Origin of the sequence: Sporosarcina sp. P26b (assembly GCF_002743245.1) — a bacterium.
GTDB lineage: Bacteria > Bacillota > Bacilli > Bacillales_A > Planococcaceae > Sporosarcina > Sporosarcina ureae_C.
Genome location: NZ_PDYW01000001.1, coordinates 115,344 through 173,014, shown reverse-complemented (window position 1 = coordinate 173,014; position 57,671 = coordinate 115,344). Strand labels below are relative to the sequence as shown.

59 protein-coding genes, 1 pseudogene and 1 riboswitch (2 of these 61 cut by a window edge) are annotated in these 57,671 nt (G+C 39.9%); of the genes and pseudogenes, 17 read left to right on the top strand and 43 right to left on the bottom strand.

Features of this window, described 5'->3' with window-relative positions:
• The 10 genes from brnQ to CSV69_RS00865 all read right to left on the bottom strand — a co-directional run.
• Positions 1 to 166, bottom strand: partial view of a branched-chain amino acid transport system II carrier protein gene (gene brnQ / locus CSV69_RS00910; RefSeq protein WP_099624710.1) — the 5' portion only. The gene continues 1,217 nt to the left of window position 1, outside the view; 166 of the gene's 1,383 nt are visible here — the first part of the coding sequence; its start codon is at positions 164 to 166; its stop codon lies beyond the left edge, outside the window.
• A gap of 349 nt (positions 167 to 515) precedes the next feature.
• Positions 516 to 3,590, bottom strand: a complete 3,075-nt coding sequence (locus CSV69_RS00905; protein ID WP_099692535.1) for an SbcC/MukB-like Walker B domain-containing protein — start codon at positions 3,588 to 3,590, stop codon at positions 516 to 518.
• Complete coding sequence (locus CSV69_RS00900; RefSeq protein WP_099624801.1) at positions 3,587 to 4,741, bottom strand: exonuclease SbcCD subunit D; 1,155 nt, start codon at positions 4,739 to 4,741, stop codon at positions 3,587 to 3,589. The genes CSV69_RS00905 and CSV69_RS00900 overlap by 4 nt, the downstream gene beginning before the upstream one ends.
• 105 nt (positions 4,742 to 4,846) lie before the next feature.
• On the bottom strand, positions 4,847 to 5,566 hold the full coding sequence (locus CSV69_RS00895; RefSeq protein ID WP_085426615.1) for an NAD-dependent deacylase: 720 nt from the start codon (positions 5,564 to 5,566) through the stop codon (positions 4,847 to 4,849).
• Positions 5,567 to 5,693: 127 nt separating this feature from the next.
• Positions 5,694 to 6,698, bottom strand: coding sequence for an aliphatic sulfonate ABC transporter substrate-binding protein (locus CSV69_RS00890; protein ID WP_085426616.1), 1,005 nt, complete (start codon positions 6,696 to 6,698; stop codon positions 5,694 to 5,696).
• Positions 6,699 to 6,725: 27 nt separating this feature from the next.
• The gene (locus CSV69_RS00885; RefSeq protein WP_085426617.1) at positions 6,726 to 7,481 is read right to left on the bottom strand and encodes an ABC transporter permease; all 756 of its coding nucleotides are present in this window, start codon (positions 7,479 to 7,481) and stop codon (positions 6,726 to 6,728) included.
• Positions 7,414 to 8,256: an ABC transporter ATP-binding protein gene (locus CSV69_RS00880; protein ID WP_085426618.1), complete on the bottom strand. Its 843-nt coding sequence runs from the start codon at positions 8,254 to 8,256 to the stop codon at positions 7,414 to 7,416. The genes CSV69_RS00885 and CSV69_RS00880 overlap by 68 nt, the downstream gene beginning before the upstream one ends.
• Before the next feature lie 246 nt (positions 8,257 to 8,502).
• Entirely contained in the window at positions 8,503 to 9,429 is a 927-nt protein-coding gene (cysK, locus tag CSV69_RS00875) for a cysteine synthase A (RefSeq protein ID WP_099692534.1), read from the bottom strand.
• Between the two features lie 42 nt (positions 9,430 to 9,471).
• On the bottom strand, positions 9,472 to 10,683 hold the full coding sequence (locus CSV69_RS00870) for an MFS transporter (protein WP_099692533.1): 1,212 nt from the start codon (positions 10,681 to 10,683) through the stop codon (positions 9,472 to 9,474).
• Positions 10,684 to 10,716: 33 nt separating this feature from the next.
• Positions 10,717 to 11,196 carry a PaaI family thioesterase gene (locus CSV69_RS00865; protein ID WP_099624715.1) on the bottom strand — a complete coding sequence of 160 codons (480 nt, stop codon included), beginning with the start codon at positions 11,194 to 11,196 and terminating at the stop codon, positions 10,717 to 10,719.
• A 166-nt stretch (positions 11,197 to 11,362) separates the two neighbouring features.
• On the opposite strand from CSV69_RS00865, the gene CSV69_RS00860 reads away from it, so the two are divergent.
• Positions 11,363 to 11,815 (top strand): hypothetical protein, encoded by a 453-nt coding sequence (locus CSV69_RS00860; RefSeq protein WP_085426622.1) that lies wholly within the window; start codon positions 11,363 to 11,365, stop codon positions 11,813 to 11,815.
• Between the two features lie 80 nt (positions 11,816 to 11,895).
• A complete protein-coding gene (gene pepF / locus CSV69_RS00855; protein ID WP_199170379.1) occupies positions 11,896 to 13,707 on the top strand; it encodes an oligoendopeptidase F in 1,812 nt (603 codons plus the stop codon).
• A 61-nt stretch (positions 13,708 to 13,768) separates the two neighbouring features.
• Here the strand turns inward: pepF and CSV69_RS00850 are convergent, their stop codons facing one another.
• Together CSV69_RS00850 and CSV69_RS00845 are read right to left on the bottom strand one after the other, a co-directional pair.
• On the bottom strand, positions 13,769 to 14,785 hold the full coding sequence (locus CSV69_RS00850; protein WP_099692532.1) for an LLM class flavin-dependent oxidoreductase: 1,017 nt from the start codon (positions 14,783 to 14,785) through the stop codon (positions 13,769 to 13,771).
• Entirely contained in the window at positions 14,782 to 15,150 is a 369-nt protein-coding gene (locus CSV69_RS00845) for a winged helix-turn-helix transcriptional regulator (protein WP_085426624.1), read from the bottom strand. Before CSV69_RS00845 ends, CSV69_RS00850 begins: the two co-directional genes overlap by 4 nt.
• Before the next feature lie 132 nt (positions 15,151 to 15,282).
• On the opposite strand from CSV69_RS00845, the gene CSV69_RS00840 reads away from it, so the two are divergent.
• Positions 15,283 to 15,909, top strand: a complete 627-nt coding sequence (locus CSV69_RS00840) for a nitroreductase family protein (RefSeq protein WP_099692531.1) — start codon at positions 15,283 to 15,285, stop codon at positions 15,907 to 15,909.
• 179 nt (positions 15,910 to 16,088) lie between these two features.
• Here CSV69_RS00840 and thiD read toward each other — a convergent pair whose 3' ends face one another.
• From thiD to CSV69_RS00825, 3 genes are all read right to left on the bottom strand, one after another.
• A complete protein-coding gene (gene thiD, locus CSV69_RS00835) occupies positions 16,089 to 16,916 on the bottom strand; it encodes a bifunctional hydroxymethylpyrimidine kinase/phosphomethylpyrimidine kinase (protein WP_099692530.1) in 828 nt (275 codons plus the stop codon).
• Between the two features lie 183 nt (positions 16,917 to 17,099).
• Entirely contained in the window at positions 17,100 to 18,446 is a 1,347-nt protein-coding gene (locus CSV69_RS00830) for a dihydrolipoyl dehydrogenase family protein (RefSeq protein WP_085426627.1), read from the bottom strand.
• Between the two features lie 184 nt (positions 18,447 to 18,630).
• Positions 18,631 to 19,008, bottom strand: coding sequence for a rhodanese-like domain-containing protein (locus tag CSV69_RS00825; RefSeq protein ID WP_099692529.1), 378 nt, complete (start codon positions 19,006 to 19,008; stop codon positions 18,631 to 18,633).
• 187 nt (positions 19,009 to 19,195) lie between these two features.
• On the opposite strand from CSV69_RS00825, the gene CSV69_RS00820 reads away from it, so the two are divergent.
• Positions 19,196 to 20,698, top strand: a complete 1,503-nt coding sequence (locus CSV69_RS00820) for an MDR family MFS transporter (protein WP_099624718.1) — start codon at positions 19,196 to 19,198, stop codon at positions 20,696 to 20,698.
• A gap of 198 nt (positions 20,699 to 20,896) precedes the next feature.
• Here the strand turns inward: CSV69_RS00820 and CSV69_RS00815 are convergent, their stop codons facing one another.
• The 11 genes from CSV69_RS00815 to CSV69_RS00765 form a co-directional block, all read right to left on the bottom strand.
• Positions 20,897 to 21,277: a DUF3887 domain-containing protein gene (locus tag CSV69_RS00815; protein ID WP_099692528.1), complete on the bottom strand. Its 381-nt coding sequence runs from the start codon at positions 21,275 to 21,277 to the stop codon at positions 20,897 to 20,899.
• On the bottom strand, positions 21,277 to 21,948 hold the full coding sequence (locus tag CSV69_RS00810) for a YhfC family glutamic-type intramembrane protease (protein ID WP_099692527.1): 672 nt from the start codon (positions 21,946 to 21,948) through the stop codon (positions 21,277 to 21,279). The genes CSV69_RS00815 and CSV69_RS00810 overlap by 1 nt, the downstream gene beginning before the upstream one ends.
• A 74-nt stretch (positions 21,949 to 22,022) precedes the next feature.
• Positions 22,023 to 22,838: a hypothetical protein gene (locus tag CSV69_RS00805; RefSeq protein ID WP_099692526.1), complete on the bottom strand. Its 816-nt coding sequence runs from the start codon at positions 22,836 to 22,838 to the stop codon at positions 22,023 to 22,025.
• 115 nt (positions 22,839 to 22,953) lie between these two features.
• Complete coding sequence (locus CSV69_RS00800; protein WP_099692525.1) at positions 22,954 to 24,219, bottom strand: D-alanyl-D-alanine carboxypeptidase family protein; 1,266 nt, start codon at positions 24,217 to 24,219, stop codon at positions 22,954 to 22,956.
• 180 nt (positions 24,220 to 24,399) lie between these two features.
• Positions 24,400 to 25,464: a diguanylate cyclase gene (locus CSV69_RS00795; RefSeq protein ID WP_099692524.1), complete on the bottom strand. Its 1,065-nt coding sequence runs from the start codon at positions 25,462 to 25,464 to the stop codon at positions 24,400 to 24,402.
• Between the two features lie 135 nt (positions 25,465 to 25,599).
• Positions 25,600 to 26,193, bottom strand: a complete 594-nt coding sequence (locus CSV69_RS00790) for a class I SAM-dependent methyltransferase (RefSeq protein WP_099692523.1) — start codon at positions 26,191 to 26,193, stop codon at positions 25,600 to 25,602.
• A gap of 89 nt (positions 26,194 to 26,282) precedes the next feature.
• Positions 26,283 to 26,609: a monothiol bacilliredoxin BrxC family protein gene (locus CSV69_RS00785; protein WP_099692522.1), complete on the bottom strand. Its 327-nt coding sequence runs from the start codon at positions 26,607 to 26,609 to the stop codon at positions 26,283 to 26,285.
• A 167-nt stretch (positions 26,610 to 26,776) separates the two neighbouring features.
• Complete coding sequence (locus tag CSV69_RS00780) at positions 26,777 to 26,998, bottom strand: small, acid-soluble spore protein tlp (RefSeq protein WP_099692521.1); 222 nt, start codon at positions 26,996 to 26,998, stop codon at positions 26,777 to 26,779.
• An 88-nt stretch (positions 26,999 to 27,086) separates the two neighbouring features.
• A complete protein-coding gene (locus CSV69_RS00775) occupies positions 27,087 to 29,096 on the bottom strand; it encodes an acyltransferase family protein (protein ID WP_099692520.1) in 2,010 nt (669 codons plus the stop codon).
• A gap of 169 nt (positions 29,097 to 29,265) precedes the next feature.
• On the bottom strand, positions 29,266 to 32,445 hold the full coding sequence (locus tag CSV69_RS00770) for a hypothetical protein (RefSeq protein WP_099692519.1): 3,180 nt from the start codon (positions 32,443 to 32,445) through the stop codon (positions 29,266 to 29,268).
• Positions 32,446 to 32,789: 344 nt separating this feature from the next.
• On the bottom strand, positions 32,790 to 33,317 hold the full coding sequence (locus CSV69_RS00765; protein ID WP_085426642.1) for a D-glycero-alpha-D-manno-heptose-1,7-bisphosphate 7-phosphatase: 528 nt from the start codon (positions 33,315 to 33,317) through the stop codon (positions 32,790 to 32,792).
• A 214-nt stretch (positions 33,318 to 33,531) separates the two neighbouring features.
• Between CSV69_RS00765 and CSV69_RS00760 the strand changes: the two genes are divergently transcribed.
• The gene (locus CSV69_RS00760) at positions 33,532 to 34,941 is read left to right on the top strand and encodes an MDR family MFS transporter (RefSeq protein WP_099692518.1); all 1,410 of its coding nucleotides are present in this window, start codon (positions 33,532 to 33,534) and stop codon (positions 34,939 to 34,941) included.
• A gap of 189 nt (positions 34,942 to 35,130) precedes the next feature.
• Here CSV69_RS00760 and CSV69_RS17080 read toward each other — a convergent pair whose 3' ends face one another.
• Positions 35,131 to 35,703, bottom strand: a complete 573-nt coding sequence (locus CSV69_RS17080) for a hypothetical protein (protein ID WP_232319576.1) — start codon at positions 35,701 to 35,703, stop codon at positions 35,131 to 35,133.
• A 227-nt stretch (positions 35,704 to 35,930) separates the two neighbouring features.
• Here CSV69_RS17080 and CSV69_RS00750 point away from each other — a divergent pair, with 227 nt between their 5' ends.
• Positions 35,931 to 36,143 (top strand): helix-turn-helix transcriptional regulator, encoded by a 213-nt coding sequence (locus tag CSV69_RS00750; RefSeq protein ID WP_085426644.1) that lies wholly within the window; start codon positions 35,931 to 35,933, stop codon positions 36,141 to 36,143.
• The gene (locus CSV69_RS00745) at positions 36,140 to 36,625 is read left to right on the top strand and encodes a hypothetical protein (RefSeq protein WP_085426645.1); all 486 of its coding nucleotides are present in this window, start codon (positions 36,140 to 36,142) and stop codon (positions 36,623 to 36,625) included. The genes CSV69_RS00750 and CSV69_RS00745 overlap by 4 nt, the downstream gene beginning before the upstream one ends.
• Positions 36,626 to 36,668: 43 nt before the next feature.
• Here CSV69_RS00745 and CSV69_RS00740 read toward each other — a convergent pair whose 3' ends face one another.
• The 3 genes from CSV69_RS00740 to CSV69_RS00730 all read right to left on the bottom strand — a co-directional run bounded on the left by CSV69_RS00740 (position 36,669) and on the right by CSV69_RS00730 (position 38,365).
• A complete protein-coding gene (locus tag CSV69_RS00740) occupies positions 36,669 to 37,178 on the bottom strand; it encodes a QueT transporter family protein (RefSeq protein ID WP_085426646.1) in 510 nt (169 codons plus the stop codon).
• Positions 37,179 to 37,332: 154 nt separating this feature from the next.
• On the bottom strand, positions 37,333 to 38,088 hold the full coding sequence (locus tag CSV69_RS00735) for a 3-oxoacyl-ACP reductase (RefSeq protein WP_099692517.1): 756 nt from the start codon (positions 38,086 to 38,088) through the stop codon (positions 37,333 to 37,335).
• Positions 38,089 to 38,143: 55 nt separating this feature from the next.
• Positions 38,144 to 38,365, bottom strand: a complete 222-nt coding sequence (locus tag CSV69_RS00730; protein WP_029052786.1) for a DUF2829 domain-containing protein — start codon at positions 38,363 to 38,365, stop codon at positions 38,144 to 38,146.
• Between the two features lie 293 nt (positions 38,366 to 38,658).
• Between CSV69_RS00730 and ahlS the strand changes: the two genes are divergently transcribed.
• The 6 genes from ahlS to CSV69_RS00700 all read left to right on the top strand — a co-directional run bounded on the left by ahlS (position 38,659) and on the right by CSV69_RS00700 (position 42,972).
• Complete coding sequence (ahlS, locus tag CSV69_RS00725; protein ID WP_099692516.1) at positions 38,659 to 39,504, top strand: AhlS family quorum-quenching N-acyl homoserine lactonase; 846 nt, start codon at positions 38,659 to 38,661, stop codon at positions 39,502 to 39,504.
• Between the two features lie 17 nt (positions 39,505 to 39,521).
• Positions 39,522 to 40,697 (top strand): iron-containing alcohol dehydrogenase, encoded by a 1,176-nt coding sequence (locus CSV69_RS00720; protein WP_099692515.1) that lies wholly within the window; start codon positions 39,522 to 39,524, stop codon positions 40,695 to 40,697.
• 57 nt (positions 40,698 to 40,754) lie between these two features.
• A riboswitch (purine riboswitch) is annotated at positions 40,755 to 40,854 on the top strand.
• 51 nt (positions 40,855 to 40,905) lie between these two features.
• Positions 40,906 to 42,087, top strand: a complete 1,182-nt coding sequence (locus tag CSV69_RS00715) for an MFS transporter (RefSeq protein WP_099692514.1) — start codon at positions 40,906 to 40,908, stop codon at positions 42,085 to 42,087.
• Between the two features lie 28 nt (positions 42,088 to 42,115).
• On the top strand, positions 42,116 to 42,451 hold the full coding sequence (locus tag CSV69_RS00710) for a DUF3784 domain-containing protein (RefSeq protein ID WP_099692513.1): 336 nt from the start codon (positions 42,116 to 42,118) through the stop codon (positions 42,449 to 42,451).
• Between the two features lie 15 nt (positions 42,452 to 42,466).
• On the top strand, positions 42,467 to 42,712 hold the full coding sequence (locus CSV69_RS00705) for a hypothetical protein (protein WP_085426653.1): 246 nt from the start codon (positions 42,467 to 42,469) through the stop codon (positions 42,710 to 42,712).
• Positions 42,712 to 42,972 (top strand): hypothetical protein, encoded by a 261-nt coding sequence (locus CSV69_RS00700; RefSeq protein WP_099692512.1) that lies wholly within the window; start codon positions 42,712 to 42,714, stop codon positions 42,970 to 42,972. Before CSV69_RS00705 ends, CSV69_RS00700 begins: the two co-directional genes overlap by 1 nt.
• Positions 42,973 to 43,013: 41 nt before the next feature.
• On the opposite strand, the gene CSV69_RS00695 is transcribed toward CSV69_RS00700, so the two are convergent.
• Positions 43,014 to 43,532, bottom strand: a complete 519-nt coding sequence (locus tag CSV69_RS00695; RefSeq protein WP_099692511.1) for a hypothetical protein — start codon at positions 43,530 to 43,532, stop codon at positions 43,014 to 43,016.
• An 83-nt stretch (positions 43,533 to 43,615) separates the two neighbouring features.
• On the opposite strand from CSV69_RS00695, the gene CSV69_RS17220 reads away from it, so the two are divergent.
• Positions 43,616 to 43,744: a hypothetical protein gene (locus CSV69_RS17220; protein ID WP_255396833.1), complete on the top strand. Its 129-nt coding sequence runs from the start codon at positions 43,616 to 43,618 to the stop codon at positions 43,742 to 43,744.
• Positions 43,745 to 43,800: 56 nt separating this feature from the next.
• Here the strand turns inward: CSV69_RS17220 and CSV69_RS00690 are convergent.
• The 4 genes and pseudogenes from CSV69_RS00690 to CSV69_RS00675 form a co-directional block, all read right to left on the bottom strand.
• Positions 43,801 to 44,178, bottom strand: a pseudogene (locus CSV69_RS00690) (PH domain-containing protein).
• 213 nt (positions 44,179 to 44,391) lie between these two features.
• Complete coding sequence (locus CSV69_RS00685) at positions 44,392 to 46,299, bottom strand: PTS fructose transporter subunit IIABC (RefSeq protein WP_085426657.1); 1,908 nt, start codon at positions 46,297 to 46,299, stop codon at positions 44,392 to 44,394.
• Between the two features lie 16 nt (positions 46,300 to 46,315).
• Positions 46,316 to 47,230 (bottom strand): 1-phosphofructokinase, encoded by a 915-nt coding sequence (gene pfkB, locus CSV69_RS00680; protein WP_099692510.1) that lies wholly within the window; start codon positions 47,228 to 47,230, stop codon positions 46,316 to 46,318.
• Complete coding sequence (locus CSV69_RS00675; RefSeq protein ID WP_099692509.1) at positions 47,227 to 47,979, bottom strand: DeoR/GlpR family DNA-binding transcription regulator; 753 nt, start codon at positions 47,977 to 47,979, stop codon at positions 47,227 to 47,229. The genes pfkB and CSV69_RS00675 overlap by 4 nt, the downstream gene beginning before the upstream one ends.
• A 117-nt stretch (positions 47,980 to 48,096) precedes the next feature.
• Here CSV69_RS00675 and CSV69_RS00670 point away from each other — a divergent pair, with 117 nt between their 5' ends.
• The 3 genes from CSV69_RS00670 (at position 48,097) to CSV69_RS00660 (ending at position 50,783) form a co-directional block, all read left to right on the top strand.
• Positions 48,097 to 48,363 (top strand): HPr family phosphocarrier protein, encoded by a 267-nt coding sequence (locus CSV69_RS00670; protein ID WP_099624731.1) that lies wholly within the window; start codon positions 48,097 to 48,099, stop codon positions 48,361 to 48,363.
• A complete protein-coding gene (ptsP, locus tag CSV69_RS00665) occupies positions 48,363 to 50,078 on the top strand; it encodes a phosphoenolpyruvate--protein phosphotransferase (RefSeq protein WP_099692508.1) in 1,716 nt (571 codons plus the stop codon). Before CSV69_RS00670 ends, ptsP begins: the two co-directional genes overlap by 1 nt.
• A gap of 279 nt (positions 50,079 to 50,357) precedes the next feature.
• Entirely contained in the window at positions 50,358 to 50,783 is a 426-nt protein-coding gene (locus tag CSV69_RS00660) for a hypothetical protein (RefSeq protein ID WP_233192306.1), read from the top strand.
• A 46-nt stretch (positions 50,784 to 50,829) separates the two neighbouring features.
• Here CSV69_RS00660 and CSV69_RS00655 read toward each other — a convergent pair whose 3' ends face one another.
• The 8 genes from CSV69_RS00655 to CSV69_RS00620 form a co-directional block, all read right to left on the bottom strand.
• Positions 50,830 to 51,534, bottom strand: a complete 705-nt coding sequence (locus CSV69_RS00655; RefSeq protein ID WP_099692506.1) for a hypothetical protein — start codon at positions 51,532 to 51,534, stop codon at positions 50,830 to 50,832.
• A gap of 24 nt (positions 51,535 to 51,558) precedes the next feature.
• Positions 51,559 to 55,200 (bottom strand): copper oxidase, encoded by a 3,642-nt coding sequence (locus CSV69_RS00650; RefSeq protein ID WP_099692505.1) that lies wholly within the window; start codon positions 55,198 to 55,200, stop codon positions 51,559 to 51,561.
• A gap of 17 nt (positions 55,201 to 55,217) precedes the next feature.
• Positions 55,218 to 55,505, bottom strand: coding sequence for a hypothetical protein (locus tag CSV69_RS00645; protein ID WP_099692504.1), 288 nt, complete (start codon positions 55,503 to 55,505; stop codon positions 55,218 to 55,220).
• 15 nt (positions 55,506 to 55,520) lie between these two features.
• Entirely contained in the window at positions 55,521 to 55,811 is a 291-nt protein-coding gene (locus CSV69_RS00640; RefSeq protein ID WP_099632697.1) for a hypothetical protein, read from the bottom strand.
• Positions 55,801 to 56,451 (bottom strand): hypothetical protein, encoded by a 651-nt coding sequence (locus CSV69_RS00635; RefSeq protein WP_199170378.1) that lies wholly within the window; start codon positions 56,449 to 56,451, stop codon positions 55,801 to 55,803. The genes CSV69_RS00640 and CSV69_RS00635 overlap by 11 nt, the downstream gene beginning before the upstream one ends.
• Before the next feature lie 114 nt (positions 56,452 to 56,565).
• A complete protein-coding gene (locus CSV69_RS00630; protein ID WP_233192305.1) occupies positions 56,566 to 57,144 on the bottom strand; it encodes an SCO family protein in 579 nt (192 codons plus the stop codon).
• Between the two features lie 30 nt (positions 57,145 to 57,174).
• Positions 57,175 to 57,612, bottom strand: a complete 438-nt coding sequence (locus CSV69_RS00625) for a hypothetical protein (RefSeq protein WP_233192304.1) — start codon at positions 57,610 to 57,612, stop codon at positions 57,175 to 57,177.
• A gap of 32 nt (positions 57,613 to 57,644) precedes the next feature.
• Positions 57,645 to 57,671, bottom strand: the end of a protein-coding gene (locus CSV69_RS00620) for a hypothetical protein (protein ID WP_099692502.1). Its footprint extends 393 nt past the window's final position; only the last 27 of its 420 coding nucleotides appear in the window; the start codon falls outside the window, past its right edge; it ends in the stop codon at positions 57,645 to 57,647.

The following is a 57,671-nucleotide window of genomic DNA, read 5'->3' as shown; positions in this document are numbered from 1 at the left end:
GTAAACCAACTCCAGTGAATAAAAAGCCAAGCATCGCTTTCCACGTTTGATCTCCAGCAAGCTGTCCAAGCTCTGCGGGGAAAATTAGATTACCTGCCCCAAAAAATAATGCGAATAGCATAACACCAATAACTAAGCTCGATGAAAACGATAATTTTTTCTCCATATGTTTAAAAATCCTCCCAAAAACAACAGCACTTATTTGTATGCAATATATCACGTTCCCTCATATTACTCTTCCCTATTTAGAAAATCAACAGCCAACTAAATCATTTAACTTTTGCGTTTATTGCTAACTTACTGACTATTTATCGATTTATAAAAATGTATTCTTAAAATAAAAAAACTGATCTTTTTAAGGATCAGTTTAAAGTTAAATATGAGATATTAATTTATAGGAGTTAGGGATTTCCGTTACAAAGGTGACCGTTCTCTAGGAAGGCGTGGGAGAGCGTCCGCCTGGAAAACGGTACCTTCTCTCCCTAACTCCCTATATATAAAATGAAACCACAACATCAATTCAACACAAACTTCGTCTGACTGTATCCCTCTTTCAACTTAGTTACTTGCAACGTAGCAGGAATAGCCTCTTTCATCTCCTCGATATGTGAAATGACACCAATCATTCTGCCGGACTGTTGAAGAGCAATCAGCGTATCGATAGCTTTCTGAATAGCTTCTTCATCCAACGCTCCGAAACCTTCATCGATAAACATCGTCTCCATGCGAACGGCACCTTGGAAGCTTTGAATGACATCCGCCATCCCTAGTGCCAAACATAGAGAAGCATTGAACTTCTCTCCACCTGATAACGTCTTGACGTCTCGGGTCTGTCCTGTATACGCATCATAAACATCTATGCCTAAACCACTTTGCTTTCCTCTAGTCTCTTGACGATCACTACGTACTAATTCATACTGTCCGTTCGATAAATCACGCAAGCGTATATTGGCCGCTTGAATGATGCGTTCCAAATACTCGATTTGAATATAACGTTCAAATGATATTTTTAATTGATTTTGACCACGAACTATATCGTATAGATTTGCAATCTTTCCGTAGGTCTTTTCAAGTTCCGCTTCTTTTGATTTGCTTGTTTCCAATTCTTTGTGCAGATCTAGTGCGGCCTGTTGCCAAGCTTTTGATTGATTATATAGGGCAAACGCTTCTTCATATTGTATTTTCAGCGCTTCTACTTGATTCTCCATACTCGCCATGTCCATCAGTTGTTTGCCCTCCACAGACTTCTTGAGTTCTGCTACGGTTGACTTCAACGTGTGAAGCGTTTGGGCGAATTCTTGAAGTTGTTGCTGGATAGCCTGGCGTTTTTGTGTCGGCAGTTTTACTTGTAAATAATTCTCTTCTGAAGTAAACCCTTCTTCTTTTAGACGTTTAGTAAACGAAACTACACTTTGATCCAACTTTTCTTTCATATCTGCAAGTGACTTCTTCTCCAGATCTTCTCGGGATTCCCATTTTGTTTTTTCCGTTGTAACGTCTTGTAATCTCTGTTGAATAGATTTCCAAGCATTTTCAAGTTGTAGATTTGTTGCTTCTTTAGATTGAATTTGTTTTTGCAACGCGGATAGCTCTTGTAGGTTTTCTGGAACAGTTGCAAGCACGTGTTCATACAGTGCTTGTTTCGTTTCGAGTTCTCCTTTTGATTCGTTATGTTGCTGCTCTAATCTTTTTATTTCTATAGCAAGCTTTTCCATCTCTAGTTCTGATTGACTTTGCTGTTCTTTTCTTTTTTTCAGTAATTCTCGTTTGCTTCTAAGTACGGACACCTTTTCCGTCAACTCTGTTTGTTCTTTTTGATAATCATGACTCAAATCCACTTGTTGTTCATGCAGTTCAGCCTCACTTGCCTCAATGCGCTGTTGCACTTGCTGTAATTCAGCTTGCTTAAGATGGAAAGTCTGTTCTTTATGTGTCAACTCTATTTTCGCTTTGTCTAATTGTTGCTTAGATACATGTTCTCCTTCCGATTCACCTGCCTTTTTAGGGTGCTCTATACTACCGCAAACAGGACAAGATTCTCCATCATGGAGTGCAGCAGCGAGGATTACCGCTTGATTGCCAATCCAACGATTCTCAAGCGCTTGATAGACTTCTGTGTACTGCTTTACTTGTTGCTCGGCTATTTTATACTGGGCTTCGAGCTCTTTTTGATTTGCCAGTTGTTGCCCGTGAGATAGTACTTGCTTCGCGATAGCTTTAGTATTTGCAAGTTCCTCTATCAACTGTTCATATTGTTCCAATGAAGTTTCTAATTCTTTTATTTCATTTTTTTGAACAGTTATCATTTCTTTTTGCTGATCATACGCTTGTTTATTTCCTAATAAGGACTCTTCTACTTCCTTGACTGTTTTCTTGAGTGACTCTAGCACTTTTCGTTGCGTAGCTAGGCCCGATACTGTCGGAAGAAGATGATTCAACGTCAGTAACTCTTCTTTTATTTCATTTCTTTCAGGTTCTTTAGCTAGTTCTCGTTCAAAAGAAGCCTGTGTTGAGACGAATTTCTCCTCTGCAGCGGCTAGGGCTGTCACAGCTTCAGAGTAGCCTTGATCTTTTTTCTGCCATTCAGCTTGATTAGTCTTCACGAGTTGTTCTACATCTTCTAATCTTGCTGCTCGTTCTGCTTGTTGCAATTGTTGTTCTAGTATTTTCATTTCTTGTTCTTTCGCTTGCAAACTACCTAGTTCATTTTGACGTTGCTGCAATTTCGTAAATTGTTCATTGATTAAACGAGCTTCATGTAGTTGCTGTTGCTTTTCATTATGGACGCTATAAAGTCTTGTATATTCTTTATGCGTTTCGCTAGATCGTGTTTCATGGTGTGTATGTTCTTGTTGAAGGCCAGACACAAGTTGATGGTAGTTTGGATACTCAGACTGTAATTCGGTAAACAATAACGAGTTACGTTCAGGTAACTTTGCCGGTATTTGATGAAGGATTGCATCACTCATTTGCTTTTCACGTAGAAATTCCGCATTTGCTTCTTCTTTTTTCACTTTTAACCGTTCAACAATTTTTTGATACGGTTCAGTTTTAAAGATTTTGCGCATGATCGCTTCCTTATTCCCTGTATCGGAAGTTAAGAATTTACGGAATTCACCCTGAGGCAGCATCATGATCTGGCTGAACTGCGCATGCGTAAAACCTAATAATTGTTCGATCTTGTCATTTACTTCGGTGACTATTTGACGATCAACTGCTGGAATGAATTGCTCCTCTTTTTCTTCGAATAACTCACAGCGACCAAGTGTATCATTTTTATTTCCTTTCTTTCGGTAAGGAATCTGGCGCACAACTCGAAACCGACGCTTGTGAATATCAAATGTTAATTCAACTGTCGTTTGGACGTCATCCTCAGCAAACTGACTGCGCAATGCTTTCGTGTCTGTACGATCTTCGCCACTTGCCTGTCCATATAACGCAAAACAAATACCGTCGAAGATAGTAGTTTTTCCTGCACCCGTCTTTCCCGAAATAACAAATAAACGATGCTCTTTTAAATCGCGAAAATCAACCGTTTCTTTATCTTTGTATGGTCCAAATGCCGTCATAGTTAGCGTAATTGGCTTCATGAGTGACCCTCCTCTTTCATAACATCCCACAAGACTTCAGCGAATAGCTCTTTCGTCTCTTCATCTGCTTCTTCGCCTTGAAGTTCTTTAAAGAAGGAAGCAAACATTGCCTGGTCATCTTCTTTTTTCTCGACATCTACTGATCCGCCAATTCCATCCGAAGAAGAAACGACTAGTTTACGCTCCACATGCATCGCATTTGGAAAGACGGATCGAATTTTCTCCATAGGTTGTATAACCGGTACCGTATCTAGCAGTTTGACGTACACATAATCTTCATTATGTTCCATCGCCACTATATCCTCCATGGTCCCTTCCACCGTACGCACATCATGCAGTGGAGTAAGTAATCTTTTCTCAGTTTCTACTTCGCCATTCTCTGCCAGTTCAACAATTAGATAACCTTTTTGATGATTCTGTTCAGAAATAGAGTATTTTAACGGTGATCCAGAATAACGAATTGTTTCATTACCTACAAAATGCGCCTGATGCAAATGACCAAGCGCTGTATAATGAAACGGCTCAAATAAATCAGAAGATACATATTCAGCACCGCCAATAGATAATGGACGTTCGGCGTCACTTGTGTTTTCCTCTTTCTCGCCATGTTTTGTGATGAACGCATGTCCGACTAAAACATGCCGAGCGTCTTTATCCATTGATTGCTCGATACGTTCAATAATCTTTTTCATCGCTTTCTGATGAGTAGATATCGTATCATCTTCAAACAAATAACTGACTACTGATGGATCTGCGTAAGGTATCAAATGAAAATAGACGTCGCCATATTGGTCATGCAGTTTTATCGGAGACAAATGAGTGGATAATTCTCCTGTTATGTACAATCCTTGATCTTTCATAAAAGTACTACCGAAATGAAGTCGGCTTGGACTATCGTGATTTCCTGCAATTGCGATGACAGGTGTTTTCAGATCGATAACAATCTCTTGTAGAACTTCATTCAACAAACCTACCGCCTCTGTTGGTGGAATCGCACGATCGTAAAGATCCCCAGCAATCACCACTACATCTGGTCGTTCTTTCTTAATCTCTTCTATAAAAGCTTGTAAAATAAAGCGCTGGTCCTCTGTCATGTAAACTCCTTGCACGAGTTTTCCAAGATGCCAATCTGCCGTATGGAAAATCTTCAAATCCATTCCCCTCTCTTCATATATATAAGTAGAGACAGGAAGAATAGTGTAACAGCGGATCTGTATAAAACATCCTAATCTGCTACACCTATTCTTCTGTCTTATTTAATTATTCTTTACTGCTTTATCAGCTTCATTTAGCACTTCACCAATTTTTCTTTCGTTGATGACCAAGTCTGCATAGCGATCCATTTCAGTAGGTTCCATATTAACAATGACCAACTTCGCGCCCTGTTCTTTTGCTATCAGTGGAAATTGATTTGCTGGAGTTACAGTCAACGATGAACCGAGTACGATGAACAAATCTGCCTTCTCACTTTCAAAAATCGATTGAATAAATGCTTCTTCTGGCAACATCTCTCCAAATAACACAACGGACGGTCGTAATTTCCCGCCACAGTCACAGTAAAATTCATCATGCGCGTACCGTTCATTATCGTACACTTTACCACATGTTTCACAATGTACATTACGAAGTGTTCCGTGAAGTTCCATGACATTTTTTGATCCAGCCATCGTGTGGAATCCGTCGACGTTTTGCGTAATAATGCCGTTGATTAGTCCTTGCTTTTCCCATTTAGCCAATATCTCATGACCAGCATGTGGCCCCGTTTCTTTCGCAGCAATGACACGTTGCTTGTAGAACTGTAGAAACTGTTCAAATTGCTCATTTAAAGCGGTTGTACTTGCCACTTTCGCAGGATCTTCAGTTTCCCACATGCCCGTTTTAGCGGAACGAAAATCAGGTAATCCACTTTCTGTTGACATACCTGCTCCTGTATAGACGATAGTACGTTTCGATTCTTTCAATAAATCTCCCAGCACTGTCCTCATCCTTTCAACTAGCGAAATTATGTTCTATCTATTATAGTAGCATATCCTGTTTGACTGATAATTACCAAATGATACGGAAATAGAAAAGCGGATATCCCAAATGGATACCCGCTAAGTATTATTGTGCTGTGATTTTTTTAATTGCTTCCAGATCAATTAATCCGTCAATTTCATTGCTCTTAATATAATCTGCTTCCTGACTGATATCAGCCATTTCTTGCAATACATCTTCATTTACATCAGTTGAGACGACAATACGGCTGAAAGCTGCTTCAAGTTCATCGCTATTTAATTCTTTGCCTGTCAGATCTTTGATATGCTTCACAACTAACGCTTGTGCTTTCTCTGGCTCGTCACGAACAAACTGAACTGCTTTTGCGTGAGCTGTTAAATAAGAATTTAATAGTTTTTCATTTCCTAAGAATGCATCACTAGTGGCAACTACTGTATTCGTAGACTCTTTACCCCAAGCAAAGTCCTCCCAGTCCAAAATCAATTTACCACCTGCTTGATTTTGTAAGATATACCCCCAAGGTTCTTGCGTTGCTGCACCATCAACTGAATCTTGGATGAATAAAGTCGCTGTATCCGCGGGTGCTGCCGCGAAGAATTCAACTGATCCACCATTAGCTTTTGCTTTTAAATCTACGTCTTTCAATGCTTTACGTAACATTACATCCTGTGTACTTCCGATTACTGGTATAGCGATACGCTTCCCATCAAGATCTGCCAATTCATTAATGTCACTCTTGTCGTCTGCTACTAATACTGCACCACCATTTACTGCGCCGGATACAATATGGTATTTTGGATCTTTAACGAAATAGTTAATAACAGGTCCTGGTCCAACAGTTCCGATATCGATCGAGTTAGAAGCCATTGCTTCCATGAATAGCCCACCGTTACTTACAGTTTTTGTTGTGATCTTAATATCTTCACCGAATTCTTCCGCGAAATAATTATTTTCCAGTCCAATGATCGTTGCGATATGCGTCAAGTTCGGAAAGTATCCAATCTTTACTTCACTTTTATCCGAGCTGCCTGCGTCTGTTTTTCCGCATCCTGACAAGATCCCTACAATAGCAAATACCGAAAGTAGTCCACCCAATAATTTCTTATTCATATTCTATTCCCCTTTTCTTAGAGCGTTTTACGCCCGAATTCCCCATTTTCTCTCTACACTGCGTTCCAAACGTAAGAATAATACATTATCCATAATCGTTCCGATCACACCGATGATGATCATGACCGAAATAACTAAATCCATTTGTCCAAGTGCGCGTCCTGCTTCCAGTAGTTGACCGAGACCGACGCTTGCACCTAGCAATTCCCCTGCCATGAGCGCTCTCCAAGAGAAAGCCCATGCGATACGTAAACCAGAAATCAATTGCGGTACAGATGCGGGCAAAATTACCGTCCGCAAAAAGTGAAGCCCGCTAGAACCTAATGATTTTGCTACGCGTTGATATAACACCGGTACGTTTTTAAACCCGCTCGTTGCATTGACAATCATTGTCCAAGTTGCGCCTAATGTAACGATAAATAAAATAGCAAAATCATTGAGACCAAACCAGATGATGGCAAGCGGGAACCAGACGATACTCGGAATGGACTGTAATGCCGTCACGAGAAATCCAAGTGTGTCTTCTACGATTTTGTAGCGCCAGATCAGATAACCAAGCACCAGCCCTAGTATAGAAGCAATCGTGAATCCGATTAGTAATCTACTGAGGCTCGCACCGATTGCAGTCAAGATTTGTCCGGAGATGAGTCCTGAAATCAATGTCGACATAACTTGCGTGAAGCTCGGAAACATAAAATCGGGTAAATCCGATAGTCTAGATGTGACTTCCCATATCGCCACTAGTATCCCGAGAAACACTATTCGTCTTAAAGCTGTAGTCATCGCCCATCTCCTCCTTCAACACCTTCTCTATTTCTTCTTGCAGTTCAGCTAAAATCTGTTTTTCTAGTTGCAACGTCACATCACTAGGCATGACACCGTCTTTGGAATCTTTGGAGATGAAAGTCGCTTTAATTTTTCCGGGACGTGTCGCAAACACGACTATCTTTTGAGAAAGTAATACGGCTTCCCGGATATTATGCGTAATGAAGAGAATCGTTACTTTCGTTTTTCTCCAAATATCCAATAACTCCTTATGAAGTACCATGCGTGTCTGTTCATCTAGTGCCGCGAATGGTTCATCCATCAAAAGAATGTCTGGTTCCATCACAAGTGCACGGGCAATAGATACGCGTTGCTTCATTCCTCCAGATAGTTGATGTGGATAGGAATCGATATAATTACCTAAATGGACCATCTTCAACATCTCAATAGCTTTTTGTTCTGCTTCTTTTTTCGGCATTTTCTTTAGAAGCAACCCATATGTAACGTTGTCTAGTACTGTCAACCAAGGAAACAATCCTGCTTCTTGAAAGACGACTACGCGGTCGGAGCCGGAACCTTTAATTTCTTTTCCATCAATACTGATTTTCCCTTGATCAGCTTTTTCCAGCCCTGCAATCAAATACAACATAGTGGATTTCCCGCAACCTGAAGGACCTACAATGGAAACAAACTGTCCTTTTTCTATCTCAAGATTGATGTTATCCAATACCTTGACCGTTCCCTTGTCTTTATGGGGAAAGCTCTTTTCAATGCCTTGAATTTCTAAATACATGTTGATTCCCCCTCATTAGCATTTTCCATTCGTTTACGTTTTAATCCCTACTAACTTTATATGTTTTGTATATATATAATCTACCATTCCTATTGGATTTGTCAATACTATTTAAAATTATTTTTTCAATCTATTTAAAAATATAGACGTAATTCAGTAGAGATAGCTTTTCATTACTCTACCTTGCTAATATATTACATAAAAAAACCTCCACCTGATGTAGGTAGAGGTTAATTTCGCTAGTAGTTATTGAAATAAATCACTCGATAAATATCTTTCGCCGGAATCCGGTGCAATACAAACAACTGTATCTTCTGGTGATAATCGCTTAGCCACTTGCAATGCTGCATACAGAGATGCACCACCTGACGGACCGAGTAATACACCTTCTTGTCTAGCAAATTGTCTGACTGTATTATATGCATCGTCATCTTCAATACGGAAAATTTCGTCGTATACAGTAGTATTTAATACGGAAGGGATAAATCCTGGGCTTGTACCTACCAGTTTATGCTTTCCAGGTTTACCACCCGATAATACTGGTGATCCTGCGGGCTCAACTACATGGACTGTAATCGAAGGGTCATGTTGCTTCAATGATTCACCTGTTCCCGTTACCGTACCACCCGTTCCTGAAGTACAGACAAAAGCCGTTAATTTGCGATCGATTGATTGAATCGCATCGATAATTTCCACAGCAGTTGTATGCCTATGACTATCTGGATTGGCTTTATTTTCAAACTGCATAGGAATGAAACTATTTTCGATAGACGCTGAAATTTCATTCGCTTTTGTGATCGCACCCGGCATACGTTCTGCGCTAGGTGTAAGCACAACCTTGGCTCCATATGCCTTCATTAAGTTAATACGCTCAATTGTAGAATTATCCGGCATAACGAAAATTGCAGGATATCCTTTTGCAGCAGCATTCATGGCCAGTCCGATTCCTGTATTTCCTGATGTCGGCTCGATAATCGTGGCACCGAGTTTCAGCACACCATTCTTTTCGGCTTCTACTAACATTTGATAAGCTGCACGATCTTTTACACTTCGGCTCGGATTAAAGTACTCCAGTTTTACATATACAGCAGCACCTGTAGTTTCGCCGAGCGTTCGTACTCTTACTAGCGGAGTATCGCCAATTAATTCCGCCATATTATTGACTACTTTCATTTCGTACACCTACTTTTCATGATGATAAAACTAGTAATCTGATTATGAAGCTGATGTAATCTTTTGATCACGTGGTAAAGCTAAACCAACTAAACCAATGAACGGTAAGAACGACGTAATAATCATCGTTTGATAGATTCCAATATAGTCGATAAGACTTCCTATGGCAACTGCACCAATAGCTCCCATTCCAAAAGCTAATCCTACGGTTAATCCGGCCATCGTACCAATCTTCGAAGGTACGAGCTCTTGAGCATAGATGACAGTAACCGAAAAGCTAAGCATGATAAAGAATCCAATGGTTAGTAGTAGTAATATGATTCCCCACACAGGAGCATATGGAAGTAATAAACTTAGCGGCAATGGTACGACAAGCGACAAGACAATCACTTTTTTTCGTCCCATACGATCTGCCATCGGTCCACCGAAAAACGTTCCGACAGCACCTAGAGCCAAGAATAGGAAAATATACAACTGACCATGTTGAATCGTCATGCCATAGTTTTCGATTAGATAGAAAATATAGAAGCTCGTAATATTCGTTACATAGAATGAACGCGCAAATATGATGACCATTAATAATGTCAACGCAATGACAACTTGTTTCTTAGTCAGGTTTTCCATTGTGGTCAATAGTACTTTCTTCCGCTTACCTAAACGTTCTTCATCGAGCTGTTTCTTATACCAGATGGAAATACGGGAAAGCAAGGCAATTCCTGCTGCAGCTACTAAAACGAAAACCGCTGCGCCTATTTGGCCTAGGGGAACGAGAACAAATGCACTAATTAACGGTGCAAGTGCCTGGCCCGTGTTACCTCCTACTTGATAGATAGACTGTGAAAGTCCACGCTTGTCTCCTGCAGCCAAAAACGATACACGGGAACCTTCTGGATGAAAGATAGCTGATCCTAACCCGAGCAACATAACGGAAAGAATAATCAGCCAATAACTTGGCGCCAATGCTAATCCGGCTATTCCAATCATTGAAAATGTCATACCTATCGGCAAAGCAAACGGCTTCGGCTTACGATCACTCAAATATCCTACAACCGGTTGAAGTAAAGAAGCTACGATGTTCAGTGCAAATACAATGAAACCTAATTGTTTATAACTAAATTGAAATTCCTTTTCCAAAATCGGCAACATCGCCGGAATCACTGCCTGCAGTGTGTCGTTGAATAAATGACATACTGCAATCGCGATCATGATTGAAAATACCGGATTCGCTACGGCAGTCTGTGGAGATTTATTCATACCCTCTGGTCACACCTTATCTAGTTGTCTATTTTACTTCGTGAATGTAGCAGGCATGACAACCCCTACTACTTCTCCAGTGGCACATAGTTCATCGCCTGCGAAAATTTCTACTGCGACCTTCCACTTCTTCGGGTGAATCTCCGTGACGTTCCCAACAGCCTTTAATACTACTCCTTGTGGTGTCGGCTTACTATATGTAATCTGCAAGGAAGCTGTCACAAAGCGTGGAGGAACAGATCCATCACCTGGTTCATGACCATTTTTCCGGTGTAATGCGAGCGCGCAAGACCCCGTACCATGGCAATCCAAAAATGAAGCTAGAAATCCTCCGTACACAAATCCTGGTATGGCAGTATATTTTTCTGGCGGTAAAGAATAGGTAGCCGTCTGATTGCCTTCCCAACCTGTTCGGAAATGATTTCCTTCCTCATTGAGACTCCCACAACCATAACACCATGAAAAGTCATCCGCATAATCGTCCTGGACTGCATGTGTAACATATTCTTTCATAGTTAGTACCTCCCTTTCAGATGAGTCTCTCTATTATACATTCCGAATATTGAAATATCGAGCCAAAACGAAATAACTATCATTACACTGATAGTTATGTGCGTATCTTCCCTACTACATTCATATACTAGTGAGAAACGTTATTTTGCGGAAGGAGGGAATTCTAATGAAAATACGTGGTGTGATTTTGGCACTGCTAGTGGCTGGAGGATTTTATGTCATGATTCAGACAATTGATGAAGCTTCCTCCCATCCTTTTGAGCGACTACAAGACCAACAGCTAAATGGTTTAAATCCTTATTCTTCAATCACTTTTCGGCAACCTGGCTCTCAAGCACGACATGCCGTTACTTGGAAAGTAGACGAAGCTGAAGAAATAGACCGATTGCTATCATTTCTCCAAGCATATGATTATGAGAGAATAGATCCGGACACACTGCAATTGTTTGACGATCAATCGCTCTTCACAATTGATTTACAAGACGAGACTGGAAATCGAATGACCATTCTAATTGAAGAAGGAGTTTTAATCCATAATGATCGCCTATACTACGAAGTTGTCAATGGTCCTATGCAAGTAGATTGGCTAATGGATTTTATCATTTCCAATAAACCATAACTTTGTACTCTGAACATTCATTGTATTATACTAGTAATTAATTCGGCAACCGAATAATCGATTTGAAGGAGAGATTCACATTGGTGAAAAGCTTACCTAAACGCGCCCAAGTAAACGAACAAGAAACTTGGAATTTACACATTCTATTTGAAAACGAGCAAGATTATCAGAAAGCCTTAGCAGATGCAAAAGAAGAAGCGGCTGCTTTCGAGAAAAATTTTAAAGGGACCGTTACAGATGCAAACTCCGCTATTCAAGCATTAGATGCATATCGCAGTCTACAGGAGAAACTCACCAAAATCTCGAGTTATGCTGAGTTGACAGCAAGTGTCGATTTAACAAATGATGATTCGCAGATGAGAGAAAGTAAATTTGGTTCAATCGCTGCGAAAATCGGTAGCCAAACTGCATTCATAATGAGTGAATTAACGGAGCTTTCTGAGCAAACGTTACAGCAAGCGAGTGAACAATCAAAAGGGTATGCCAGCTTATTCGATAAGATAATTCGGGAAAAACCGCATCAACTACATCCCGAGGTAGAGAAAACACTCGCTGCATTCTCTTCTTCTTTCCAAGCACCGTATTCATTGTATAATACGACGAAAATGGCGGATATTAACTTCCCTGATTTCACTTCAGACGGAAAAGCTTACCCTTTAAGCTATGTATTATTCGAAGGGAAATGGGAGTCTGAACCGAAGACGCCAGTAAGACGTGCAGCCTTTAAAACATTCAGTGATACATTGCGCAAATATCAACATACAACTGCCAAAACCTATGATATGCATGTACAGATGGAAAAAACGACTTCTGACTTACGTGGTTATGACTCTGTTATTGATTATTTATTGATGGAACAAGACGTAGATCGTTCCATGTACAATCGCCAAATTGATGTAATCATGGAAGAACTAGCACCCCATATGCGCAAGTATGCGAAACTTCTTCAGAACATCTACGGTCTGGATGAAATGACGTTTGCAGACTTAAAAATGCCAGTAGATCCATTATATGAACCTTCAATTACAGTCGAAGAATCTAAAAAATATATGAATGATGCCCTTTCTGTTATGGGTGAAAATTATCTTGATATGGTGAACCGTGCCTATTCAGAACGCCGGATTGATTTTGCGCAAAATGAAGGTAAATCTACAGGTGCATTTTGTGCAAGCCCTTACGGCAATGGCTCATTCATATTGATATCGTGGACAGGCAGCATGGAAGATGTTTTTGTACTGGCACATGAATTAGGCCATGCCGGACATTTCAATTATGCCAATGAAGCACAAAATCTGTTTAACTCACAATCGTCACTGTACTTCATCGAAGCTCCTTCAACTATGAATGAAATGCTAATGGCTAATCATTTATTGAAGAATTCCAATGACCCGAAATTTAAGCGTTGGGTACTATCTTCTATCGTAGCCAGAACGTATTACCATAATTTCGTTACGCATCTGCTTGAAGCCGCGTTCCAGCGTAAAGTGTACGAACTTGTGGATGCAGGCGGCAATGTCAATGCCACTATTTTGAATGATTTGAAACGTGGCGTACTTGAAGAATTCTGGGGAGACAGCGTGAGAATAAATGAAGGTGCAGAATTGACATGGATGCGTCAACCACATTATTACATGGGCTTGTACCCATACACATACAGTGCTGGATTAACGATTTCTACTGAGATGGCAAAACGCGTATTGCTAGAGGGAGAACCAGCTGTTGAAGATTGGCTAAACACTTTACGTGCAGGCGGTTCAAAGAAACCAGCGGAACTCGCAAAAATGGCGGGAATCGATATCACGACAGACAAACCATTGCGCGATACGATCTCTTATATCGGTGGATTAATCGATGAAATCGAGAAGCTGACTGAAGAAATTGAAGCACAATAAGTTAGATAAATATAAGCATCCGCTTTGCAGGTTTTACTCCTGTAAAGCGGATGCTTTTCTATTATTTCATTATTTCGCTTAGGATTTCATATGAACGAAGTCGGTCTTCATGATTGAATATACCTGAACTGATAATCAATTCATTCGCTTTCGTCATATCTACGAACTCTTCCAATTTACGTTTTACTGTTTCAGGACTACCAATAATAACAGATGGTGATTGACTTTGCTGCGCTACCGCTTCTTGTTCAAACGGTGACCACTGCGCATCAATATCATCAATCGGTGGTTGGAACTGGATCATTTTACCTTGACGGATGTTCAAGAATTGCTGTTGCATTGATGTAGCCAGATACTGGGCTTTTTCGTCAGTATCCGCAGCAATCAAGTTTACGCCCATCATGGCATGTGGCTTCTGAAGATCTTTCGAAGCCTGGAAATTTTGATGGTAGATTTGCAATGCTTGCATCATAAATTGTGGCGCAAAGTGGCTGGCGAATGAAAATGGCAAGCCAAGTTCTGCCGACAATTGAGCACTAAAGCCACTTGAACCAAGCAACCAAATAGGAACATCCTGCCCTGCTCCTGGAAATGCACGAACACGGTCAGTTGGATTACCTTCGAAATACATACGCAACTCTTCCACTTGTTGAGGGAAATCTTCTCCACCGCTTTGTAACGTGCGACGAAGCGCATAGGCTGTTGCCTGGTCGCTACCGGGCGCACGGCCTAATCCCAAATCAATACGGCCTGGATACATCGCGTCTAGTGTACCAAACTGCTCTGCAATTACTAATGGCGCATGGTTTGGCAACATGACGCCACCAGATCCCACTCGAATTTCCTTGGTCATTTGCGCTACATGTCCAATAATAATCGATGTAGCGGAACTTGCAACGCCCGGCATATTATGATGCTCTGCCAACCAGTAACGATTGAATCCCCAATCTTCTGCATGTTGCGCAAGATCTACACTGTTTTTGAACGATTGCCCTGCATGGCTACCTTCATTGATCATGGCTAAATCTAATATGGATAACGGAACGTCGTTAAATAGTTTCGCGTTTTCTCTAATCAATTCATTCTCTCCTTCTGACAGCCACCATTTTTCTTAACCCACTCAAAAATGGCCTGAATAATACCTTCTAATTCTTTACCTTTTGCAGTAAGCTCATACTCTACTTTTCTAACTGTTGGATCGGATTGATTTTTGATGACCAAACCATGCGCTTCCAACTCACGCAATCTCTCCGTTAGAAGACGATCTGATATTCCTTCGATCTCCGCCGATAACTCAAAGAACCTTTTGGGTCCATCTAATAAATGATAAATGATAATTCCCATCCAACGCTTACCGATAAACTCGATTGTATTGTGGAAACTATCGCAACTTTTTTGACCTTTAGGATTTACCGACTGAACAAACTCTTCATTTTTCTTCATTAGCAAAACCCCAATCCTGTACTTCCTTCACTTTATCACATTCATGTTTGACAAACAAGCTTACTAATAGTAATCTTAAAATTAACTTACTAATAGTAAGTAAAATAACATTATTAAGAGGAGTTTTATATTATGTCCCAACATTACGATGAGTTATTGGAAGTTATGCATGCACGCAAATCTGTTAGAAAGTTTGATGCGAACTATACAATCGATAAAGAAGATATTACGACTATGCTGGATGAGGCAACTTCTGCGCCATCTTCGAGTAACTTGCAGCCATGGCGTTTTCTAGTCATACAAGACCAAGAGTTGAAGAAGAAAATCAATCGTTTTTCATTTAATCAAGAACAAATCGAAACCGCGTCGGCTATTATCGCGGTGATCGGTGATACGGAAATGTATCATAATATTGATGAGATTTATCTTTCGAATTTAGCTGCAGGAAATATAGATGAGGAGCATGTGCAGATTCAAATTAATAATGCCAAGGCGGCTTATCCGAACGCACCACTTGAGGCGAGACGCAATATTGCGACGTTTGACGCGGGTCTAGTTTCGATGCAGTTGATGTTGATTGCGAAGGCTAGGGGGTATGATACGGTGCCGATGGGTGGATTTGATAAGCAACAGTTTGCGGAGTCGTTCGAGCTTGAGTCTCGCTACGAGCCACTTGTGTTGATCGCGCTAGGCAAAGCCGCTTCATCTGCTTACGGCTCTACTCGACTGCCAATTGATGCGATTACTACTTATATGTAGAAGAGTGAATAGCAGAAGTGTTGGGGGGAGATTGATGCTACGGAGGGTACGCTTTCATCCCGAACCACTCACAAACTCACTCACAAGCACTTGCTTTTAAACTTAAACTATACAAAAGAGGATGTCCTAGAAGTGTTACTACTTCCTAGACATCCTCTTATTTGTATGGCTTTCTGAACTCATTCGCGCTCTATCGTCACCTTACAACTCGTCTCATCATACTTACCATAAGCCGCATGATAGGTTGGACCGACTCCTGCTTTAAAGGTTAGGGAGTGGCGAATGCCGGCTGTGATGAACTTTTTCGCCTCAATTACGGCATCTTGCACTGTTTGTCCCTTTGCCAGACCCGCTGTAATAGCTGCAGAGTAACTGCAACCCGCTCCATTCGTATTGATCGTATCAATTCTTGGCGCTTCAAGTAGATAGAACTGTTTTCCATCGTACAACACATCCACTGCAGGTCCTTCCAACCTGCCGCCTTTAACTAAGACGAACTTCGGTCCCATTTCAAACAAGCGTCGTGCGGCTTCTTTTAAATCGTTGACCGATTTTAGCTCCATACCCCCTAATAAATAAGAAGCTTCTGGCATATTCGGTGTAATAATCGTTGCAAGAGGAATCAATTGCTTCTGCATTGCTTCCATTGCATCGTCTTTCAACAGTGCCGAGCCCATTTTTCCAATCATTACTGGATCTACTACGATATTTTGAATTGCGGACTGCTTGATCCACTCCACCACATTGACAATAATCTCTTTAGTGAACAACATACCCGTCTTCATCGCATCGACACCGATATCTTCATGTATTGTTACTAATTGCGCTTCAATCGCTTCCCAAGATTGAGGGAATATGCCTTGACCCGTTCGAGGGTTTCTCGCAACAATCGCTGTAACGGCTGTTGTACCGAATACATCAAACTCCTGGAACGTTTTCAAATCTGCTTGGATTCCTGCTCCTCCACGTGCAGCAGAACCAGCGATAGTTAATGCGCGTTTGATCATCGTTCATTCCTCCTGTCTACTATGTAATACATCTAGATATCTTTTAATTATCTACGTCATTGTACAGGATAACGTGGCTTGGTTATAAGAGTCAATTTCATTGTCTTTCACATGATCAGAATATACTTCCCTTAATTAAAAATTCCCTATCCAGCAGTAGGATAGGGAAAAGTCTTGACACCATTACAGCATATACGAAATATCAGAAGCTACTGTTGGATATGCGAATGGCATCTTCTTTAATTCTTCGACAGGAATTTGGAAACGAATCGCTAGGGCAAAATGGTTAATTAGTTCATCCGCTTCCCCACTCAATAGATGGGCGCCGAGCACGACATCTTTCTCTTGATCGATAATTACTTTAAATGCCGCTGCCCCTTCGTTCGTTCGTCTATATGTGAACCACTCCGTTGCATCTTGTGACTTTACGAACACTTTCAAACCGGACTCTTTTGCCTCTTGTTCGCTCATTCCGACTGATGCTAACTTTGGAACAGTGAATACAACAGAAGGAACTACTGGATAATCTGCTGTCTTATTATTCCCGTTGAGAAGATTCGAAGCCACTACATGTGATTCAATCGTCGCAACAGGCGTTAACGGAGGTGCGTCGCTTGAAGCCACATCACCCGCTGCGTATACATTAGGGTTACTAACACTTTGCATATATTCATTAACGCATACACCTTGTTTATCCCACTTCACATTTCCTTTTTCCAAGTCCATGTCTAGTGCAGGTACGCGACCTGCTCCATGTACAACAAGATCCGCTTTCCATTCTACCTCACGATCTTCTTGTTCTCCTTTAACCACAAATGCATTACCACATTTCTCAATTCCGTTTACAGGTGTATTAAGATGTACATGCACACCTACTTCCTTGGAACGTTTAATCAGCATTTTCACCAAATCTTGATCAAAGTTTTTTAAAGCTTTTTCACTTCTATGCAAAATATGCACTTCAGATCCTGCCCTTGCAGCAACATGTGCAAATTCGAATGAAATAAATCCGCCACCTATAAATACGATACGTTTTGGAAGTGTATCCAGTTCCATAAACTCATCACTCATCGTCAGATATTCTTCACCTTCTATATCCATTTTCATAGGTTCTGCACCTGTAGCAATAAGAATCTTTTTCCCTTTCAATACATCTGAACAGACTTTTAATTCCGTTTCACTTTGAAAAACTGCCTTGCCATGATACATATCAATTCCTAGTTTTCCATACTTCTCTTCTGTATCTTCAGGTATCGTTTGAGTAAACGTTCGTTTGAATTCCATTAATTCTGACCAATTAATTTTGCTATCTTCTTCGATACCTTTTCCGTGCATACGTTTATTCCAATCTATTAATTCAGCTGCTCCTACCAATACTTTCTTCGGATCGCAACCTCGCTGAGAACAGGTCCCCCCAAAGGGCCGGTCATCGATAATCGCAACGCTCCAGCCTTCTTTCTTACATTTTATTGCCGCAAGGGACCCTGCATTTCCGGTTCCGACCACTAGCAAATCATATTCTTTCACCATACTCTATCTCCTCCACCTTTACCTGCTATAGCAATTTTCTACTCTGTTATCAAATACCCTCTATTGTCCTTTATGACACGTGGAATCAATTATTCATTTTACTTCACGCTATTTTGTAGTTTACATACTATACGAACATTATACAAAACAAGCGGTAGCTAGTAGGCAGTCGCTTGTTTTCTCTTTATTCAACTTCCCCCTGCCAAGTTGACATACCTTCTGAAACATTGATTACATCATATCCTTCGTCGAATAAAATCTCACTTGCCGTCTTCGAACGGCTTCCACTTCGGCAAACGACGACATACTTCTGGTCTTTAGCCAAACCAGTTCTATCACCATTTTGTATTTGTGATAAAGGCATATTAATTGCCCCTATCATATGCCCGTCTTCAAATTCATCTATTTCTCTTACATCCAATACTATATCGCCTTTCTTTTGCAAGGTTTCAATATCCTTCAAATCTACTGTTTGATAGACTTCTTCTTTCTTACCTTCATTTGTCGTACCGCAAGCTGCTAATACTAAAACGGTTACGATTAACCATAATATTTTTTTCATAACTTCACCTCTATACGATTTTCTTCTATTGTATCTCAATGATGTTATAACACAAAAAATGATGACTAGAACACTTAACAGTTTTTTGATTTGGGAACATATTAATCATGCACTGAGAGAATAATACTGCTAAAATTAAGTAGCTCATATATTCTTATGAAGTGCAGGCGTTAAAGGAGTGGAATAAATGGATGATAAGAAAACGCTGCGTTTAGTTCTAGCTGGTATCTTGCTCGGTATTTTAATGTCTGCGATGGATAATACCATTGTCGCAACTGCACTCGGGTCAATTCTAGGTGATTTAGGTGGAGTCGATAGTTATATATGGATTACTTCTGCTTACGCAGTAGCTGTACTTGCCGGGATGCCGATTTTTGGTAAGTTATCAGATATGTATGGCCGCAAAAGATTTTTCATGTTTGGTATTATTGTTTTTATGATTGGTTCAGCACTATGCGGTGTTGCACAATCCGTGCCACAGTTAGCTGTTTTTCGTGCTATTCAAGGAATTGGCGGAGGGGCTTTACTTCCCATCGCGTTCACTATTGTATTTGACGTATTCCCTCCAGAAAAACGTGGCAAAATGACAGGTATTCTAGGTGCAGTCTTTGGAGCATCCAGTGTCATCGGTCCATTACTTGGTGCTTGGATTACGGAGTCTATTAGTTGGCATTGGGTATTCTATGTCAATATTCCCATTGGACTCGTTTCCTTATTTCTAATTTATCGCTTTTATAAAGAAGCAACTGAACCTTCCAAGCAAGCTATTGATTGGCTCGGTGCGATTACACTAGTCACTGCCATTGTCAGTTTGATGTTTGGACTTGAATTTGGCGGTAAACAATTTGCGTGGTCCTCTTGGCAAAGCATTACATTATTTAGTCTATTTACGGTATTTTTCATTATATTTTTAGTGGCAGAGACGAAAGCGAAAGAACCGATTATCTCATTTTGGATGTTCAAAAGCCGTCTTTTCGCCTCTTCACAAGTCTTAGCACTTCTTTACGGTGCTACTTTCATAGGTTTAACAATCTTCATTCCTCTTTTCGTGCAAGCTGTATATGGTGGCTCCGCAACGAATGCCGGAATTATCCTTATGCCGATGTTACTTGGATCGGTCGTCGGAAGTGCGCTGGGCGGTATCTTACAGACTAAAACGAGTTATCGAAAAATCATGGTTATTTCCGTAATTGCCTATTCGATCGGAATGCTATTGATGAGTACGATTACCCCTGATACTTCTCGTTCCATCCTATCTTTCTATATGGTGTTTGTTGGATTTGGTGTCGGATTTTCCTTCTCACTTTTACCAGCTGCCACTGTGCACAATATGGATTTCCGATTCAGAGGTTCAGCCAACTCAACAAATGCTTTTTTCCGATCATTAGGATTGGCACTGGGCATCACGATCTTCGGAGCAATCCAAACCAAATTATTGGCAAGTGAATTGGCATCCGGTTTTGCTAAACTCCCTAACGGAGACAATAGTGCCGTGGGTAGTATACAAAACGCTTTTTTACCTGAAGTCCGCAAAACCATTCCAGAAGATATATTGAATGTCATGACAAATGCTATGTCTAATTCTATTTCTACGACATTTCTATGGGCACTCATTCCGGTTGCCATTTCTATACTAGCCGTATTCTATATGGGGCCAGAACGATTGATCATACCAAATCAAAAGAAATAGTAAATGGTCAATAATAAATCGATACATCGTTACCGGATGAGCATTGTCAGCGTCAACTTCATTCCATCCATGTTCATACAATTCTCTTTTCGGAAAGATTCTCTTTAGGTTTTGCACAAAAAATTTAATTGAACAAAATCCATAAAAAAAGCTCTAACGAGAATGTACTTTATCTCGTTAGGGCTTTTATAGTGGTATTTATTTCACAAAAAATCCTGCGATTTGTTGCTGGTCATCAAACGTAATCGTATAGACACGTTTATCTTCTTTATATTCAGCAGCAATCGACGCTACAAAATACTGCTCTTTTTTTGCAACAGACTCTTTTTCGAAACTGACAAACTCCCCTGATTCTTTCACAATATCTGATACTTCCTTTAGTTGCTCCACAGATAAAGAATCCTTCATCGTGGCATCAAACATTTCACGCATATCATCAAATTTTTCTTCATTCAAAAACGTGATGGCTTCTTTCGATTTTTCTATGTACTGAGCAGCCTCAGATTCATCTACTGTGTTTTTACCACATGCAGCAAGCAATAAAACGACTGCCATAGTCAATAGGACAAGTTTTTTCATTACCAGACTTCCCTCCTTTTACTATAGATTCCGTAGCTAATGACGCTAACCGCCACGAATGCAAGAATACTCTCTATTGATACTACCACATACTCTTGCGGAATAAATACAGGCAAAATTCCAATCATTGAGTCAATCCCTGTATGTATGGCAATAGCAATCACCAGATAGGAAAGACGTTTCTGTTTTATGCCGTGCAGGACGATAATTGACAGTCCTATATGCAGCAGCATAGCAAAGAATCGCTCTACACCCGCTAAAGCAAGCATTCCGTTGCCTACTGTAAGTGGAAATACGGAAAGCATTGGAATTCCTACAATGATCAGCGCTTCAATACCACCATGCCCTGCTCCAAATAAAAATCCTGATAGCCAGTCCCTTTGCTTCATCAAATACCGCATAGCAAGATAGCGTGCTCCTTCTTCAAATAGCGCAGCGGAGAATCCAAGCACGATAGCGTACTGTATGGGATGTACACTACTAAAAAACAAAAAGTCTATACTGTTCTTTTCCACGTATTGTAATAGTGGGATGCGTATGAGCAACTGGGATACAGTAAACGCAAGAACACCTAGAAAGAAAGGGATCCATCGTTTTTTAAGGATTGCATATATAATGAATGACAATGGTAAAACAATAGCTATAATGATTGTGAAAATCCAGCCTGTCATTCCGTCATCACCCCTTTACCCCCATTATATTGATACCCCTAGTCTATCAATATCCTTTTAGTTTGGGAATGATCTTATTGGAAATGAACTACTATCTCCAGTAAGTCCATTGCTGATTGCACTTCGGAAAGTTCATAGACCACAGAACCTTTCGCCCAAATCGCATAATGATTTTCACTTGTTGCATCCAACTTAATCGATCCATGTTGCTTCGGGATAGGAAGACGGTGAGTTTCCAAATAGTCTACAGCTCGTCTACCTAAGTCTACTCCTTTTTCTGGCTGTTCAATTGAAGTATGTGTGGCAAGCGACCATCTCCCCTCATTCCAACTCGTCCATAGGTTTCCGACACCTGCATCTTGATAACCCGTAATACCATGACCGAGATCCACTTCTTCACCTCCAACTTTTGCGTAATCTTCAAACGCAACTTTAGTTTCTGCTTGCCCTTCTTGATCTTTATAATCAATCACTAGTAAAGTCGCTAGTTTTTCTTTTTTTGTATGCCCGTCCAATAATGCTGCATTATTTATTGAAACTGGTTCATCCGTAACAAAAAAGGTGATTTGATACGTTGTGGACTCGGAACTTGTAGTAGCTGTTAGATGTTGGTCCGTTGTAATCGGAAGTTTATCAGGCAACACTATGTCAAAGTTTGTAGTAGAAATTTGATCCTTTATGGCCGAGAGTACTTCCTCTTGTGTCAAATCGTCTATCTGTTCAGATGCTATTTGCTCTCCATTTGATTCCTGATCTTGAACAGTAAGTGTTTCTCCTTCTGATTTCGAAGGTTGTTCAATAGAAGTTTTTTCTGTTTCTGTTTCAGCAGAGCACGCACTCAATAAACCGAGTGATAAAATGACACTGCTTATATAGATTCTTTTTTTCATTATATTCAGCTCCTTTCACATGTTTTTCCCGCTATACTACTAGATAATCTTAAAAGAATGCAAAAAAATCTACCAGAACATATAGTGCATGAACTGATAGAGTACTTCTGTATAACTATTCCCTTAATCCTACATACTCTTCTATAGTGTTTTGTTTTACATATATCTCTTTAGCGAGTGCCAATCCAACATAGCGGTAATGCCAAGATTCATGCATATAGCCCGTAATGTCTTCTTTTCCTTTAGGATACCGCATGACAAAACCATATCGGTATGCATTTGCTGCCAGCCATTTCCCAGCTTTGGTTGAACCAAATGACGCATTCGCCCAATGTTTCGGGGCATTCGCTTCACCGATATCAAATGCAAGTCCTGATTGATGTTCAGAATACCCGGGTCTCGCACTATAACGGTCAGCGGCTTTTATTCCGTCTCGTTTTACATATTTTGCGTATAAATTCGTTTGATAATCAAATGAACGATACGTGCTAAATGCAGTTAATTTGATGCCTGACTTCTTCGCATCAGCAGCCATCTTCGTAAATTGTGCACGTGCAGTCCGGTCTTCGCCAGGCGCATAGTTCTTCGGTAAAGGATACTGCTTGTTGACAAGTAAAACTCCTTTTATATAGATAGGTTTCTCTGGCAGTAACTGGCCTTCAATATATTTATCTGCCGGCAAGAAAATGGTAGGTTTTACGCGTGGGTCCACCCGTGAGATAGCCTGTAGCTTTGCTTTATTTACGACTGCAGAATTACTTCCAGCCGGCAATTTATCCTGGAAAACAGTTGGTGCTACTTCCTTTTTGTTCTGCTGATCTAGTCGATGGAAGAATAATACGGCCTGTGCCCGGGTCAAACGATTTTTAGCTCCATACTTCTCGAGTAATGTATTAGCATGTGGAACTTGTCCAACTGTAATCTGCTCGTCGAATAAATACTGTATGGATTTCTCCAGTTGATAAGCTTGGCCGTTCACGTACGAAATGACTTGTGCCAAAACTCCTCGAGTCACGGGTTTATTCCGGTAACTTCTATCCTCATAGCCGACTAAAGGTACTTTAAATCTTGCTAATGCTTCATATATACTGTTCGACCATATTTTATTATCATGGGCTATATATAGTGCACTTTCATCTTGAATTACCTTGTAATAACGCGTAAGAATCGCAGCGAAATGGGCTTCTGTGAGCCAGCTATTTGGCCGGAAGGTATGATCTTCGAAACCACCGACCAATCCTTTTGAATAAGCCCATTCGATAGAGTCAGCAGATGGGTACGATTGAATGTCCGTAAATTCATGTGCGTGCACTTCTTTTACTGTGAAATTTAACATAAAGCCTAACAAACAAATAGTGAGGATCGATGTGATTTTTTTCATTAGTATGATCTCCTTTAATGTAAAAACAGCTGTTCATAAAGTCCGTTTTGAATGACTTCATGAACAGCTGAGTTCTCAGTGTTATTCTTTGACTAACTTGACTGAACTCGCTTTGATAACCGTTTTAGAGTAACAATATGTAAATGCCTGATAGAATTCCCCTATCACCTATATCAATCATTAAACGATCATTTGATTCCGTCCTTGATCTTTTGCTATGTAAAGTTTGCGATCTGCTTCTTTTATTGCATCATGTATAGAAGTTCCAGTAGGCCAGGACGCTATTCCAATAGAAACAGTGATCGGTATAGCTTGATTTAGTCCCACTTCAAAATGTGTGTGACGAATCTTTTCTTGAATTTCTTCTACTGTCTGAGTGATACTATCTTTATCCTCTGTACAAATCCACAATAAAAATTCTTCCCCACCGTATCGTGCGGCTTGCAATGTATCTTTTTCAAACGACTTAAGTATCTCTGATAACTCTACTAGAGTATCGTCGCCTGCAGCATGACCGTATTCATCATTCAACTCCTTGAAATGATCTACATCGATCATCACCATAAAGTGATGCGTATTCTTTTCATTCATTTTGTGTTTAATCTCTGCACGCCGAATGCATTCTTGACGGGTAAGTAGTTTAGTCAATGGATCATGCGTGGCAAGGAATTCCAGCTGTTGCTTCATAACAAGTCGACCGTTTTCGATTTCGATAACTGTATAGTAGATAAATGTGGCAAGTAAAAATGAAGAAAAGCGTAAAAAGCCAATCTGTTTAAGTATCTCTAGCCCGTCATACGGATAGAATATGAGAGGTATATCGGATATAAACCAACAGATAGAAACCAATACAACTTTATCCCAGACTTTTTTACGATTCCCCATTATTCGCATGTATACTAAAGCAAATATAGTCGGGAGCGACATACCAAATACAATTCCTGGAATGGCCCCGTCTCCTCCAAGAAAATAACGCCATATACAAGCAATGACTAACACAGGTATCGTTATATGCCATCCACTAAATATTGCGAGCATAATAAGCGGAATTAAACGTAAATCCAGGCGGTAATTACTAAATTGAATGGGTAAGTAGAACATAGAAATTACTGTGATCGACATCAATATCACTATGTAAAACTGGAGCCGACGTCTGGAAAATCGTTCCCGATAACCGAGTAACGTTGTGACTGCCAAATGACTAAGCAAAATGACGGCTAAATTGGATAATATAGATTGAATCATTATTGTCTTGCTCCTTTGATTATGTAGCTAACAAAAGTCAGATGAATAGTAGTTAAGTAGAACTATACATGATAAAGGGTTCTAATTTCTACTACATCCGTTAAATAGGAGATATTTTTTAGACGACACCAATGATTATTTTTGATTTGTACTGTGTATAGACAAAAACAAGCCCGCGTATAATGATTCCACATTTTCTATAGAAATTCCCGTATTGACGATTGTCGAAAGTGTATTACGATTTAATTGACAACCATCGCATACTTTTTCCCAAAACGGATTTAATAGATCTTGCGTTTTGGCTAGAACTGGTTGTTTCATTTTGACATGTTCGAAAAATAAAATAGTGCTACCTGGTTTGCTAACACGCTGAATTTCTTTCAAGGCTAGAATTGGATCTGGTATTGTACAAAATACTAATGTCGCGATCACCGTGTCAAATGAATTGTCAGGAAAAGGCAATGATTCCGCTTTTGCTTCATATAAAGTAATAGGCACACTGGCATTTCTACCTCGGCTTACTGCCAAGCGACTCATTTGAGGATTCGGTTCAATTGCGGCCACGTGATTCGCCTGTTGATAATAAGGAAAATTGATACCCGTTCCAGAACCAATTTCTAATACGTTTCCTTGTGCATTACGGATTAACTCCGTTCGAACTCTTTTAAATCTAGTCATTTCTAAAGGCATCATAGCCACGTCATAGATTCTAGGAAATAAACTTGCCATTAGTAGAACTCCTTTTGTCGCTTCATTATTATTCATCAGACATTGCGTAGTTGTGGTTATCTGAATGTCTAAAGATATTACCCAAAATATCAGACGTATTCTTTTACTGCCTCCACTAAGATCTGTTCTTTGATTTGATAATGTGTGGCTTGCCAGATGCCTCGTTTATCTTTCACTATCAATAATTGAGGAACTTCGTGAGGAACACCTAGATCCGATTCAATAGTAGCGGATAGTTTCTTACTTATTTGGGTGATGACGATATATATTGGAAGTTCTGTACGCAGTCCATCCAACTCCTTTTTAGCCGCTAAACTGCTGATAGATGTCATACTAGATTTAAATAACAAGAACGGTTGTGTATCCGACCCTTCTAGCAACTCACGCCATTCGTCGATTTTTTTAATTCTTTTCATCTTGCATTCTCTCCTTAAATGAAAAAACTATGAAATATAGTAGATACTTCTATTCTATACAGCGTTCGATGTGCATTCCTCTTTTTTGCTTATGTACATTAAGCATTATAATCAGCAAAAATCCTCACTTTTATAAGTGAGGATTATACATATTCTATGTGAAAAGCTTATAAATAACCATTAATTCGTGACTTGTCTTCTTCAGTTATTTCTTCCTTTAAAGCCTCGATACTTTCCGCTCTGCGTTCATTTTTCTTTTGGATTTGCTGGAACTCTTCCCCTTCAGCAAACTTCATCGCGTCTTCTGCGGCCTCCATATTGCTGATGGTTTTATTCAATCGTTTTTTATTATCTGCAGGGTCATTCGGTTTTGGATACTTGTTCGCCATCATATGCACTCCCTTATATATATTTGGGTAATCTACGATAGCTTTTCCTACTTCCTTTGAATTATGCAGAATTTAAATCAACAATCCATTATTTACGTAGATCAGTTGTATCCAGACTGTCGAATGCTTGCTGCAAAGGCTCTTTCAATGCAGGGGCAAGAGTTTTAGCATATTCTGCAGTAATGTGGTTATCATCACGATAGACGATAATATTGCCGATTACAGGTGAACAAGTTGTTTCATCGCAAAATGAATCTGTAAGGTCTGCGAAGAATACATTCGAAGGAATTCCCTCTGTCACTTTCCACGGATCTTCTTTCGCAATAGCTTCATCCCGTGGTACAGAACACTCCAAAGGATCATCAGCTTGTTCTAGACAGACAGGGATAATAGTCTTCATACGTGGATTATCACGAATAGCAAAAACGGTAGTGATTCCTTCAAGTCTCTTCCACTGATTAATGAACCCTCTCGGTACTTTTGGACGTTTATTCACTGTAGACGTCGTAAAAACAAGGTCAGGTGGATCTTTAATTAGCATATCTATTAAATTCTTATTCCACGGAATACATGCTTCTGTTAAGTTTCCTTTACTATCTTCGTCTGTAAACCGACATCCGTCATGGCTATATAAATCGATTTTAAAATTCATTTCTTTTGATAGCTCAATCAATGCGGGGAACCAGTGTCCAGAGTGTGATCCGCCTACAAGTGCCACAGTGAAATCATAGTCTCTTAAAACGCCATAAGAACATTTTCTAACCTCTATAAGATTGGCTGACTGGCATTCTAAATCTTTATAAAATGACGGTAGATCTGTTTTGATTTCCACTGGTGAAGGAATGGGTTCAACTTCAGGTATATTTTTTAATTGATAAAAATTCACCTCCGCACCTGGATAATCTTTAATTTCTACTACGTCCGAGCTGGCTGTTGCTTTCTCGATATAAGCCGAAATAGAAAATATCGAGCTACAAGCAAGCACTAACATCATAGTCAGCACGAAGACCAGTTTCCCTTTCTGCTGGTTTCTACCTATTTTCTGAACAGGCTTCTCCAATAACTTAGTAGAAATCATAGATAAACCAAACGTTATAATGACGAGCAGAATGCCGTCTACGATCGGAACGGTTTCCACTTCCATGTAGGACCGATAGAAAATCAACAATGGCCAATGCCATAAATACACACCATATGAAAGACTACCTAAATAAATCAGCGGTTTTGTCGCCAAAAATCGGTTGACTCCATATACGGTAATGCTTTCAGAAGCAATTAAAATAAGTAATGCGCCACTAATAGGTAGTAACGCCAAGTAACCAGGGAAAACTGTAGAAACTGGTAGTATGACTCCTGTTAAACAGATGATTAGTAGACCGAACCATCCTAGTACCACACTAAGTCTTTTATTGAATACTAAGTACGGAGAGAGTAACGCAAAAATACCGCCGATACTGAACTCCCACATTCTTGTGAATGTATTGAAGTACGCAAAAGGCTGATTAACGTTTGTTTGATAGATTGAGAAGATCATCGACAAAGAACATACGATAATAAGTGATCCTAGTAGTGTTTTATAAACAGGCGTCTTCAAAACTTTACGTGCGATATAATATGTACTAGATAGTATGATAGGCCATAGAAGATAGAATTGTCCTTGAACACTTAAAGACCAAAAATGTTGAAATGGACTAGCCAAATTATCTTTCGCTAAATAATCAACAGAATCAAACGCCAGTCGCCAATTTTCAAAATAAAACGTAGAGGCCATCATATGCGAAATGATTTCTCCCCATTCAAACTGAGGAAGAAATATCACTGCCATAATTCCAGTAAAAATCACGACGACGATTGCTTGCGGAAATAATCTCCTTGTTAAATTCAGAAAATAATCGATGAAATTCACTGAACCTGTGCGTTCTATCCGCGATAATATAGAAAGTGTCATCAAATAACCGGAAATGATAAAGAATACATCAATTCCTCCCGAAACCCTTCCTAACCATATATGGTAAATCACGATTAATAACGTAGCAATTGTTCGTATCCCTTCTATTTCAGGACGAAATCTCTTGTTCGGTAATAATAGATCTTTCATTTACTTCCCCCATCTGAAAAATCTTCTTCAATTTAGTTCATTGATTACTATATCACAAATTCATTCTGGTTTTTACTTCTATTTACAATGAAAATAAGCGGCTACACATCAATAAAACACAAAGAAAAACAGAAGCGACGAAAGGCTTCTGTTTCTTCTTTATCCTGAATCATTTCACTTTAAATGCGTCTTGTAAGTAATAGTAGGACTTCTTCAATCGCTCCTCATACATCGGTACTTGCCAGTTATCCCATGTGTAACTCTTTAAGGCATCTACTTTCATACGATCTACTCGAGGGAATGAATCAAGTACTTCTCCGTCAGCAGAAGTTAGAACGGCTCCGATGAAAATTTCATCTACGATCGTACTTGTTCGTCTTCCATCTTCCAATAAATTCTCAGTGAATTCTTTTCTGCTTGGATCTTGTGCTTGTAGCAGCATCCAAGGAATTCTCAACTCCAGCATGCCGTCTTTTATATGGTAATCAGCAAGTGAATCATACGTTTTGGATTCTGGATCTCCATTGCCTTCTCGCAATTTACCCGTTTCATAGGAGCTGAATGGAATCGTACGTTTTTCGTTTTCCACATAGTATTCCCCATTGAGCGCATAGTGCATTGGAATAAACTGATCAGTTCGGTCTTTCATTGTTTGGTCGGGCACGTATCCAACATCTTCCCCATAGTCATGATGGAATAAATCATAATGCGGATCAATCAACATACGAGATTTTCCACCATTGATTTTCGCAATAAATTCTAAGCCATTTGTAAATTGTATATCATTTATTCGACTAGCTCTACTGTTTCCACGATTCGGTACAGTATCGAAAACGATATTAAGAGCGTCCATTTCACTTACTTCAGACTCCTTATAATCCATTCGTATATATAAGAATGTCTCATCATGGTCGATGTACATCTTTTCCAATGGTCCTTTTTGGCTTTCATATAACGGTTCACCGGTCCAATCCTCTTCGTAACCTGCTACTTTGATTTTCAGAGGTTCAAAACTGACTAGACCAAATCTCTGTTCATTTGTTTGTGTGTTGGACCAGTATGGACGTCGATCAGGATTATCATATTCTGCAGTGTTCCATGTTCGTTTGAACCACTCATCTTGCCAAGAGAATACCAAGGCCCCCATCATGTTCTCATGTAAAATATCTTCATATAAGTGAGTCAAGATTTCTCCTTGCTGTTCCTCGGATATAAAGCCTTGGTTCCAGCCAAATGGATTATTATGCGCTTTTCCACGTGAAGCTGGAATACCAAATTCAGATATCAGAATAGGTATACGATGTGCTTCATGTAAATCTTTCAGATAACCTGCATAGTTATTTTTCTGTCCTCTGAAATCTATAAACTCACGATACTTCTTCTCATAATTCAAGAAGTCGGGATAGTATGGATACACGTGATACGATGCAAATTGTCCCGGCTTGTTCATTTCGTTCTTTGTATAGATTAAGTTCGGATTAACTGACACTATATCTTCCTTGCCCGATGAATCGGAGGGGTGTGTGAGCAGATCCGTAGTGACCCAGTTGACGAAGCTCATTGGGCGGATTTGTTGATAGCTTTTCACTTCATGAGAGACTAAAACATCCATTTGTTCAGCTAACCAGTATTCAAATGCCGCGGCACCTTTAGTTTCAAAATAGGTCCCTTGATATTCCCCTAGATTGGGATGAATCTTATTCGTGTTTTCCACCATAAACGGATACCATTCGATACCGATCATCCAAGCCGTCACCCACTGTGAAATGTCTGAATCATAAACACCCGAGGCATGGCCAGGACGTGGCTTCACATCAGCGTTCCCGTGAATAACATCTACTAGTTGAATCATTTCCTTTTGAAAATCTTCCAAATTCTCTTTTTCAAATGCATTTAGAGATTCTTCAAGATTCTCTTCATTAATCCAGACACCATGCATGACATAAATAGGTTCATCATGGATGTCATTATACGACTTTAGTGCATGATAAAAACCTGGAGGATGGAGTGTATACACACGAATCGTATTCGCATTCATCTCACCGATAGCTTCAAACCACCTATAGTATTCTTCTTCTGTAATAGCAGCTTCACCAGGAAATGCTCCCGGCTTCCCCATTCCAATATTGACACCTTTAACAATCATTGGTGTCCACTTACCATCTTGTAGAACCTCTAGATATTTTCCATTCATTCGAGAATTCATCTGGATTCCATCTCTTTTTGGCTCTTCTGAAACTTCCTCTTCTACTTGTCCAAATTTTGCCAACACGCCCTGCATCATAGGAACATAAGCAGCCCAGAAAAAAGTCTTATCTGTTGATCTCTGAAGTGTTTTATAGACGTTCGCTATACCTTTTACTTGATATATGCTAGGAACGTCAGTCATATTATTGAATTTCCCTGCCAAATAGAAGCTTTCTGAAACACCCGATGTATTACGAATTACAGCATCGAATTTAGTTGGAATACCTTTCTCCACTAATTTTTTTGTACCTTTAGTTGTAAGATCCCACTCATATGTAGCTAGTGTTTCCCCTTTTTCAGCTGTTACGATATCGAACCATGAGTGAAATGGATGTGAACCCGAAACATTCAAACGTTCTTGAGCTAGATCGGTAAATTGTATATGAATCCCTTCACCAGAAACCTCTTGATCTTGCTGTAATCCAAGTACCTCTCCTGTACTATCATTTACTAGTAGAAATCCAGGGCCGCTAGAATTCCATGTAGTTTGTGGCTCTGAAAAAACTTTCTGTACTTCTTCGTTTTTTTCTGGATCTAGTTCATCTACATAAATACCTTTCCAACCAGAGAACGTCATACCTAAACGATCAGCTACACGCGTCCGTACTTTTTCACTAGTAGGTGCAGAAAAGGAATCAAACTCTGCTATAAACATCGATGGCTGTTTTGTATTGAGACGCTTTAACATACGCTGCCATTCTACTTCACTAAGACCACCATGTGTTTTTTCATATACAGCAAGCAAAGGATCCATATCATTCTGTTCAATTTCGTCAGTATTGGCTGTATTGGCTAAATAAATAATATCCGTTTTTAAATAGTCTTCTGGCAATGGACGTAATTCGGAAATACCTTTGCCTTCAACATTCGTGAATCCCCCATAATAATCACGTGCAGGGTCAAAAGGTTTATTATGTGTGGTTTGCACTTTCATATAATTTAAGGTCCAATTAATTCCTAAATGTTCTGAATAGGAATCTTCGACTGCAGACTTATCTATAATGGCTATTTTCAGAGGTTGAGCACTCTTTAATAACCATAATCCTACAGGAATCACTAATATAAATGCACTAATCAACATAAAATTCACTAACTTTTTCATAAGTCTTCTCTCCCTCAACTATTACATTTTCATTTATTGTTGCTTAGTAAGGGTGATTTTCAACGAAAGCCAACGAATTTCACCAAATAAAAAGGGTCCATAGTATCATTAATTCAATTCATTTTATCAATTATAACATAATATAAAACTTTATCACTATATTTCTTCCATAACGTACTATTGAAAATCTAGTATATTTTTAATTCAAAGGGTAGTTCAGATGATTTTAGGGTATTGTATTAAATGCTGAGCCAATGGTCTGAATAAATTTCGATCCCATTATTTTAACGAGTACACCACTTCTACATACATAAAAAAGAGTTGAAATATTGCTCCAACTCTTTTCATCTTTCTATATTATCGATAATCCACGGCGTAGCTTGGAGCAAATTTGGAAACACGGCGTCAGCTAACGGATCAGCAGTGCCAAGAAAAACGGTTTTTGTACCTGCATGCTTACCAGCCATAATATCTGTATCAGTATCCCCTACCATGTAAGATGATGACAAGTCCACTTGGTATTTCTCTGCCAAATCAACGATCAACTTACTGTTAGGCTTACGGCAATCACAACCTGATTTAGGTTTATGCGGACAGTACGCGACTTCCTGAATGTGAGCGTCTTCTTTAGCCAATTCCGATTGCATATGAGTATGAATAGCTTGTAACTTAGATTCTTTCATGTAACCAAGTCCTACACCACCTTGGTTGGTCACAACGAAAATGTAATCGAACACTTCATTCAACCGCTTAATCGCCTCTGGTACACCAGGTAAAAAATAGAGTTGATTTGGCTCGTTGACAAACTTCACACGGCTAGTAAGCACTTCATTAATGACACCATCCCGATCCAGAAATACGGCTTTTTTCATAACGTATTCGCTCCTTAAAATTTCCTTAATGCGTAGCATATCCTTTTAGCATCTTTTTAAACACTAGGCCTATTCATCCAGTATCTTCAGCGAATCAGTTAGGCAATATCATTGAGGTCTATGATAATAACAACTAATATAGCATGTATGTTAAATTTATAACGAATGCCGAATTACTTTGTGGCAACAACTAATTATGGGGTGATGCATAGACATGGTAAACTCACAAACATTTAATTTTAAAAAGAATCTTCCTCTGCTGATTGTTTTATTGTCGGGTGCTTTCATAACGATTCTCAACCAAACCCTTCTAGCTACTGCCTTACCGCCTATTATGAAGGATCTCAATATTGGGGAAAGTACGGTCCAATGGTTACAATCGATCTTCATGCTTGTGAACGGAATTATGATACCCATTACAGCTTTTTTAATCGGGAAATTCACGACTCGACGATTATTTCTTACTGCGATGAGTATATTCGCGTTAGGAACACTCGTGGCTGCAGTTTCACCCAATTTTTCAGTGCTATTAATAGGACGTGTCTTGCAAGGTGCTGGCGCGGGTATTATGATGCCACTTCTGCAAACTATATTGTTTCTACTCTTTCCAATTGAACAACGTGGTAAAGCGATGGGATATTTCGGTCTAGTGATTGCATTTGCACCCGCTATAGGACCAACTTTATCTGGTTATCTCGTGGATCAATTCCCTTGGCGCAGCGTTTTCTACGTAGTATTACCATTTGCCCTCTTTAATATTATCGCCGCGTATTTCTTACTTAAAAACGTAACGAAAACAACTGATCCTAAAATGGACTATTTATCCGTTGTGCTATCTACATTTGGTTTTGGTGGTCTTCTCTATGGTTTCAGTATTGCAGGTACGACTAGCTGGTTACACGCAAATGTCTTGATCTCACTCATTGTCGGTGCTATTTCGTTAGTCTGGTTCATTCTTAGACAATTGAATTTGAAAGAGCCTATTCTTGAGTTTAGGGTCTTTAAGTATGGCGTATTTACGATGGCAACTAGTCTCGGCATGATCGTATTTGCTTCGATGATTGGTACAACGGTTATCTTGCCATTATTTATGCAGACGATGCTTGGATTTAGTGCGTTCCATTCTGGTTTGATGCTATTGCCAGGTGCGATCGTCATGGGTGTCATGAACCCTGTTACCGGTACATTGTTTGATAAATATGGCGCAAAGTGGTTACTACTCACCGGTTTTGTTATTCTCACTATCACAACATTCGTTTTCGCTAACTTAACTGAAGAAACAACGTTTGCTTATCTGGCTACATTGAATGCTATCCGCATGTTCGGTATTTCTATGGTGATGATGCCTTCGACTACACTTGGTTTGAATGAATTGCCGAATCGTTTAATTTCTCATGGTACAGCGATGAACAATACGTTCCGCCAAATGTCAGGCTCAATCGGTACTGCTGTACTCGTTACGGTTATGGTGACAACTGAAATTAACAACGGTACGGTTGCGGGTCAAATACATGGCGTGAATATGTCCTTCTTCGTTGCTGGTTGGATTTCAGTTGTAGGTTTAATTTTAGCTATTTTGATTAAAGATCCGAGGAAAAGAAATAAAGAAGTAAAAGCCTCATAGACAAAACTTCTGTCTCTCAGAGTATTAAACAGTTCTGTTCACTGGTACAAAATTAAATGAAATAACTAAAAAGCCACCTAATTCGCGTATGAATTAGGTGGCTTTTTCTCCTTATATACTATCAAGTTTTTAGATGAAATAAAATTATGCCCTAGATAAATCAGTTTTTGAAATAAGCAAATTGCTTACTTAGTCTGAGTAAGAACCTCCTGGTAATGTAAATAAATAGAATCCATTGTCTCCTCTTAACTGCCACCCTTCAAAAAAACTACTATCGTGAAACAATTCAAGAAAAGTATTATCTTCAAATTCCAAAACTAAGTCAGATATTTCTTCAAAATGATAGATATTCATAACCTTTTTACCCATAAGAATACTTTCTAGATTCTTATGGGTGAATTTATCAGGGGCTTGGGTACAATCTGAAAACCCAATTAAGACTTGATTAGCAACTAGTAATCTCCAAGGACATTCAATTATTAACCCACCATTACTAAATCCCAATCCCAATGGTAAGTTTTTTTCTGTATTCACCTCAATAACACTTTGTCCAGAAAAATAATTAAAATCAATACTACTTTGTTTCCTAAACATTTTGAGCACCACATTTCCATCCTTATTTCTACTGATAGGTTTATTCAAGTAAATGGCCGTTTCTTGAACAATGAGCCTACACATATTTTGTAAATAGTATAGCATAATTATTCCAGTAGTTTGTTTAATCACCAAAATGGCACCGTTAATTCCAATGATACTTAACATTTTAAATCAGTGTAAATCCGCTTATTACTTCAGCTGTTGTACTACTTAACTAAATGGTGTACTCATAATAGAAAAAAACTATTTAATTCTTGTTATACATTACTTCAATCATTCTGTGTTCTCCATTTTATCTAGATCGATACATACTTTTGGTCGCTTTAACCTCAAATTGTAAAGCAAACTAGACAAAAAGTATAGTTTAGTATACACTACAATTAGATGAGGTGATGAGTGGCGTGATAAAAAATCGTGTGAGGGAGTTGCGTGCTCGAGCGGATTTGACGCAAGGCGAGCTTGCTGAACGGGTTGGAGTTACTCGGCAAACGATAGTGGCACTAGAAAAAGGAAGTTATACGCCTTCTCTTCTATTAGCTATGAACATTGCAGAAGTATTTATGCTTTCAATTGAAGAGATTTTCTATAAGGAGGATGCGCAATGAACCATGTATTTCTATCAGTCACATTACGAATTTTATTATTCATTTCTCTGGCTATGATGGTGTTTGACTTTTTACGCGTTGAGCAACAATTTACTCTCATGAACAGGGGGTATACAGAAGGGTTTTCTGTTCAAGTTATTTCATGGCCTGGTTCATTAATGTTGATTGTTCTTTTTCTTTTTGTAGTAGGCAATGTAGTTTACTTTTTACGATTACGAAAAAATAAGAATACAGATATACGAGATTTCATAACATTTGAATATGATTCAACAGATGAACGTGCCATTGCGAATACACGGAAAGCTGTAAGTTATGCTTTTTCAGGTTTACTGATTTATTCCTTTTTCATGATCGGCTCGTTTATGTTTATTCCGAACTATTTCTTGGATCATATTTGGTATCCATTATTTGCAACTGCTTCTATTCCTATCAGCGGATTGATTATATATGCGATATCTTTTACCGCCTTGCAACGTGCATAAATAGTAAAAAAAGCACATTCACTATTTGCGAATGTGCTTTTTATTATTTAGTTAGATCTATTTTTTTATTCAATGCGTATATAACCATTCCACCAATTGTCATAGACAATAATTCTCCAATACCCGCTGTTAGCCAAGTCGCCCAGAATGGGAAGCCCAGCAAGATGTTCAATTGAAATGCAATTGCACACATAGATACTGCAAATACAATAGCAGTAATCACCATTTTTACAATATCATTTTTAATTTTCTTCACTAGTGCGCGGCTTATTAGCAAAGCAACTAATGTAGCCATCGAACCTATCGGCACATCCAATAGCCAAGTAGGTGACATGAAGTTAGCAAGTGCTACACCTAGCGTAACACCGACTATATAACGCTTATTATACAACGCGAGATAGTTGAACATTTCCGACAAACGCAGTTGAACCGCGCCAAAACTAATAACCGCAAATACAAATGTCACCGTTACATACAAAGCTGCAACGAGTGCTGTTTTTGCCAGTTCATTCACCGTACTTTTTGGTGAATCCTTTACATAAGACATACTCATATTATTTTCTCCTTTGTGAAATAGCTTAATTGCTATTCCAGTAATAACTACGACCAAAGGAAGAAAGAACTTATCGTTCGATCAAAAGTGTCGTAGTGCAAACAGAATTTGCTTGCTACGGTATTATAACAGAAGTTCCTGTATTAGAGAAGCTTTATTTCGCTATCCATCCGCCATCGATAGGAATAACGGCACCATGGATATAATCAGCTAAGGAACTGGCTATGTATAATGTGAGGTTTGCGACTTCATTCGGTTGCGCCCAGCGTCCAGCTGGTGTTTCTTCTGCAACCCACTTCGCCATTTCCCCATCACCTGCAAAATCTACTTTGTTCATTGGAGTTTGGATCGCGCCCGGCGCAATCGCGTTCGCACGAATCCCCTCACGACAATAATCCATATCCAGTTGCTTCGTATAGCCGACTATCGCATGTTTGGATGCAGTATAGGCTGCACCGCCACCACCTGCCACAAGCCCCGCAATAGAAGCCATATTCACGATGACACCCGACTCGTTAGCGAGCATATGTGGCAAGACTTCATTGGTCATGAAATAAGTACCTTTTACATTCGTATCCATAATTCGATCCCATAGCGCTTCATCAGTATCCAACGTTTTCGCAAAGCCATCCAGTACACCTGCCGTATTTAATAAAATATCAATGCTGCTAAATGTATGTATAGCTTCTTTAACTGCTTGTTGGATATCTTCTTTCGAGCTGACACTTCCTATGACATATCTAAACTGATTTGGATACGATTGTTTCATCGCTTGCATATCGCCTTCATTCATATCAAACGCAACTACATTCGCCCCGTTCTTAAGAAATGCATTCGCTTGTGCTTGCCCGATACCTGATGCTGCCCCCGTTACTAGCACTGTCTTTCCTACATACTCTTCAAATTTCATACTATCCCTCCAAAATAAAAAGCTCATGATCGCTCATGAGCTTTGATTCATTATATTACTCTACGATGACCCAATCTTCTGCCAACAAGTCGCAAACTGTCGGAGTGAACATAGTATAGCCTTCGCCCGTTACGTCAATGACGAAATATGGATTCAATTTTTTACCGTCTTGCTCGCTCTCTCCTACTAGCTTGACGTATAATTCTGCTCCACCCCAATTACTGCGAATTACTTTTTCGCCTGCTTTTAAACGTGGTAAAATCTCTTCAAATGTCATATATACTCACCCTTTGTCTATATTGTAATTCGTATTGTTTGTCGGGAAAAGTATACTGGATTGAGCTGTGTTTTACAAATTAAACTGTTTGTTCCTACTTCAATCTTATTAACACATTTCGAATCTTGATTAGTCTTTTATTAAAGTACTTAAGAAATTATAATAACTTCATCTACCTCACCAGAATTCAGAATAATCAACCTATTACTTGCGTGAGAGAAATAGATTCTGTTAAACTTTGGTAAGCAATAACAGATCATTATACATTCAAACAATAAAAGGAGATGGTAGTAATGAATTTGATTAATCAACAGCCAAAACTTTACGTTATGGATAACGGAACTATGCGAATGGATAAGAACTTTATGATTGCTATGCATAATCCTGCTACTATTGATCATCCCCATCAACCGAATGAATTTGTTGAATTTCCTGTTTACACTGTATTAATTGATCATCCTGAAGGTAAGATCTTATTCGATACCGCTTGCAACCCAAACTCTATGGGCCCTGAAGGACGCTGGAGTGAATCTACACAAAAAGCATTCCCTATCAATATGCCAGAAGAGTGCTATCTTTTACATCGTTTAGAAGAGTTGAATACACGACCAGAAGATATTAAATATGTAGTGGCATCTCATTTGCATTTAGATCACGCCGGTTGCTTAGAGTACTTTACAAATGCGACGATCATTGTCCAAGAAGATGAATTCAATGGCACACTCCAAACTTACGCTAAAAATGTAACTGAAGGGGCTTATATCTGGTCAGACATTGATATGTGGATAAAGAATAATTTGCAATGGCGTGTGATAAAAAGAGGAGAAGATCATGTTAAGTTAGCTGAAGGTATTGAAATCCTGAATTTCGGCGGTGGACATGCTTGGGGTATGTTAGGTCTTCATATTAATATGCCTGACACCGGAGGAATCATCTTAGCATCAGATGCAATATATACAGCAGAAAGTTTCGGACTACCTGTAAAACCACCAGGCATCATTTATGATTCTGTTGGCTATAATTCTACTGTTGAAAGGATTCGCAGATTAGCCAATGAAACCAATTCCGATGTATGGTTCGGCCATGATCCAGTACAATTCAAGAGTTTCAGAAAATCAACGGAAGGTTATTATGAATAAGAATGGAGTAGAAGCTTATGCATAAACTGACATTCGCACCAACGAGTTATATAGGATGGGGTTGCCTCTCGGTATTACCTGACGAAGTTAAAAGACTACAAGCTAAAAAAATCCTTATTGTGACTGATCCTTTCTTACTGAAGCTCGGTATAACTGACACTATTGAAAAACCATTACAACAAATGGGTTGCACAACAGATATTTACACAGATGTAGAACCGGAACCGCCACTTGAAATCGGAGAGAGGTTGGTTGCATACACAAGAAGTCAAGAATTTGATTTGGTCATTGGTTTAGGAGGCGGTAGCGCATTAGACTTAGCGAAGATCGCTGCTGTTTTGTCAATGAATGATGGAAACGTCTCAGACTATCTAAACCTATCTGGAAATCGAACTATTACGGACAAAGGTTTACCTAAAATACTTATTCCAACTACTTCAGGCACCGGATCTGAAGTTACCAATATCTCCGTACTATCGCTAAATACAACAAAAGATGTAGTCACACATGACTTTTTATTAGCAGATGTTGCTATTGTAGACCCTGAACTAACCATCACTTTGCCTCCGAAAGTAACTGCAGCTACAGGTGTTGATGCATTAACCCATGCCATTGAAGCCTATGTATCAAAAAATGCTAATCCCGTAACGGATTCTTTAGCATTTAAAGCTATACAATTAATTAGTGGAGCAATACGAACAGCAGTAAAAGATGGTAAAAATAAACAAGCCCGTTCTGATATGAGCTATGGAAGCTATCTAGCCGGATTAGCATTTTTTAATGCAGGTGTTGCGGGTGTCCACGCGCTTGCCTATCCTTTAGGCGGTCAATTTCATATAGCTCATGGAGATTCCAATGCTGTATTATTACCTTATGTGATGGGGTATATAAGAATAAGCTGTGAAGAACAGTTGAAACACATCTTGGAAGCCATGGGTAGTAGTACGGTTGGACAAACACAAGAAGAAGCTTCCTATACATGTATAAATAAATTGGAGGAACTTGTTAATGATGTAGGTATTCCATCTACACTTAAAGGATTTAATATTCCTATTGAATCTTTAGAAGCTCTCACTGATGACGCTATTAAACAAACCAGAATTTTAGCACGCAGCCCAATGGAATTGAAAAGAGATGACATTTTTGCGATTTATAAGTCTGCCTTCGAAGGTGTCGTGGCGGAACCACATTAATTTCGGCTCTTTCTCCTTGCCATTCTATAATTTCCGTGATAAATTGAACAATAGAAAATTTCATTTACGGAATCAACATGTATAACCTCGATAATATGGTTCGAGGGTCTCTACCAGGAACCGTTAAATCCTGATTACAAAGTCATTTTTGTAATCGGGATTTTTCTATGGAGTAATAAATGTGGTAGAACTGGTAGGAGGAGTTAGTTTGAATTTACGTGTATTATTATTGGCTATTTCAGCTATAACAGTAGGACTGGTAGAGTTGGTAGTCGGAGGCATACTGCCAGTGATTGCAGAGGACTTACATGTCTCGATTGCAACCGCGGGTCAGTTAATCACAATTTTCGCACTGGTGTATGCAGTGGCGGGACCTGTGTTATTATCATTCACTGCGAAAGTGGAGCGAAAGAAATTATATTTACTTACGCTTTTTGTATTCTTAATAGGTAACATCCTAACGTATTTGAGCCCAACGTTCGGCTTGATGATGGCTGCACGCATATTAACTGCAGCAAGCGCAGCACTCGTCATTGTTTTGTCGTTGACGATTACGGCGCGTATGGTTGAACCTCGGATCCGAGCGAAGTCACTCGGCTATATTTATATGGGTATCAGTTCATCGCTTGTGCTCGGTGTGCCAATTGGGATCGTCATAACAAATGCTTTTGGATGGCGTTCTGTATTCCTAGGAATCTCTATCATGACCATCATTTCGATTATTTTGATTGCCAAGTTTTTCGAGAAGATTCCTACAGGCGATGTACAACCACTTTCTGTACAAATTAAAGCATTGGCGAATAAAAAAATATTCTTTGCTCATATGGCAACGATGTTTATGCTAGCCGGTCATTACACCGTGTATGCATACTTCACTCCGTTCCTTGAGACAACAATGAAATTAAGTCCTTACTGGATTAGTGTCTTCTACTTCCTATTCGGATTGGCTGCAGTTGCAGGCGGAGCATTCGGTGGAGGGTTGGCAACACGGCTTGGTTCTAAGAAAAGTATTTTAATCATTCTTGGCGCGTTTGCTATTAGCTTATTCGCCCTTCCCTACTCTACGTTTTCGATTCCGCTATTCATCATTTTCATGATGGTTTGGGGTGGATTGAGTTGGGCGTTGGCACCTGCACAACAAGATTATATTATTCAAAGTGATCCTGTTACGTCCGACGTTCACCAGAGTTTCAACAACTCGGCTCTGCAAGTCGGAATCGCGCTTGGTTCGGGTGTCGGTGGTGTCGTATACAGTCAGACAGGTACCGTAACAAATATGCCTGCTGTTGGCGGTATCCTTGTCATCATTGCGTTCATATGTGCAGCTATCTCACTTTCAATGGCCGTAAAGACTCGTCAAGCAACTGTAGAATCATGTAGAATGGAGTGAACTCGTTACAGAGTTCACTCCATATTTAATGAAACGAGGGATGCTTATGCTCGGTCTGCTACTCGATGTTGTCATTCTGCTTGCATTTATTGTGTACGGTATTGCTCTTTGGCATGGTAAAGGCGCAGCTCTGCTTACAGGTTATAATACGATGTCTATTGAGAAAAGGATGCAACTAAACGAACGTGCATTATTCAAGTTTATAGCAAAGATTATGTTCACTTTAAGTTTTTGTGTCGGTTTATTCGCAGTGAGTGAACTGCTAGGAGAAGATATATATTTCATAGTGGGACTATCACTTTTCGTGATAGTACTCGGTTTTGCATGGATTTACGCAAATACAGGAAATCGATTTAAAAAATAAGGCAGGTGTTGAACAATGGTTAGAAGACGTGGTATTTATGAAATTGAAGTACTAAGCATGCCGCTTCAGTGTACACTTTGCGGTGGCACAACGTTTATTCACCGAGAAGTGTACATGGATGTAGAACCCACATCCAAAGAAGTACCTGCTCGCCTAACATTACAATCTTTTGCTTGTGAAGTATGTAGTACAACGCAGTTGATTCAAGAACAGTCGCATCATGACGAACCAAATATTGTCTATATCGAGGTGGATGCATGATGGTAGAAGAACTAGAAAGCGTTAGAAGCCATATAACAATTTTAGACCATCTGCTTATTTGTCGTCTTTGTACGCATGATAAATTTATCCCCTATCTAACCGTATCAAACGTGGAAGAACCGGGAGTTGGTGTGTTATCAATTGGCTATTCCGCAGTATGTGATCGATGTGGTTGTGTGACGGAGTTTGGTGATCCCAGTCATCCAAGTGAAGATGGTATGGATTATATATGGGCTCTTAAACAAACAATACTACAGTAGAATTTAAAAAACGCTCCGTATAAGGAAGCGCTTTTCTTTTGCTATGAGACTTCCCCAATTCGCACCATCATGTCCAGTACACTTTCTAGGAATGCATCGATTTCACACATATGTTCTTCCGTCAATTTCGGTTTAAATTGAATACGTACACGATTCATCAAGCCTGGCTCTGTTTGTTCATATCGAAAACTAAGTGTTTGCGTATAACTAATATCGTTTTCCCAAACTGTACGAAGGATACTCGCAATTTCCTCACATTCCCTATCTACATCAGAAATGAATGTGCGAACGAGAAGAGTTAGCGTGCAACCGGGCTCCGCATCTTCAACTTCGAGTATTTCATTCGCAAGTTCCTTAAGGGATGAACTCAAAGTGAGATCCACGATGACTGACGGATATCCGACTTTTGAAAAACGAATCGTAAATTCTCTTGCCATAATAGCTAAATCCAATTGATCTTTACGATTTAAAATATGGACTGTTTGTTCTAGATTGTCCAAGTCATAAATTTGATTTTCAAATGCCACTCTTAAATTTTCAAATACAGTTGGATCGTACATAGCGTGGCCTCCCCATCTCTTATATGTATAGATTTTTTCAATAAAGCCACCTTATATGCAAATCGTGAAGGGAGGTTATGTGTATGACAAACAAAGCCGCTTCGATTGCAAAGTTAAACGCGGAGGAATTACATGCTTTACACCACCTGGAAAACAAACTAGGTGTGACACTCGTTGCGTATGAGAGTACTATCTCAAAAAACACGAAATAATAGTGAAGTGGTACTTTCTATTACAGAGAGCACCACTTCTTTGTTTGAAATAAAAATTAAACACAAACGGTTGCTAATATTTTTTGAATATCATAAATGGCTTGATCTTTTCTAAATTGTTTTTGGATTTGTGGAGTCTCGGAACTTGATATCCAGATTTTCAATTCCGCATCCATATCGAACGTACCTGCAGTTTCCACACTGAAGTGAGAGATACTTTTAAAAGGTACCGAATGGTATTCCACTTTCTTTCCTGTGATGCCTTGCTTATCGACTAAAATTAATCGCGTTTTCGTAAATACAATTAAATCACGGACAAGCTTAAATGCCGCTTCCACTTCTTAGCTATCTGCCAAAATCATGTTCAGTTCTTTCTTCACTTCTACATTGTTTACAGCAGAAGCATTTCCTAATAGCGCATCAAATAGTCCCATACAATTATTCCCCTTTTCGATATAGTTTTGTCTAAAACGTCACCATACACTGCCGTTGGGGATATCAATGGTTTTCTATCTCATACGGAAGTGTTCATTCAGAATAGTTTACCATGTTGCAGGAGAATAGGATAGAAATAGTAAAAAACTGGCCATGCAGTGTCAAATTGATCACTTCGCATGGCCAGCTCTTATTAATTATATAACTCAAAATTAAGCGGGCTTCTTCCGTAACATTCCTGCAAGTAGTCCAGTAATGATAGAACCCACGACAATTGCTAAAGCGTAAAGCACAATCTTGCTAATTCCACCTTCGACGAGACCCATGACGAAGATTCCACCATGTGGTGCACGCAAAGAGATATCAAAAGCCATCGTCAGTGCACCTGCCGTCGCTGCCCCTACTACTGCAGCGGGAATAACACGCAATGGGTCAGCTGCTGCAAACGGAATGACACCTTCTGTTATGAAGCAAGCGCCCAGCACATACGCTGTTTTACCAGCCTCGCGCTCAGTTTTTGTATAACGATTCTTAAATAATGTAGTCGCTATGGCCATCCCAAGCGGTGGTACCATACCGCCAGCCATTACAGCCGCAATAAATTGGAAGTTTTGTGCGTCAAGCATCGCAATACCGAATGTGTACGCTGCTTTATTAATGGGTCCACCCATATCCACAGCCATCATTCCACCAATGATTAAACCAACCAAAATTTGATTTGTCCCACCCATTCCTTCAAGGAAAGTAGAGAATCCTGTGTATAGCTTAGCCAACTGTGGATTGATGACCAACATGATTAATCCTGTCGCTGCAATACTGAAAACCGGATAAAACAGTACCGGCTTTAACCCTTCCAATGAATTAGGCAAACGCGCAAACAGTTTTTTGACGAGTAATGTAATATATCCTGCCAAGAATCCAGCGATTAATCCCCCTAAAAATCCTGAACCGCCGTCTGCTCCATCCACACCTGAAACTGTAACAGCAATCAAACCGCCAATCATACCAGGAGCAAAACCAGGTCGATCCGCTATACTTGAAGCAATGAAACCAGCCAATACAGGAACCATCAGGAAGAATGCTTTCCCACCGCCTATAGTGTTAAGCATGGCTGCAAAAGCATTATATTCAGGACTGTCAGGATTGGATGATTCAATTCCCCAAAAGAAAGAGAGCGCTATCAATATTCCCCCACCGACAACGAATGGTAGCATGTTGGATACGCCATTCATCAAATGCTTATAAAAACCGCTTTTCTTTTCGCCTGATGATGTATCTTCCTGACCTTTTTCAGGTTGATAAATCGGTGCATCTTTTTGAATCGCTCTGTCCAATAACGCATCGGTTTCATAGATCGCATCACCGACTTTCGTCTGGATCACATGTTTACCAGCGAATCGTGCCATTTCGACTTTCGTATCTGCCGCGACAATAATGGTGTCTGCCTCCGCAATTTCTGCATCTGTTAATCTATTCTTCACACCTGATGAACCGTTTGTTTCGACTTTCAAAGAAAGACCACGTTCTTTTGCTCTCTCATTCAGTTTTTCAGCAGCCATATACGTATGTGCAATTCCTGTTGGACACGCAGTGACCGCTAGCAGGCGTACAGTTGACTTCTCTTCTTGAGTTGTTTGAACTTCTTCCACGGATTCCTCATCTAATTCCGATTCCTTCTCATTAACAGCTTGCAAAACGTCCGCCGCTGTTTGTGCAGACAAGATTTTGTCGCGGAATGACGTATCCATCAAGAATGTAGCCAATCTAGACAGTGCATCCAAATGATCGTTGTTAGCCCCTTCACTCGCAGCAATCATGAAAAACAAGTGTGCAGGTTGACTATCAAGCGATTCAAAATCTATTCCTTCAATAGATCGACCAAACGCGATAGCAGGTGTTTGCACCGCAGCTGACTTCGCATGCGGGATAGCAATTCCTTCTCCAATCCCCGTTGTACTCTGACTCTCACGTTGTAGAATATCATTTGTAAATTGTTCTTTATCACGCAGATTCCCCGCATCATGTAGCTGCTGGATCAGTTCTGTTAGGACCGCTTCTTTGGAGCTGGAATGCAAATGCAGATTAATTGTCTTTTCCGTCAAGAGTTGTGTAATTTTCATAAAATAGCACCTCTTCCTATTGTTTGCTAATAATCACTTGACTTACTAACGATTCAACATCTTCTTTTTTACATAAATCAGATTGGAAAGCAGTGGCACTCCCGCTTGCTACGCCATATCTAAATGCTTTTTCTGCACAACCATCCTGAGAATAAGACGCAATAAAACCCGATACTAGTGAATCTCCTGCACCTACTGAATTAACTAGCTTTCCTTTTGGTACAGTGGCAAACAATGTTTCTTCGGCAGATACATAGAGCGCACCTTCCCCACCCATCGACACTACAACATGTTGAATTCCGTCACCGATTAATTCTTTAGCGTAAACAATCGCTTCTTCTTTACTGTGTATAGTCTTACCAACCAATTCTTCAAGTTCTTGCACATTGGGTTTAATGAAGAAAGGTTTGATTATTTCCATAATCTGTTTCAAAGCTGGTCCTGACGTATCAACTACCAGCTTCACTTTATTTTGTTCACAATATGCTGCAAGTTCTAATAAAAAAGATGAAGGTAACGAGGCTGGTACCCTTCCTGCAATGATCAACCAGTCTTCTTCTGATAAGCGTCCAATTCGCTCGATAAGGCTTTGAATATTCTGTTCATTCAATTCAGGCCCCGGTCCATTTAATTCTGTTTCTTCGGTAGATTTGATCTTCACATTAATTCGAGTGTTTTCTGGTGTCCGAATAAAATCCGTTTTTACTCCTTCATCTCGTAAAAAGTTCTCGATATAATCTCCTGTGAAACCGCCAATGAAGCCGCCTGCTACAGTATCTACACCTAGTCTTTTGACTACCCTCGATACGTTTATACCTTTTCCTCCAGGGTAATAATATACTTCATTTGAACGATTTAGTTCTCCAAGCTCAAAAGCGGGTATATAGGTGGTATAGTCCACTGATGGCATGAATGTACATGTATAAATCATTTCTGTACCACCTTTATTAACGTTTTTTCTTCTAGTTCATTCAAGATCTCATCTGGTAATTTATCTATCAGTAATACCGCTTCGTCGATAGATAAAAATTTAATAAAACTACTTTTTCTCAATTTGGAATGATCCGCCACAATGTACGTGGTTCTCGATAGCTCAGCTGCCAAACTTTTCACTGATGCTTCATCGGGATCGGGAGTTGTATATCCATTAACAGAATCCACTCCATTCGTACCGAGAAAGCATTTATTGAAATGATATTGTTTCAAAGATGTCATTGCCTGTTGCCCTACAAGTGCACCTGTTGACGCTTTGACATACCCTCCAATTAAATAAGAGGAAATACCATGCTCAGTTAGTGATTCCACATGTGTCAGTCCATTTGTTACAACCGTTATATTACGGTCTCTTAGAAAAGGGATCATTTGATACGTAGTTGTACCTGCGTCTAGATAAATAAAATCTCCATCCTTTACCAGGTCCGCAGCCAATGAAGCAATTTGAACTTTTTCTGCCAAATACTTTTCTGACTTCGCTGAGATGCTAAGTTCCTGCATATCCCGATCTGGCATTGTAGCTCCACCATGAATACGCTGAAGTTTATTAAGTGTTTCAAGTTCAGTTAAATCTCTTCGAATGGTAGATTCCGATGCGCTGGTTGCTTCTACTAATTCTGAGATCTTTACTGTTTTATGAGTAGCTAATTTATTTAAAATCAATTCAAACCGTTCATTTGTCAGCATATGCAACCCACCTTCTCTATCAATAACACCATATTACTTGAATTATTCAATAAAATCCATCATAATCATTCATAAGCAGTCAAAAACATTCAAAACAATTCATAGGAGGTTTTCGTAATGATAAAAAAACAATTCGTATTCAGCAATGGTGAAGGGCTTCACGCTCGTCCAGCCGCCCAATTGGTCGCTGCTGCTACCCCTTTTAAATCAGAACTTTCACTTGAGTATAAAGAAAAAAAGGTAAATCTAAAATCTATTCTTGGTGTGATGTCACTTGGCGTCGCTGGAGGATCTACAATTACATTGATTGCGGATGGTGAAGATGAAATAGACGCGATGAACAAGCTGGAGGAATTATTACGATCTGAAGGCGCAGAAGACTAATGACAAAGATCCTTCAGGGCATCGCAGCCTCCAATGGTATTTCTATCGCCAAAGCCTTTCGTCTAGAAAATGCGGAGTTGACTGTACTGAAGGAATCCATTTCAGACGTGTCAACAGAGATAGATCGTCTACAAAACGCTCTTTCTCATTCCCGATCAGAATTGACGACGATTCAGAAACAGACAAAAGAAAAGTTCGGTGAACAGGAAGCAGCTATTTTCAGTGCACATGTACTTGTTCTCGACGATCCAGAATTACGCACAGCTATTACAGATACAATCCAGACGCAACACGTAAACGCCGAATATGCAGTACAAGAAGCGGCAAACTTATATGTTTCAATTTTCGAAGCGATGGATGATCCATATATGAGAGAACGCGCTGCTGATATTCGGGATGTAACAAAACGAATCCTTTCCCATTTGCTTGGTGTCAGTATCCAAACGCCCGAAGACATTACGCAAGAGGTCGTCATCATTGCAGAAGACTTGACTCCTTCTCACACTGTTCAACTGAATCCTGAACTAATTAAAGGTTTCGTAACAGATATTGGGGGTCCTACTTCTCACTCTGCTATTTTAGCGAGAACATTGGAAATTCCAGCCGTTGTCGGAAGTAAAACCGCAATGGCTATGATTCAAAACGGTGAAATCATTATTGTAGACGGTGAAGCTGGGAAGGTTATTGTAAACCCTGACGCAGAAACATTAGCCGTTTATCAAGAAAAGCAGCAGGCATTTGCCAAACAAAAAGCCGAATGGCAGTTACTTGCGAATGAGCCTGCTATTACACTTGATGGTCATCGCGTTGAATTAGCTGGAAATATTGGGACACCCGATGATGTGGAAAATGTCTTGAAAAATGGTGGAGAAGCGATTGGATTATTCCGGACGGAGTTTCTTTACATGGGAAAAGAACAATTCCCTACCGAAGATGAGCAGTTTGAAGCATATAAAAGCGTGCTAGAGCAAATGAACGGAAGCGCTACCATTGTTCGTACTCTAGACATTGGTGGAGACAAAGAATTACCGTATTTACAACTTCCACATGAAGCCAATCCATTCTTAGGATTACGAGCAATCCGTCTATGTCTTGATCATGAAGAGATGTTTAGAACACAGTTACGCGCTTTATTGCGTGCCAGTATATATGGAAACTTGCGGATCATGTTTCCGATGATCGCAACGATTAATGAATTCAGACAAGCAAAAGAACTATTTTTAGACGTAAAGCAACAACTTATTAGTGAAAGAATCGAAGTAAGTGAGACGATTCAACTCGGAATTATGGTTGAAACACCGGCTGTAGCTATTTTGGCTGATGTATTTGCCAAGGAAGTAGATTTCTTCTCCATTGGTTCAAATGATTTAATTCAGTATACGATGGCTGCTGATCGGATGAATGAGCACGTTTCCTACCTCTACCAGCCGTATAATCCATCTATTTTACGCTTTATCAAAATGATTATTGATGCGGCACACAAAGAAGGTAAGATGGTAGGAATGTGTGGAGAAATGGCACGTGATGAAACGGCAATTCCTATACTGCTTGGGATGGGATTAGATGAGTTTTCCATGAGTGCTTCTTCCATACTTCGTACACGTTCACAAATCCAGAAACTATCTAAGGTCACCTTAGAAAATCAGATAGATCATATTCTTTCACTGTCTACTGCAGAGGAAGTACTGCACTTCATTAAGAGTCTAGATAGCTAATACTACGTAATGGACCACTCTTTGAATCTAGATGATTCAAAGAGTGGTTTTTCATTTCTCCAGCATCCTTTGATCAGAAAAGCAATATACGATCTCGCCTCTCATTTTGTATACTTAGCCATATAATTATTATGGAAAGAAAGTTTGTGGAGAATGAATTTCACTCACTATCTGTTATAAAAAATGAATCTCTAGACATTACAACTTTCTTAGGTTGTTCCATCATCTCTCTAGCAGTAGATATTCATATACTACATAGAGCGGTGGGAGGTGAATGCTTTGAAAAAAGAAAAGAATTGTAAATGTGGAGATCACCATTACTGTCAGAAGTGCCTCAAAAAAAAATGTGATGCCAAATACTGTAGCCGTTGTAGAAAAGACTTATGTAATCCATGCTTCATGGTCCGTTTAGGTGGTTTACAAGACGGTCTTAACTTCCGTTTGCGCCAAATGGTTTGTTGTGAGGTGGAGTTACAGATGGAAGAGGAAATTGTAAAGGGTACTATAATTTTTGTCGGCTCTAACTTTGTCGAGATATTCGTGAATGGGAAACCAGGCGAATTGCCAGCAGACTGTGGTTGTACTGCTGATAATAAAGGAAAGAAAGTAGATCATCCAATCGGTAATACTTTGATTTTACCAATCGATAAGATTTCACAAATCAAAACCCTAGGATGTTGCCATTTCAAAAAACCATGCATGTAGTATAGTAATAAAAAATCAGTCCCCAGCTATAGGGACTGACTTCTTATTAGCCTAATACGATGTGGGCAATATTTCCAATGGCGATAATGCTTTTTTCTTTATTCATCTCCAGTACAATAGACTCTTTATTCACATCCACTAGCACCCCTTCAATTAGTGACCGTCCTACTCGAGCTTTTATAATTTGATCTTCGAACAACAATAGATAAACTGCTAGCGGAATTTTGAAGAATAGCTGAATAAGTTCTGGAGATGAGCCGACAATTTTTCCAAACTGAAATGTCAGCTTCCTACGTAAATGTGGATTGATATTCAGTAAATTGGCCCCTGGTACTAGTTCAGCATAGCAGCCGGAAGCTTTGACCGATTCAATCTGTTCATATGGCACGATGATTTTATAATCGTCTCGACTTAACAGAATGAAATCAAATGCCGCCATCATCACTACTCCCGAAATCGTTTCATCTAAAGGATTTACTATCTCTACTTCCAGACCAATCAAACCGTCAAACGCCCGTTGATACGTTTCTTGAATGGATCGGTTATCACCAAGTGCCAGATCCAGTAGTAATCTATTGGCTTCTGCAATTTTTTTGTCTACTTCCTCACGCTTTTCAGGAGGAAGACAGCTTTCTGGAGATGGCAGCTCAGGACTATCCGCCCTCTCTGGACAGCATTTTCCGGGTATGAAAAAGTCTGGTTTTTGTATTTGTTTTTTCTTCTGTTTCTTCCTTATTCTCTTGTTCCCCATTTCCACACCCCCGTTCTTAACAAACTATTGATCTAGTTTAGGGAGATGTTTTTTTAGCTCTTCGAACACCCGCATAATCCCCCACATCCCTTGCTCAATATCCCAGCGAATGTTTCCTGATCGATACATGAAATCGCCTGAGAATCCGTTATAAGCTCCCGCACCGCCAAGCAATTGCAGATTTCTTTTAGCACCCGCTACGTTAAAGCCGACAAATGATTCTGTTCGTGAATAAGTATCTTTTGAATCAAATCTCCAACGGTGGCCATGAAGGTGGAATGTATGAGATCTTCGTCTCTCAGCCGGTGTCACTAAGCGAATAGTAACCGGATCCCCTACATAGCTTTCGAATATAGGAGTCGAAGGGTCCCCAAAAACGTCTGAGCTAAATACATCATGAATTTTTGCATGCTCTCGATAACGATTAATTAGACGTTCACTTCGATAGTTAAAGCCACGAGATCCTTGATCATACGTATCAAGCAAATCTTCGTCTACCTCAGGTGGAGCCAGCAATATACCATCCACAGGATCAAAAATGACTTGGTTATTTTTATCAAGCAACCTTACACCGTCATGCATCACAATTACGAACTCCCTAGTATCTGGTAAGTATGGATTCCGCAAAATAACACTTGCTCCGGTCGACGCGGGCTGTAGTGTATACGGATCCAAATATTCCGTCCCCCTAGGCTCAGCAATGAAAGCTCCGAACGCGCCTTGCGAACGGTGATTGCGGATATCTGCCATGTCCCACATGCCACACACACCGACAGCCGAATCGACATACCAGCGATACGTCCTAGATTCTCCAGGTCCAACTGTTTGATCCCCATTGAATCCAACTGTCTCTCCTGCAGACGTCTTCACGTCATAATCAAGTAATTGTGCATGCAGGGAAATACGTAAAGACGGTGGATAAAATGCTTGCTCCTTCACTATTGGATATGGATAGATTCCGTCTTTGAATGGAAAAAGCTCTGGTTTCAGATAGCTAGTTAACGTAACATCGACTGTATCGCCCACATTGCCGCGTAGGATGAGCGGTACTGGTTCTTTCTTGCCGTTCTGTATAGCTTCCATATCCTCACGCAACGCAAAGATAATAGCATCCGGATCATGATCACCGAACGAGTTATATTGGATCGAGGTTTGAAAGGCTACAACATCGTACTTCCTCAGTGGCCCCTTCACTATTTCCACAGTCGGATCAGCTGCTGACGGTGGTTTGATCCCTGTACATTCTGGCAAAGGTCTTGAACGCTCTTTCGGTTCAGGTCGATCTGACAGTTTGATCAGTTCAGGCACTTTTTCATCGAATGCGCGGATAAGACCCCATAACCCATTCCATAAACCCTCTTCTGTTTCAAATGTCCATAAATAATCACCTGACCGCGGTACGTTCATCTCCATCGTAAATGATTCAGATATGCCGATATGCTGTTGATTTTCCAGTCTAGAATTCAGATCGCCTCGTTCATTTAGCCAACGCAGACCATGTACATTAAAGCTGTGAGATTCTTCTTGTGCCCCTTGTAGTAGCCTGATTCGGATAGAATCTCCCTCATATGCTTTAAATATCGGAGTAATTGGATCGCCTTTTACATACGAACTGAAACTATAGGCGGGATCGCAGTCCTTTCCTAAACGGAATTGCAACGGTTCATTTTTATAGTTCACTCCAAACAGCCCTGGATCATCCGGTGAACCTGGGAATGGCGGAGGTGCTAATGGTTTACCGTCTTTATTGAATAGGTGGGTAAAGTCCTGTGCGAATATCGCAAAGTCCCTATAATCAGGAGTCAGTGGATTGGTACAAGTAATTTCGGTACCTTGATCTACTTCTTCGCCAGTCGATGAATCAAGGTATTTGGAAAAACGCGGATGGACGACCCCTGATCCAAAGACGCCATGTTGCTGATGAGACCCAGGGAATAAATGATCATGGAAGAACCATGCTTTGAGCTCAACATCTGCATAATAAGAGTATCGAATCGTTTCACCGGATAGAACGGATGAATCATAGTTCCATCCGACATTCGCCCCATCATTTACGAGTACATCGAACTTCACAAAATGGATGTGCATACCCGCCTCGTAAGTTCGCGTAACTAATTGGAATGCGTCACCATCCAAGATATGCGGCAAACGGTTTGTGAAATTGATCTCATAGCGCGTATTACTGGATGCATGGATGACGAGCGGTTCCGGTGCTTTCTTTCCTGAACAAATATCGTCCAAATCTTCATCCAGAACAAATATCCGTCCCGTCGGATCATGCCAACCTTCTCTGTTATAAATAAGTGGAATCTCAATTAAGGAGATATTGAACGTCTTTATGGGTACACCTTCAGGACACGGGTCGGTAAAAACTGCACCCGGCCTAGGATTTGCGATTGCAGCATTTCTCTCAAGTTCAGTCAACCCCCTACCTCCAACAATCCCCATTGGAGGACGTGGTGCTTTCATACCGACTTTTCCTGGAATGAAATTCGGGAATCCAGGCTTCATTTTAGTTGGTTTTGGCGGTGCCGGTCTGTCCGGAAGAGGTTTCAGCGACTTTATTGGAACCCCGTTCGGATAACACTGACTGCCATCTTGAAGGGTATTGAAGACCCGGTTCATCCCCCACATCCCTGCAACGAAATGTGGGTAGAGGTGACAGTGGATCACTGCGTCACCAAAAGAGCCTTGCAAGCTACCAAGACCGTACAGGGGCTGAATTGTATAGTGACTTTGCGGACTAATAGCCTGCGCATCAAAAATTTCTGACGCCAAATCACTGGGATCACTGAACCACTGATGGACGTGATAATGGAATACATGCGTTTCCTTTACTCCGCCATGGAAAAGCCGGATTTTTGCAGGGTCACCAACATACCCTCGCAAAATTGGAGTCGATGGGTCTCCGAATACCCATGAATCATGGTGTACTTCCTCCCCTTCGCAGTTTGGACAGACCACACCTTCCGCGACTAATTGTTCGCGCCTATTTTCCGGTTCATAACGGTAATTCGCACCGTGGAAGGACTCTTCTTCCTGGTTGGAGAAATGATTGATCGGTCTGTTGCCTGTTAAATCATCCACTTCCATTTCATCTGTAAACATCCACACATATTCTCGGAAGGATGGTAGCAAAGGGTGATGGACATCCGCATATTGTCCGCTGTTTATTGGCTTGCCTGTTTCAGGATCGGTCCACCAGGAGAAACGACTTTGCACGCATAAGCCTCCTACCAGACCATTTGAATTGGAACCGTTCTGGTCACTCGAGACATTTCCTAGATCAGAGAAATAATAGTTTCCTTCTTTCATCAAATTCAGCTTATATAAGATTTTTTCACATGGTGCTACAGTCGTTTCCTTATTGTATCCAGCATTCGCTCCATCCGATTGGCAGACATCGTATTCTGCTTCCTGAAAATGCATACCTGCATGGAAAGGAAGTTTATTTTCAAACAGTATTTCCACGACGTCTCCTTCATTCGCTCGGATAAAGAGCGGCTGAACGAGATCGACAGGCATGAAAGGGTTTTTCTTTACGAGCCTTTTCACTTTTTCTTCATTTTCCTTCAGCACATACATCATGCCATTCGGATTGTGGTCCCCAAATGTATTCAGGACAATTCGTATGGGAATGGCTACTACATGGTAGTGTCTTATCACTCGCTTCACCTCATTCTCTACTCTTTTAATTCAGGGATTTTAATTCCTGTTTCTGTCTCGATATAGAACACTTCAATTGAATCGATATGCACAAACCAAGTTTTTCCTTCCAATGCAGGAATGGATGTATTCTGAACTTTCATTTCCACAAAATCATCCACTACACCTATAATTTCCCCTATAAACATAAACGGGAAAGCTTCAGTTAGAATTAGAACTTTTTTGTTAATGTTCTGACTGAAATGAGTACTAATCCCTTCTTCACGAATTATATTGATTGGTTGACATTCGTTTGGTTGCGTCATATATCCATCTCCTTTTCACGTTAACGGAAAGACTAAATCACAAGGCACTTCTGTTGAGAATGAAACAATTTTCTCCAGCGGTATACTGATCGGCGTCGGAAACTTATAAAAAGGGGCATTTACCATTTTGACGGTAACAGGCGTTAAGGTGAGATGCCCTATCCCCACTTCCGAAACAGTTCCGCAAAAAATCGGCCTAAAAACTTGGCCTAATAGATTAAGCTGCACCGCCTGAGTGATAATGAGTACTTCTTGATTTATCAAACCTGAGAAATCTTGAGATTGAATTCCTTTATTATTTTTCATTGTTCCAGCCTCCTCTTACTTTTTCATCCCATGATTGGAGCAGTGTTCTCAACTCTTTCTTCAAATATGAAATGAAGGAAAAAGTAGATACAAAGCGAATGTTTTCTAAAGGGATTTTACGCACTGTGCCAAAGCTTGTAAGCTCTAGTTCGCTCTTGGTCGTATTCACGATCTTTCCACTGACCGTTTCTTCGCGCGAAATGACTTCCACTCTTGTTCCTTTCCATGAAAGAAAGTTGGTCCGAAAAGACTCCTCGAAAAATTGTTGAACGAGTGCTTCTCTTTCGTTGACGGTTTCGCCAAATTGAAGGGTTAGTCTTTTTTGCAGATGATTATCATAGAGGTGATGCTGATGCGTATTCGAATAAGAAGGAAAGCCAAAGGGGATATTTGCTGTTTCAATATACGTAAAGGGAATCCAAATCCGTTTCTGTAGGTTCGTCAACATAACAAAATCTCTGCCGATTGCTGCGACTTTACCTTCAGTTTCCAAACAGCCGTCCATTTCACCGCGTGATGCAATGACAACTTGCTGATTTCGTTTGCTTTTGAAAAACTTTTTTAGTGTTAATGATTTCCTGAGTGGTTCATGAATTTCGGTTATCTTAAATAAATTTTTCTGACCAATATAATCTGTCAAGACTCTCGTTTGTTCATCTGGCCCATTACTTGTTGGCGAGGAAAAAGCTGGATTACTACTAGGTTCCTTTATGAAGATCACCTCCTTACTATCATTCGAAAAGTAACGCTAGAACTATTTAATAAGTTGTTGTAAATGATTAGCGATTTCTTCAATGGCTACGCTATTTTTCCCTGTTGCCATATTATGATGAGCTCTTACTAAATCCTGACCATCCACAATATACATAGACGTCGAGTGGGTAACGAATCCATCTTCATTCCTGTCGTAATAAAAATTCAGGTATTTCGAAAATTCTTTGGTCGTTTCTTCTGTACCTCTAAAAAATAACCAATTTGGGTCTTCTATATTAAATAGTTCTTTATAACGCACTATTTTCTCTTTCGTGTCATATTCAGGATCTACGGTGATAGCTATGATGAAGTACTCATCTTGAGAGATTCCCCTATCTTTCATTACTTCCTGTAAAGCGGTCAGATCCCACATAGTAGTCGGACAAACATCGGGACATTTTGTATAGAAAAATGTGACAAGTTTCGGTTTGCCCTGGAAGTTTGTCTCGTTCCCGCCTACTTCGGTAAACGGCCATTCCGTTACTTCTCCAATTTTCGGTAGTTCCACTGCCTTTGACCACATCGCATATAAAATCACAAAAATGATAGGCAACATCATTATAATAATGATTTTTTTCACTACTGTACTCCTCTCCTACCAAAATGATCTTCACCCTTTCATTGAATAACGAATGAAGAAACAAACCACTGAATGGGAAAAGGCAATAAATATAGTGATGATGAAAAGATTAGTCGCAATCAATGAATTAGCGTCAATGGGTATATTGCATAGTGCAGGATTTTTCAGCACTGCACCAAGCATCATGCCCATTACTCCTCCCATCGCGCCGTTATACAGACCATTTAAGGAAGCTGGCGCTTTGATAAGCGAACCAAATAGCCAACCAATAAACACTCCAAGAAGTACCGGTAATAAGAAAGTAACTGTTTGATTATCCGGCAACAATACTTCTACGTACAATGCCATCGCGAGAGAAGAGATGGACGCAATCGCCATACAAATGGTTTTTGTGAACCTGTCATCAAACAACAGTCTTTTCTTTTTTACAACTCGATAGTTGACTAGTATTTCACCAACACACCACATGGAAAGCAAAATTAGGAGTAGCATTGCCCCCTTCACGCCCTTTTTATTGAAATAAATAA

Coding starts and splice junctions, on each gene's coding strand:
- CSV69_RS00795 (WP_099692524.1), bottom strand. CDS start 25,464: ATGATTCAATCTATATTATCCAATTTAGCCGTCATTTTGCTTAGTCAT.
- CSV69_RS00695 (WP_099692511.1), bottom strand. CDS start 43,532: ATGTACGATCCAACTGTATTTGAAAATTTAAGAGTGGCATTTGAAAAT.
- CSV69_RS00905 (WP_099692535.1), bottom strand. CDS start 3,590: ATGAAGCCAATTACGCTAACTATGACGGCATTTGGACCATACAAAGAT.
- CSV69_RS00710 (WP_099692513.1), top strand. CDS start 42,116: ATGAAACGAGGGATGCTTATGCTCGGTCTGCTACTCGATGTTGTCATT.
- CSV69_RS00845 (WP_085426624.1), bottom strand. CDS start 15,150: ATGAAGAAAAATGAAGAGTTTGTTCAGTCGGTAAATCCTAAAGGTCAA.
- ahlS (WP_099692516.1), top strand. CDS start 38,659: ATGAATTTGATTAATCAACAGCCAAAACTTTACGTTATGGATAACGGA.
- CSV69_RS00700 (WP_099692512.1), top strand. CDS start 42,712: ATGGTAGAAGAACTAGAAAGCGTTAGAAGCCATATAACAATTTTAGAC.
- CSV69_RS17220 (WP_255396833.1), top strand. CDS start 43,616: ATGACAAACAAAGCCGCTTCGATTGCAAAGTTAAACGCGGAGGAATTA.
- pfkB (WP_099692510.1), bottom strand. CDS start 47,230: ATGATTTATACATGTACATTCATGCCATCAGTGGACTATACCACCTAT.
- CSV69_RS00820 (WP_099624718.1), top strand. CDS start 19,196: ATGGATGATAAGAAAACGCTGCGTTTAGTTCTAGCTGGTATCTTGCTC.
- CSV69_RS00645 (WP_099692504.1), bottom strand. CDS start 55,505: ATGACGCAACCAAACGAATGTCAACCAATCAATATAATTCGTGAAGAA.
- CSV69_RS00890 (WP_085426616.1), bottom strand. CDS start 6,698: ATGAATAAGAAATTATTGGGTGGACTACTTTCGGTATTTGCTATTGTA.
- CSV69_RS00870 (WP_099692533.1), bottom strand. CDS start 10,683: ATGAATAAATCTCCACAGACTGCCGTAGCGAATCCGGTATTTTCAATC.
- CSV69_RS00655 (WP_099692506.1), bottom strand. CDS start 51,534: ATGGGGAACAAGAGAATAAGGAAGAAACAGAAGAAAAAACAAATACAA.
- CSV69_RS00735 (WP_099692517.1), bottom strand. CDS start 38,088: ATGAAATTTGAAGAGTATGTAGGAAAGACAGTGCTAGTAACGGGGGCA.
- CSV69_RS00670 (WP_099624731.1), top strand. CDS start 48,097: ATGATAAAAAAACAATTCGTATTCAGCAATGGTGAAGGGCTTCACGCT.
- CSV69_RS00625 (WP_233192304.1), bottom strand. CDS start 57,612: ATGTGGTGTGTTGGTGAAATACTAGTCAACTATCGAGTTGTAAAAAAG.
- CSV69_RS00765 (WP_085426642.1), bottom strand. CDS start 33,317: ATGAAAAAAGCCGTATTTCTGGATCGGGATGGTGTCATTAATGAAGTG.
- CSV69_RS00815 (WP_099692528.1), bottom strand. CDS start 21,277: ATGAAAAAACTTGTCCTATTGACTATGGCAGTCGTTTTATTGCTTGCT.
- CSV69_RS00865 (WP_099624715.1), bottom strand. CDS start 11,196: ATGAAAGAATATGTTACACATGCAGTCCAGGACGATTATGCGGATGAC.
- CSV69_RS00750 (WP_085426644.1), top strand. CDS start 35,931: ATGAGTGGCGTGATAAAAAATCGTGTGAGGGAGTTGCGTGCTCGAGCG.
- CSV69_RS00800 (WP_099692525.1), bottom strand. CDS start 24,219: ATGAAAAAAATCACATCGATCCTCACTATTTGTTTGTTAGGCTTTATG.
- CSV69_RS00780 (WP_099692521.1), bottom strand. CDS start 26,998: ATGGCGAACAAGTATCCAAAACCGAATGACCCTGCAGATAATAAAAAA.
- CSV69_RS00790 (WP_099692523.1), bottom strand. CDS start 26,193: ATGGCAAGTTTATTTCCTAGAATCTATGACGTGGCTATGATGCCTTTA.
- CSV69_RS00730 (WP_029052786.1), bottom strand. CDS start 38,365: ATGACATTTGAAGAGATTTTACCACGTTTAAAAGCAGGCGAAAAAGTA.
- CSV69_RS00740 (WP_085426646.1), bottom strand. CDS start 37,178: ATGAGTATGTCTTATGTAAAGGATTCACCAAAAAGTACGGTGAATGAA.
- CSV69_RS00860 (WP_085426622.1), top strand. CDS start 11,363: ATGAAAATACGTGGTGTGATTTTGGCACTGCTAGTGGCTGGAGGATTT.
- CSV69_RS00785 (WP_099692522.1), bottom strand. CDS start 26,609: ATGAAAAGAATTAAAAAAATCGACGAATGGCGTGAGTTGCTAGAAGGG.
- CSV69_RS00745 (WP_085426645.1), top strand. CDS start 36,140: ATGAACCATGTATTTCTATCAGTCACATTACGAATTTTATTATTCATT.
- ptsP (WP_099692508.1), top strand. CDS start 48,363: ATGACAAAGATCCTTCAGGGCATCGCAGCCTCCAATGGTATTTCTATC.
- CSV69_RS00825 (WP_099692529.1), bottom strand. CDS start 19,008: ATGAAAAAAATATTATGGTTAATCGTAACCGTTTTAGTATTAGCAGCT.
- CSV69_RS00705 (WP_085426653.1), top strand. CDS start 42,467: ATGGTTAGAAGACGTGGTATTTATGAAATTGAAGTACTAAGCATGCCG.
- CSV69_RS00775 (WP_099692520.1), bottom strand. CDS start 29,096: ATGAAAGATCTATTATTACCGAACAAGAGATTTCGTCCTGAAATAGAA.
- CSV69_RS00840 (WP_099692531.1), top strand. CDS start 15,283: ATGTCCCAACATTACGATGAGTTATTGGAAGTTATGCATGCACGCAAA.
- cysK (WP_099692534.1), bottom strand. CDS start 9,429: ATGAAAGTAGTCAATAATATGGCGGAATTAATTGGCGATACTCCGCTA.
- CSV69_RS00640 (WP_099632697.1), bottom strand. CDS start 55,811: ATGAAAAATAATAAAGGAATTCAATCTCAAGATTTCTCAGGTTTGATA.
- CSV69_RS17080 (WP_232319576.1), bottom strand. CDS start 35,703: ATGTTAAGTATCATTGGAATTAACGGTGCCATTTTGGTGATTAAACAA.
- CSV69_RS00805 (WP_099692526.1), bottom strand. CDS start 22,838: ATGAAAAAAAGAATCTATATAAGCAGTGTCATTTTATCACTCGGTTTA.
- CSV69_RS00720 (WP_099692515.1), top strand. CDS start 39,522: ATGCATAAACTGACATTCGCACCAACGAGTTATATAGGATGGGGTTGC.
- CSV69_RS00675 (WP_099692509.1), bottom strand. CDS start 47,979: ATGCTGACAAATGAACGGTTTGAATTGATTTTAAATAAATTAGCTACT.
- CSV69_RS00830 (WP_085426627.1), bottom strand. CDS start 18,446: ATGGTGAAAGAATATGATTTGCTAGTGGTCGGAACCGGAAATGCAGGG.
- CSV69_RS00885 (WP_085426617.1), bottom strand. CDS start 7,481: ATGACTACAGCTTTAAGACGAATAGTGTTTCTCGGGATACTAGTGGCG.
- CSV69_RS00770 (WP_099692519.1), bottom strand. CDS start 32,445: ATGAAAAAGTTAGTGAATTTTATGTTGATTAGTGCATTTATATTAGTG.
- CSV69_RS00880 (WP_085426618.1), bottom strand. CDS start 8,256: ATGTATTTAGAAATTCAAGGCATTGAAAAGAGCTTTCCCCATAAAGAC.
- CSV69_RS00810 (WP_099692527.1), bottom strand. CDS start 21,948: ATGACAGGCTGGATTTTCACAATCATTATAGCTATTGTTTTACCATTG.
- CSV69_RS00760 (WP_099692518.1), top strand. CDS start 33,532: ATGGTAAACTCACAAACATTTAATTTTAAAAAGAATCTTCCTCTGCTG.
- thiD (WP_099692530.1), bottom strand. CDS start 16,916: ATGATCAAACGCGCATTAACTATCGCTGGTTCTGCTGCACGTGGAGGA.
- CSV69_RS00685 (WP_085426657.1), bottom strand. CDS start 46,299: ATGAAAATTACACAACTCTTGACGGAAAAGACAATTAATCTGCATTTG.